Origin of the sequence: Pseudomonas sp. M1 (assembly GCF_022760135.1) — a bacterium.
Lineage (GTDB): Bacteria > Pseudomonadota > Gammaproteobacteria > Pseudomonadales > Pseudomonadaceae > Pseudomonas > Pseudomonas citronellolis.
On record NZ_CP094343.1, the window covers coordinates 962,653 to 1,017,286 of the forward strand.

The following is a 54,634-nucleotide window of genomic DNA, read 5'->3' on the forward strand; positions in this document are numbered from 1 at the left end:
GACAAGCTGGCCGCGATATATGAACAAGAGAACTTCCCCGGCGTCGCCGATCCGGAACAGCAGCTATATGACGGGTTTATCGGCGACCGTGACCGGCGGCTCTGCGAACAGGTACGCCAGGCGGACCCCGTGCGTCTGGGACGAGAACAATGGCCATTCGACGATCCGCGCCTGGTGGAACTTCTGTTCCGTTATCGCGCGCGGAATTTTCCGGAAACTTTGTCTACGGCCGAGCAGGAACAATGGCGGGAGTTCTGTCGTTGCCGGCTGATGCTCGACGAGTACGGCGCGCCCAATACCCTGGCGAACTTCGAAGTGGCTCTGGCCGAACAGCTCGAAAATACTGGGCTGCAGGGTAGGGCATTGCTGCAGGAGTGGCAGGCATATGCCGCGGCCTTGCGTCAGCGTTATTGCCTTTAGTGTTCCGCGAGTTCTTCGCGGGCAATAAAAAACGCCAGCCGAAGCTGGCGTTTTCGCAATGCGCGTGACGCGGCGGGGGGCTCAGCCCAGCAGGGTGGCCCAGCTCTCGACGGTGTCGGCGCCCCACTTGGCCTTCCATTCCTTGAGCGTCTTGTGGTTGCCGCCCTTGGTTTCGATGACTTCGCCGTTATGCGGGTTCTTGTATTGCTTGACCTTGCGCGCGCGCTTGCTGCCGGTGGCCTTGGCGGCACGCGGGGCCTTGCTCAGTTTGGCGTCCGGATCGAGCAGCGCGAGGATGTCGCGCAGGGACTTGCCATAGCTGCCCATGAGCGTGCGGAGTTTCTCTTCGAACTCCAGTTCCTTCTTCAGCTTGTCGTCCTTTTCCAGGGACTTGAGGCGCTCTTGAAGTTCCTTGATGGCTTCTTCGGTGGCGCGGTACTCATTGATCAGTGACATGTCGGCGTACCTTGTCTTGAGGTCAAGCGTTGCTGGAATATTAGTACTCCCAATAATAGTCAGCCGATTTGTTCGAGTAAACCATTGGATAAAGTTTTCTGGCTACTTAACGTAATATTTAAGTTGCTTCGATAGACGTATTGTCCGCGCACTTAAATCAGGACCTGTCCGAATGTCCCTTGGCGGCGGTCGCGGTTTTCCCGGGCAGCCGCTAGAATGGCGGCCTTCGCGAAGTATCTGGAGCCACACCCATGCGCACTTTCCGACTGGTGATCGCCTGTCCCGACGGGGTCGGCATCGTCGCCAAGGTGAGTAATTTCCTGGCCACTTACAACGGCTGGATCACCGAGGCCAGTCATCACTCCGACAACGACAACGGCTGGTTCTTCATGCGGCACGAGATTCGCGCCGACTCCCTGCCGTTCGACCTCGACGGGTTCCGCCAGGCCTTCGCCCCCATCGCCCGCGAGTTCAACATGGTTTGGCGCATCACCGACTCGGCGGTGAAGAAGCGCGTGGTGCTGATGGCCAGCCGCGAGTCGCACTGCCTGGCCGACCTGCTGCACCGCTGGCACAGCGGCGAGCTGGACTGCGAGATCCCCTGCGTGATCGCCAACCACGACGACCTGCGCAGCATGGTCGAATGGCACGGCATCCCGTACTTCCACGTGCCGGTGGATGCGAAGAACAAGCAGCCGGCCTTCGACGAGGTGTCGCGGCTGATCGACGAGCACCAGGCCGACAACGTGGTGCTGGCGCGCTACATGCAAATCCTGCCGCCGGACCTGTGCCAGAAGTACCGCCACCAGGTGATCAACATCCACCACAGCTTCCTGCCCTCGTTCATCGGCGCCAAGCCCTACCACCAGGCCTCGCTGCGCGGCGTGAAGCTGATCGGCGCGACCTGCCACTACGTCACCGAGGAACTGGACGCCGGTCCGATCATCGAGCAGGACGTGGTGCGCGTGAGCCACCGCGACAACGTCGAGGAGATGGTGCGCCTGGGCAAGGACGTGGAAAAGATGGTGCTGGCGCGCGGTTTGCGCTATCACCTGGAAGACCGTGTGCTGGTGCACGATAACAAGACAGTGGTGTTCGACTGAGGACCTGTCCACGATCTGCTGCGCGTCGGCATAACGGCGTTAAAAACAGGCGAGCGATGCTCATTTAGCGGACTAAACTGCGCTCTCTCGCCTGTTTCTGCCTTGTTCTGCTCTAGCTCGCGAGATCGTAAACAGGCCCTGAGCCGCGTCGGCCGGGCGAACCCGCATTGCAGGAGAGCCCGGCCATGTCCGACGAGAAAGCCCCCGGCACAGCCACCCCGCCGCCCACCCTGGGCGAGGGCTGTACCAGCCGCTACGACATCGATGCGCTGAGCGAGGAGGACGGCACCGAGTTCCCCGGCGCCGCCGAGCTCTGGCGCGAAGTGCAGGACGAAGGGGGGCGCCCCGAGGCGCCGCCGAAGAAACCCTAGCCGATTCGCCCGTGTGGAGGTGACCCATGCGCGCCATGCTGCTCGAACAGGTGGGCCAGCCGCTGCGACTGCGCGAGCTGCCCGTGCCGCAACCCGGCCCCGCTGAGCTGCGCGTGCGCGTGGCGGCCTGCGGGGTGTGCCGTACCGACCTGCACGTGGTCGACGGCGAGCTGCCGGCGGTGCCCCTGCCGGTGATCCCCGGGCACGAGATCGTCGGCTACGTCGATGCCCTGGGCGCGGGCGTCGAGGGTTTCGCCCTGGGCCAGCGGGTCGGCGTGCCCTGGCTGGGGCATACCTGCGGTCACTGTCCACCCTGTACCCGCGACCAGGAAAACCTCTGCGACGCGCCGCAGTTCACCGGCTACACCCGGCCGGGAGGCTATGCCGAGTACGTGGTGGCAGATGCGCGTTTTACCTTCGCCCTGGGCGAGGCGGGCGACGATGCCGAGCTGGCGCCGTTGCTCTGCGCCGGGCTGATCGGCTGGCGCTCGCTGGTCAAGGCCGGCGACGGCCGGCGCCTGGGCCTGTACGGCTTCGGCGCGGCGGCGCACATCGTGCTGCAGGTGGCGCGCTGGCAGGGGCGCGAGGTCTACGCCTTCAGCCGCCCCGGCGACCACGCCGCCGAGGCTTTCGCCCGCTCATTGGGCGCTGTCTGGGCCGCCCCATCCGACCAGGCGCCGCCACAGCCGCTGGACGCGGCGATCATCTACGCCCCGGCCGGCGAACTGGTGCCCGCCGCGTTGCGCGCCGTGCGCAAGGGCGGCCGGGTGGTCTGTGCCGGCATCCACATGAGCGACATCCCGAGCTTCCCCTACTCGATCCTGTGGGGCGAACGCGAGCTGGTCTCGGTGGCCAACCTGACCCGCCGCGACGGCCTGGAGTTCTTCCCCGTCGCCGCCCGAGCCGGGGTGCGCACCGAGGTGCAGCGCTACCCGCTGGAGCAGGCCAACCAGGCCCTGGACGATCTGCGCCACGGGCGTTTCCAGGGCGCGGCGGTGTTGGTGCCGTAAAGGGTGGGGGCCTGGTGTGGAGGCCGGGCCATCGCGGACGGAGTCCGCTCCTACGACCGTGCCTCCCTGGCGCTGTCTCGCGGTGGCGCTGATGGGTATCGCTTCGCTCAACACCATCCTACGAAAAGCCATGCTTGCTCATGCGCTAGGAGCGGACTCCGTCCGCGATAGCCGGAGGTTCCGGCGCGATTCGCGGATGAAATCCGCTACACCTCCCCATCCGCGCCATTCCCCTGTAGGAGCGCGTCCTGCGCGCGAAATCGCCGGCAGAGTCCGCTCCTACAGGTCAGGCACGGTAGTCCTCCCCCGTAGGAGCGGACCTTGTCCGCGATAGCCGGAGGTTCCGGCGCGATTCGCGGATGAGATCCGCTCCTGTACCTCCCCATCCGCGCCATTCCCCTGTAGGAGCGCGCCCTGCGCGCGAAATCGCCGGCAGGGCCGGCGCTAGGCGTCGCGGTTGCGCAGGCCGATCAGGCGGCGCAGCAGCGGGCGTCCGGCCATGATGGCGAACACCGGCGCGCCCGCCACCAGGTAGAAGTAGTAGGTCACCACCCGCCAGACCAGGATGGCCGCGGCCGCGGTCGGCTTGCCCACCAGCGGGCTGAGCATCGCCAGCGAGGTCAGCTCGGTGCCGCCGGCGCCGCCCGGCAGCAGGGTGGCCAGGCCGGCGGCCAGGGACAGCAGCTGGATCAGGAAGGTCCAGGCCCAATGCAGCTCCACGCCCATGGCCTGGAGGATCAGGTAGAGCACCGAGAAGCGCAGCAGCCAGTGGCTGCTGGTGAGCAGGAACACCAGCGCCAGGCGCCGGCGCGGCTGCTTGAGGCTGGTGGCGATACTGTCGCGGAAGTGCAGCAGCTTGCGCGCCCAGTGCAGGCGCCGCCGCGGCTTGACGCCCAGGCGCGCCATCAGACGGCCGTTGGCGCGGATCACCCGGCGCTGGAAGCGCGCCAGCAGCACCACGCCGAACAGGATGCCGCCCAGCAGCACGGCGCTGACCAGCAGCGAGGATTCCAGGTTCGGGCTCAGGCTGTGGGACAGCGTGTAGCACAGCACCACCAGCAGGGCGCTGAGGAAGAACAGCAGGTCGCTCAACTGGTCGACGGCGAAGATCGCGCTGCTCTGCGCCGGGCGCAGGCCGCGGCGGGCCAGCAGGGCCATCAGCGTCAGCGGCGCGCCGCTGCCGCCGGGGGTGGCGTAGAAGGCGAATTCCGAGGCCATGATGATGCCGATCGACTGCCGCTGGCTCAGCGGCCCGGCGCGGCCGGCCAGCAGCACGCGCAGCTTCTGGGCGTTGATCAGCCAGCACAGCAGGATCATGCCGAGCAACAGCAGCAGGTTGTCCAGCGGGAAGCTCGCCAGTTGCTCGAGCATCGGCCGGCCGCCCAGCACCAGCGGCACCAGCGAGGCGCCGAGCAGGGCGATCAGCAGCCACCAGGCGCGGCTCATGGCCGGGCCTCCGGGCTGGCGGGGCGCGCTCCGTTCGGGTCGGGGCGCAGGATGTTGCGGCAGACGAAAATGACATTTACCTCCGGGACTGTGTGCTTCCCTCTTCTGTGGACTACCGCTTCGGGCAGGCGTTCGCAGTCGCTGAGGGGAGTCTACGGCAGCCTCGGCAGTGGCGCCCCGGTCCTTTCGTCGGTCCGGGGCATCCGGGGCTCACGGGTGTTCGGTTTCCTTGGCGCCTTCCTCCAGCGCCTTGTTCTGCCAGCCTTCCTCGCCAGGCAGGATCAGGTTCAGGACGATGGCGACGATGGCGCACAGGGCGATGCCCTTCAGGCCGAAGTCGTCCGGGCCGGTGCCCGAGCCGATCAGCACGCCGCCGATGCCGAACACCAGGGTCACCGAGACGATGCACAGGTTGCGCGCCTGGGACAGGTCGACCTTGTGGCGGATCAGGGTGTTCATGCCCACCGAGGCGATGGTGCCGAACAGCAGGCAGAGGATGCCGCCCATCACCGGCACCGGGATGCTCTGCAGGATGGCGCCGAACTTGCCGACGAAGGCCAGGCCGATGGCGAACGCCGCCGCCCAGGTCATGATCTTCGGGTTGTAGTTCTTGGTCAGCATCACCGCACCGGTGACTTCGGCGTAGGTGGTGTTCGGCGGGCCGCCGAACAGGCCGGCGGCGGAGGTGGCGATGCCGTCGCCCAGCAGGGTGCGGTGCAGGCCCGGGGTCTTCAGGTAGTTCTTGCCGGTCACCCCGCCCACGGCGATCACCCCGCCGATGTGCTCGATGGCCGGGGCCAGGGCCACCGGGACGATGAACAGGATGGCCTGCCAGTTGAATTCCGGCGCGGTGAACTTCGGCAGCTCCAGCCAGGGCGCGGCGACGATCTTGGCCACGTCGACCACACCGAACATGAACGACAGCGCGTAGCCCACCAGCACGCCGCTGATGATCGGCACCAGGCGCAGCATGCCCTTGCCGAACACCGCGACTATCAGGGTGGTGACCAGCGCCGGCATGGAGATCAGCATGGCGGTGCGGTAGGGGATCAGCTCGGTGCCGTCGCCGGCCTTGCCCATGGCCATGTTGGCGGCGATGGGGGCCATGGCCAGGCCGATGGAGATGATCACCGGGCCGATCACCACCGGCGGCAGCAGGCGGTCGATGAAGCCGGTGCCCTTGATCTTCACCGCCAGGCCCAGGAAGGTGTAGACGAAGCCGGCGGCGACCACCCCGCCCATGGTCGCGGCCAGGCCGAACTGGCCCTTGGCGAGGATGATCGGGGTGATGAAGGCGAAGCTGGAGGCCAGGAACACCGGCACCTGGCGCCCTGTCACCAGCTGGAACATGAGGGTGCCGAAGCCGGCGGTGAACAGCGCCACGTTCGGGTCCAGGCCGGTGATCAGCGGCATCAGCACCAGGGCGCCGAAGGCGACGAAGAGCATCTGCGCGCCGGCGATGACCTGGCGCCACAGCGGGTCATGGAGTTCGTCGGCCATGGATCAGTTTTCCTTCTGCTTGGTGCCGAAGATCTTGTCGCCGGCATCGCCCAGGCCGGGGATGATGTAGCCGTTTTCGTTCAGCCCCTGGTCGATCGAGGCGGTATAGATGATGACGTCCGGGTGCGCCTCGGCCACCGCCTTGATGCCCTCGGGCGCGGCCACCAGCACCATGGCGCGGATTTCCCTGCAGCCGGCCTTCTTCAGCAGGTCGATGGTGGCGACCATGGAGCCGCCGGTGGCCAGCATCGGGTCGATGATCAGCGAGCGGCGCTCGGCGATGTCCGGCGCCAGCTTCTCCAGGTAGGTGTGCGCCTGCAGCGTCTCTTCGTTGCGCGCCACGCCCACGGCGCTGACCTTGGCCCCGGGGATCAGGCTGAGCACGCCGTCGAGCATGCCGATGCCGGCGCGCAGGATGGGCACCACGGTGATCTTCTTGCCGGCGATCTTCTCCACCTGCACCGAGCCGGCCCAGCCGGGGATCTCGTAGTTCTCCAGCGGCAGGTCGGCGGTCGCCTCGTAGGTCAGCAGGGCGCCCACTTCCTGGGCCAGCTCGCGGAAATTCTTGGTGCTGATATCGTGGCGGCGCATCAGTCCGATCTTGTGGCGGATCAGGGGATGGCGAATCTCGTGCACGGGCATGGACGGGGTCTCCGGGAGAGGGCTGGCAAAAAATTGCGGTAGCGTAAAGCATCTTAGGGGCAGTTGGCAGTCGGTGCGCGACAAATAGCCGCCGGCCGCCTACTGCCGGAACCCGCCTGGCCTGGCGCGGGATTGTCGGCGACTTTCGTCCGCCGGTACTTGCTCCAGGGCAGAGGGATGGGTACCTTTGCGCACTTTTTCCGGGAGAGCCCGCCAATGTCCGTCGATCTCGCGCACATCCGCCAAGTCATGGCCGAAGCCGATTGCCTGTACAACGACGCCGAAGTGGACGCCGCCATCGGCCGCGTCGCCCAGGCGATCAACGCGGACCTGGCCGAGCGCAACCCGGTGGTGTTCTGCGTGATGAACGGCGGGCTGATCTTCTCCGGCAAGCTGCTGCCGAAGCTGGACTTCCCCCTGGAGCTGTCCTACCTGCACGCCACCCGCTACCGTAACGAGACCACCGGCGGCGAGCTGTTCTGGAAGGCCAAGCCGGAAATCTCCTTCATCGACCGCGACGTGCTGATCGTCGACGACATTCTCGACGAAGGGCACACCCTCTCGGCGATCATCGACTTCTGCCGCCACGCCGGCGCCCGCGAAGTGCACACCGCGGTGCTGATCGACAAGGACCACGACCGCAAGGCGCGCCCGGACCTGAAGGCCAACTACGTCGGCCTGTCCTGCGTGGACCGCTACATCTTCGGCTACGGCATGGACTACAAGGGCTACTGGCGCAACGCCCCGGGCATCTTCGCCGTCAAGGGCCTCTGAGCCGTGGCCGGGCCGCGTTTCCTCGACCAGGCCCTGTTCGCCGGGCTGGCCGGGCAGGCGGCCGCCAACCCGCGCCGCCGCCAGCACCACAACCTGCACGCGATGGAAGAGCCCTGCCATCGCCTGCTCAATGCGCTGCAGCCGGACACCTACGTGCAGCCGCACTGCCACCGCAGCCCCGACAAGGCCGAGAGCATCATCGTGCTCAAGGGGCGCCTGGGCCTGCTGATCTTCTCCGAGGCCGGCGAACTGCTCGCCACCCGTGAGCTGTCGCCCGAAGGCGACTGCCCCGGCGTGGACCTGCCGCCGGGCACCTTCCACGCCCTGGTGGCGCTGGCGCCGGACAGCCTGATCTTCGAGTGCAAGGCCGGCCCCTACCAGGCCCTGGCCGACGACGAACGCGGCGCCTGGGCCCCGCGCGAGGGCGAGCCCGGAGCGGCTGAATACCTGGCCTGGATGCGGGCGCAGTTTCCCGCCTGAGTGCGAGGCTTTTCGCCGCAGGTGGTGTTCCCGCAGACCTCCTGGGGCGGCGGCAAGGCCAGCGGCATAGGGCGCGAGCTGGGGTCCTGGGGGCTGTCGGCGTTCGTCGGCATCAAGCACATCACCGCGCCGCGCTGACACATCGTAGGAAGCACGGTCTTGCAGGCTGCGCCGAGGTGCTCTTCGTAGGATGGGTTGAGCTTGCGATACCCATCGGGCCATGGTGATGGGTATCGCTTCGCTCAACACCATCCTACGGGGGTTCTGTGTTTGCCGGAGGGCATAGCAATGTAGGGCGCATAGCGCCTACGCCCGTCTTGCAGGTAGCGCCGAGCTCGCCTGCAACGAGCGGACTTTGTCCGCGATAGCCGGATTCCTGAGCGTGTATACAGGCTAGGGCAGGGACGCGGCGCAAAGGTCCTCCACCAGCGCCTGCAGGGCCTGGTTGCGGCCCGCATCGTCGCGCAGCAGCAGGCTGTGCTCGATGCCGTAGCCGAGCCGTTCGGCGAGCAGCGGGCGCAGGTCGAGCTCGGAAACGTTGTGCAGCAAGGGGCCTCTGCATCCGTCTGGCGGCATGTGAGCGAGCGAATGCATCGAATCTTATCGATGCGTGAAAGCCCCCGCCACGTACCTGTACGAGTGCCGCCGGGCCCGTGCTAGAGTGCCGGACGAGTTTTCCCGCGGGGTTCACGATGACGTTGCGCCACCTGTTCTGCCTTGCCTTCCTGGCCTTCTCCGGGCCGCTGTTCGCCGCCGCTGCGCCGGTGGCCCATGCCCAGTTCCTGCCGCCGGACGACAATAACCTGCGCGGCGAGGCGCCGGAGCAGCAGCAACTGCTGCAGGTCACCGAATACAGCGTGGTGCTGGGCAACCAGCGCCAGTCCAACCAGCAGCCGATCCCGATCACCACCCCGGCGCTGCTGCGCCTGAAGGGCAAGCCGCTGAACAAGGGCGGCGCCGTGACCCAGGTGCTGATCAGCTTCGACAGCGAGGGCAAGAGCCTGAAGAAGCCCAGCTACGACGCCGCCAGCCGCACCCTGAGCCTGTCCTACCCGGCAGCGTCCTATACCCAGTTGCTCGACCTGCTGCGCCATGGCCCGGTGTTCTGCCAGTTCCTCAGCTATCCCAACGGCCACGTCTGGGCCGACCTGCACAGCGGCGCCGTGCGCCTGCGTTGAGCCGGCGCCCGCCGCGGGGTTACACTGCCCGCCTTTGATGACGGCCGGGCCGTCGACTGGTGCCGTAGAGAGAAGCGAGCGATGCGTAAAGACAAGAAGCAGGTGATTGGCGAAGAGATCGGCGACGAGTCGATCAAGCTGTTCCTCGAGGTCGAACCGGCCGACGACACCCCGCCGTCGCTGCACAAGCTGATCAAGGCCTACCGCGGCCTGCGCATCGACGATTTCGAGCGCTTCGTGAAGTTCTTCGTCGAGGCCGGTTACGACCTCGGCGCGAAGAACGCCAAGGGCGAGGACTTCGTCGCGCTGATCCGCGACCAGCGCCAGGCCGAGCCCTACATCGAGGTGATCGAAGCTGCCCGCGGCTGATCGGCCCTGTCGTGAAGAAGCCCGCCGCGTGCGGGCTTTTTCGTGCCTGACGCTCGCCCCGTAGGATGGGTGGAGCGAAGCGATACCCATCGCCATGGCCGCATGGGTTTCGCAAGCTCAACCCATCCTACGAAGAGCGCATCGGCGCAGATCCCCCGCCCCCCGCCTAGACTTGCAGGTAGAACAACGACAAGGTGAGGACGCCGACATGCATGTACAGCCCTATCTGTTCTTCCACGGCCAGTGCGACGAAGCCATCGCCTTCTACCAGCAGGCCCTCGGCGCGCAGCTCAACGCGCTGATGCGCTACGAGGAGGCACCGGGGCCGCTGCAGGTGCCCGACGGTTGGTGCGAGAAGGTCATGCATGCCAGCCTGCAGATCGGCCAGACCGAGGTGCTGATGTCCGACGGCCGCGGCGAGCACGAGGCGCCGTTCAATGGCTTTTCGCTGCACCTGGCCCTGCACAGCGTGGCCGCCGCCGAGAAGGCCTTCGCCGCGCTGGCCGAGGAGGGGCAGGTGGACATGCCGCTGGAGAAGACCTTCTGGGCGCAGCGCTTCGGCATGCTCCACGACCGCTTCGGCGTCGGCTGGATGATCAGCGCTCGCTGAAACGAAGGCTGCACAAACGAAAAGGCCCGCCGGATGGCGGGCCTTTTGCGCTGGCGCTGGATCACTGATCCAGCTGCAGCTTCTGCCAGGTGTAGGCGTTGATCTCGCGGTAGGCCGAGGCATCGGTCTCCAGCTGCTTCTCGCGGGCCGGGAAGATTTCCTTGAGCTTGGCGCCCCAGGCTTCGGACTTGTACTGCTGCGGGAAGCAGCGCTCCAGCAGGCCGAGCATGATCGACACGGTGACCGACGCGCCCGGGGAGGCGCCCAGCAGGGCGGCGATGGTGCCGTCCTCCGAGGCCACAAGCTCGGTGCCGAACTGCAGGATGCCGCCTTTCTTGGCGTCCTTCTTGATGATCTGCACGCGCTGGCCGGCGGTTTCCAGGCGCCAGTCGGCCGGGTTGGCCAGCGGGTAGAACTTGCGCAGGCTTTCCAGGCGCTGGTCCATGGACTGCATGACTTCGCGCACCAGGTAGCGGGTCAGGTCCATGTTGTCGCGGGCGACCGCCAGCATCGGCATCAGGTTGCTGCCGCGCACCGACAGCGGCAGGTCGAGGAAGGAGCCGTGGCGCAGGAACTTGGTGGAGAAGCCGGCGTAGGGCCCGAACAGCAGGGACTTCCTGCCATCGACCACGCGGGTGTCCAGGTGCGGCACGGACATCGGCGGGGCGCCGACCTCGGCCTGGCTGTAGACCTTGGCCTGGTGCTGCTTGACCACCTCGGGGTTGTCGCAGCGCAGCCACTGGCCGCTCACCGGGAAGCCGCCGAAGCCCTTGCTTTCCGGGATGCCGGACATCTGCAGCAGCGGCAGCGCGCCGCCGCCGGCGCCGAGGAAGACGAACTTCGCGCGGATCTTGCGCGACTGGCCGTTCTGGGTGTTCTTGATGTCGACGATCCAGTCCTGGCCGTCGCGCTCAAGGCCCACGACCTTCTGGAAGTAGCTGACCTTCGCGCCGTCCTGCTTGCCCAGACGGGCCAGAAGCTGGTTGGTCAGGGCGCCGAAGTTGACGTCGGTGCCATGCTCGACGCGGGTGGCGGCGACCTGCTCGTCGGCCGGGCGGCCGGGGATGGTCAGCGGCGCCCACTGGCCCAGCTGCTCGCGGTCCTCGGTGTAGACCATGGACTCGAAGGCGTGGTGCTGGCTCAGCGTCTCGAAGCGCTTCTTCAGGAAGGGCACGTCCTTGCCACGGACGAAGCTCAGGTGCGGCACCGGGTTGATGAAGTTGCGCGGATTGCCGAAGCCCTCCTTGTCCACCAGGTGCGCCCAGAACTGCTTGGACACCTCGAACTGGGCGTTGATCTGCACCGCTTTCTTGATGTCGATGGAGCCATCGGCGGCCTGCGGCGTGTAGTTCAGCTCGCAGAGGCCGGCGTGGCCGGTGCCGGCGTTGTTCCAGGGGTTGGAGCTCTCGATGGCTCCGGACTCCTGCAGTTCGACGATCTCCAGGCGGGTGCCGGGTTCGACTTCCTTCAACAGGGTCGCCAGGGTTGCGCTCATGATGCCGGCGCCAACCAGCAGCACATCCAACGCTTCGTGTTCGTTCGCCATTCTCGCTCGCCACACTCTCGTGAAGTAGTGAAAAACCTTCAAATCACGCTCTTATGGAGACGTGAAGCTCAAAGGGGGTCGTCGCTGCGGGCGGGTCCGGACTCGGTACGGAGGGGACTCGCGGCAATCCTTGCCTGAAAGTGTCGTCGCAACGATCGGTACAAAGCGCGGGACCGGTGGCCACGGCGCAATTGGCGACTCTCTAGGAGGGTGTGACAGGCCGACGGGCGCAAGGCTGTCGTGCTGTGGGACCCGATCAGGAGGCGTCCTTATAATCGGGGCGCGATTATAACGACGAAAAGCAAAAAAAGCCCTCGTACTTAGACTTTTTTCCGAGTTCCAGTCACCGGATTTCCTATTTTTGCACCAATATGGTGCGACATGCCCTTGCGCATGTCGCCGCCAAGGAACCTGCAACAAAGTGCCAGCGTCCAAGCTGCAGAGCGCTATCAGGGCGCTCCGACGGCCGGTATACTGCCCGCCGTTCCGAGCCCAACCCATGGAGACACGAACATGTTGCAGCGCCTGTTGCTCAGTCTGATCGCCGCCGGCACCCTGGCCTTGTCCGGCTGTGCCCTCAGCCCGCAACAACTGAACCCGGACCCGGTATTCAAGGGCCAGCCGGTCGCCGTCGGCCAGGGCCAGCCGGTGGTGGTGAAGGTGGTCGACGGCCGCCAGAGCACCGAGCTAGGCACCCGTGGCGGCCTCTACTCGGAGACCAGCGCGGTCACCGTGCGCAGCCAGGACGTGATTCCCAAGCTGCAGGCGCAGACCGAGGCGGCGGTACGCCTGCTCGGCTTCACTCCCTCGCCGAACGCCTATAACGCCCCGACCCTGACCCTCACCCTGGCCGAGCTGAAGTACCAGTCGCCCAAGGACGGCATCTACGTCACCGAGGCCACCATAGGCGCGACCTTCCGCGTCGACGTGCAGGCCGGCGGGCGCCGCTACAACGGCCGCTACGGCTCCAGCCTGAACCAGCGCTTCGGCATGGCGCCGAACCAGCAGACCAACACCAAGCTGGTCAGCGACGTGCTCAGCGACGCCCTGGACCGCGTGTTCAAGGACCCGACCATCGGGCAGACGCTGAACCAGCGCTGATCATACTGGCGCGAATGAAAAAGCCCGGCGAGTACCGGGCTTTTTCGTTCATGGTCGCGGGAATTCAGGCGGCGGCCTGGCGGAACGGGTCGGTCTCGTAGGCCGGCTGGCGCTCGTCGGCTTCCGGCAGGTCCAGGTGTTCGTGGCCGCAGGCCTGGCAGTACACCAGCCAGTGGTCGTCCTGGACGTTGAAGGAGAGGTCGGTGACCACGGCTTCGATTTCATCCAGGTGTTCGATCAGGTAGGCGCTTTCGTGGGGTACGATTTCGAGCATGGCGAATCTCCTAGGCGGGATACCGGATGGCGAAAGGTGACTAGCCAGTCACGTGCCAGGTGTCGGAAAAGGCTTAGAACCCTTCTCGATAAGGCTGACGTTCGTCGTGAATAAGACGACCGAACTGGCTGTGCCTTCCTCCTGACAGATACAATCGGGCGTCTTTCTTTCAGTCCTGTGACGCACCCGCTGCGGTTCGTCGCTTCGTACAGAACTCGGCCTTGGCGCTTTCTGGCTTCCGGGCGTGCAGTCCTGAAGTGTGGAGGTCGTGATGTCGCTGCAGGCGCTCTGGAATCTGTTCCAGGCCCATCCCGCCCGGGTTCTCAACGACCTGGCATTGTTCTTCGCCCTGGCCGGCGCCTGGCTGCTGCTGGCCACCCGCCGGCGCGAGCGCCAGGCCCTGCAACGCCTGGTCGCCGGTGGCGAGGGCGTGGCCGCGCCGCTGGCCGAGGCCGAGCCTTCGACGGCCAGGATCAACCGCTTCTTCTACCTCTTCGGCTTCGCCTGCCTGGCCCTGGCCGTCGCGTTGAGCCAGTACAGCACGCACCTGCCGGGCTGAAAACGCACCGTCACGATGCAAAAGGGCGCCCATGGGCGCCCTTTTCGTTCATGCGGTGGCTCAGGCCTGCTTGAGCCGGTACTGGTTCAGCACCGGGTTGGCGTACTGCAGGACCAGGTAGGGGCGGTGCTCCGGCGGGCAGGCCTGCAGGCGCTGCTGCCACTGCTCGCGGGCCCGGCGCAGTTCCTCGGCGCCGAACAGGCTCTCGGCGCCGGGCACGGCCAGGGCCGGGTCGCGCAGCTCGGACATCTCGTAGGCCAGGTAGTGCACCGGGAACAGCCGGTAGTTGCCGAGGATCTGCCGGTCCAGGGCGGCGGCCAGCTGCTTGGCGTCGGCGTAGTCGCCGTCCATCTCGGCGCCAAAGTTGATCTGCACGCGGCCTTTGTAGCCGGTGATGCCCTGGGCGATGCTGGCGTCGTCCTCGCCCGGCGCCTTGCGGTACTCGCCGGTAGTGGCGCGGGTGTACAGCTCGCGGGCCTTGGCGGCGTCGCAGGGGTCGTACTCGTAGCTGATCGACACCGGGATCAGGTGCAGCTCGCGGATCACCTCGGCGAAGGGCTCGTCCTTGCGGCTCATGTGGAACATCTTGAGGATCGCCGAGTCGGTGCGGTCGTCACCGTCCTTGGCGCGGCCCTCGGCCTGGGCGATCCACACCGACTCGCCGTCGTGGCGGATCGAATGGTTGATGTAGGCCGAAAGGGTGGTGTAGGCCGCCAGCTTCTCGCGCCGGCCGCTGATCGAGCGGTGCACGATGAAGCTCTTGTTCAGGCGCATCAGGTCGCTGACGAAGGGCCGCTGCAGCAGGTTGTCGCCGATGGCGATGCGCGGCGTCGGCAGCTTGGCGTGGTAGATGGCGTAGTTGCAGAACGCCGGGTCCATCACGATGTCGCGGTGGTTGGCGATGAACAGGTAGGCGCGGCCGCTCTTGAGGTTGTCCAGCCCGGAGTAGGTGACGCCGTCGGTGGCGTGCTCGATGGTGCGGTCGACGTAGGGCTCGCACTTGTCCTGCAGTTCCACCACGCTGCGGATGCCGGTGACCTCGCGGGCCAGGCGGTGGGCGATCAGCGGGCGCAGCAGCCAGCCGAAGGGGCGCGACAGGCGCGGATAACGATAACGCGCCAGAATACCCAGGAAGGCGTCGTCGCTCAGCAGGCGCTGGAGAACGGCCGGGACTTCGGCGTCGTTGTACGGTCGGATGGCTTCGAACTCGCCCATCATGCTCTCTTGTTCATGGGTGTAACTGGCACGGCACGCGTCTGGCGCGGGCCTCTCCCCCGGAAAAACGGCCATGCCCGCGGGCCTGGCCGGATAAAAAGACCGCGGGAGTATAACGGAAGTCACAGGGGACCTTCAGATGCTCGAGACCCAGGCTTACCACTGCCCCTATTGCGGGGAAGCGGTCGAGGCCGTGCTAGACCTCTCCGGCGGCGACCAGAGCTACTATGAAGATTGTCCGGTGTGTTGCCGGCCCATCCTGTTCCAGCTGTACACCGACGGCGCCCAGTGGTCGCTGGAGGTTCACCGGGAGGACGACTGATGCAGCGAGTCTACGAACCGGCCGACCTGGCCGAGGCCGAGTTGCTGGCCGGCATGCTGGCCAGCGAGGGCATCGATTGCCACCTCGGCGGCCGCCACCTGCTCGGTGGCATCGGCGAGCTGCCGCTGCACGGGCTGCTGCACCTGTGGGTCGACGACGGGGCGGCGCAACAGGCGCGGGAGCTGATCCAGGCGTACAATGCCGCGCAGCCGATGCCCGGCCCGGCCGACGAGTTCGGCCCAGCCAGTGGCGTGCTGCTCTGTTGAGGCCGCGCTGGAGCGCCGATGACCGCCCGCTTTGCCCTGTTCCGCTGGACCCGCGAGCTCGCCGAGCTGCCGGGCTTTCCCAAGGACCACCCGCCGCACTGGAACCTTGCCCCCGGCGCGCAGCTGCTGATGCTGCGCGAGGAGGCCGGCGTGCGCCGCGCCGACCTGGCGCGCTGGGGCCTGACCCCGGCCTGGCTCACCGACCTGTCGCGCACCCCGGCCCACGCCCGCGCCGAGACGCTGCACGAGCAGCCGATGTTCCGCGAAGCCTTCGCCCGCCGCCGCTGCCTGGTGCCGGCCAACGGTTTCTACGAATGGCGCGGCGTGCGCAAGCGGCCCTACTGGGTGGCCGGCGCCAGTGGCCTGAGCTATTTCGCCGCAGTCTGGGAGGCCTACCCGGTGGACGGCCACACCTGGCTGAGCCTGGCCCTGGTGACCCAGGCGGCCGGACCGCTGCGCCGCCCGTTGCTGCTGGAGAGCGAGGAGGACAGGGCCCTCTGGCTGGGTAACGAGACGCCGCTGCCCAAGCTGCTGAGCCTGCTGGCGCGGCCGCAGGTGCGGCTGCGGGAGCAGGCGTTGGCGAGCATAGTCAACGATCCGGCTTGTGATGGGCCGGAGTGTTTGACGCCGGCTTGATGCGGGAGCGCTGAAGGGGCTTTCGTAGGAGCGAGCTTGCTCGCGAATGGCGCCTCCCGGTTGTCGATGTGCGACAGATTGGCTCCGCTCCCTCTCCCCAGCCCTCGGCTGCGCGCCCCGCCCTGAAGGGAGAGGGGGCTAGACCGTGCCGAGAACAGGCATGGTTTCAGCCGGAAACCACCGCGCTTGCCGGCTGACGCAGGAATACCCATGCACGCCGAACGGTCCCCTCTCCCTTCAGGGAGAGGGTTAGGGAGAGGGCGCTCTTCAGGGTAGGTACCCACGCAACCCCCCTTCGCGAGCAAGCTCGCTCCTACAAAAAACACCCTCCACCCTCCGCCTTATCATCCAGAGGCCCCCACTCGCATTCAGCAGCCTGATAGTGCGCGCCAGTTTCCCCTGCGCTTGCCTAAGCTGCACTCCACCCCTTCGCTCTGGCCGCGTTGGCGGCGAACAGGAGTTCGGCATGCACAATAACAACAACGGCTACCCCTCCAGTGCCGTGGCCTGGTCCACGGTGGCGATCCTCATGGTCGCCTACGTCCTGTCGTTCATCGACCGGCAGATCCTCAACCTGCTGGTCGGGCCGATCCGCCGCGACCTGGCCATCAGCGACACCCAGATGAGCCTGCTCATGGGGCTGTCCTTCGCGCTCTTCTACACCCTTTGCGGCATCCCCCTCGGGCGCATGGCCGACAGCCGCAGCCGGCGCGGGCTGATCACCGTCGGCGTGCTGATCTGGAGCGCCATGACCGCGGCCTGCGGCCTGGCCCGGCAGTACTGGCAGTTCCTGCTGTTCCGCGTCGGCGTCGGCGTGGGCGAGGCGGCGCTGTCGCCGGCGGCCTATTCGCTGATCGCCGACAGCTTCCCGGCGCAGCGCCGGGCCACCGCCATCAGCGTCTATTCCATGGGCATCTACCTGGGCTCCGGGCTGGCCTTCCTGCTCGGCGGGCTGGTGATCAAGTTCGCCTCGGCCCAGGGCGACGTGCACCTGCCGCTGCTCGGCGAAGTGCGCCCCTGGCAGCTGATCTTCCTCATTCTCGGCGCCGCCGGTGTGCTCTTCACCCTGCTGATGCTGGCGGTGAAGGAGCCGCAGCGTCACGGCGTGGGCGCCGGCGTCGAGGTGCCGATGCGCGAGGTCGGCGCCTACTTGCGGGCCAACCGCAGGACGGTGATCTGCCACAACTTCGGCTTCGCCTGCATCTCCTTCGCCAGCTACGGCAGCGGCGCCTGGGTGCCGACCTTCTTCGTCCGCACCTACGGCTGGGACGCCGGCCACGTCGGCGTGGTGTACGGCAGCATAGTGGCGGTGTTCGGCTGCCTGGGCATCGTCTTCGGCGGGCGCCTGGCCGACCGCTGGGCCAAGCGCGGCAGGACTGACGCCAACATGCGCGTGGGCCTGCTGGCGGCCTGCCTGGCGCTGCCGCTGTCGGTGACCTTCCCGCTGCTGGACGACGCCAACCTGGTGGCCCTGCTGATGGCGCCCACGGTGTTCTGCCTGAGCATGCCCTTCGGCGTGGCGCCGGCGGCGATCCAGGAGATCATGCCCAACTCCATGCGCGGCCAGGCCTCGGCCATCTACCTGTTCGTGGTCACCCTGTTCGGCCTGGGCGTGGGCCCCACCGCGGTGGCGCTGGTCACCGACTTCGTGTTCCACGACGACATGGCGCTGCGCTACTCGCTGCTGATCGTCACCAGCCTGGCGCTGCTGGGCGGCGTGCTGCTGCTGGGCATGGGCCTGAAGCCCTACCGCCAGAGCCGCGAGCACCTGCAGAACTGGAGCCTGCAGCGCGAACCCGGGCAGGACAAGGGCGGGATGCAGCGGCAGCCGGCGTAATCCACATCGCTTCCATGTAGGAGCAACTGTCTTGCAGGCTGCGCCGGGGGGCTCTTTGTAGGATTGAGGGGGACGCCTAGTCCTTGCTCGCGAATGAGCCCCCGCAGCGGAGTCTGTTCGCGAGCAAGCTCGCTCCTACGAGAAGCCGTGCCCTCCGGTATGGTAGGAGCGCGCCCTGCGCGCGATTCGCGGGCAGGGCCCGCTACAACGGTTATCCATGAGCGTTCAATGCGCCGGCGTCGGTTCGGCCACGGGCGTCAGGTTCTTCTTCGCCACCAGCGTGTACACGCACGGCAGCACGAACAGGGTGAAGAGCGTGCCCACGGTCATCCCGGTGGCGATCACCACGCCGATGTCGAAGCGGCTCACCGCGCCGGCGCCGGTGGCCAGCAGCAGCGGGATCACCCCCAGGACCATGGCCGCGGTGGTCATCAGCACCGGGCGCAGGCGGATGGCCGCGGCTTCTTCCACCGCCTCGCGCACGCCCAGGCCCCGTTCGTGGCGCAGCTGGTTGGCGAACTCGACAATGAGGATGCCGTGCTTGCTGATCAGCCCGATCAGCGTCACCAGGCCCACCTGGGTGTAGATGTTCAGGCTCGACAGGCCGAGGAACAGCGGCACTAGCGCGCCGCAGATCGACAGCGGCACCGTGACCATGATCACCAGCGGGTCGCGGAAGCTCTCGAACTGCGCGGCCAGCACCAGGAAGATCACCGCCAGGGCCAGGCCGAAGGTCAGCAGCAGGGCGTTGCCTTCCTGGACGAACTGCCGCGAGGCGCCGGCGTAGTCGAAGGCGAAGCCGCGCGGCGACTCCTGCTCGGCGATCTGCTTCACGGTGTCGATGGCGTCGCCCATGCTCACCAGCGGCACGCCGGAGACGATCGCCGAGTTCAACTGCTGGAACTGGTTGAGCTGGCGCGGCCGCGCGCGCTCGTGCAGGGTCACCACGGTGGACAGCGGCAGCAGCTCGCCGCGGCCGTTCTTCACGTAGTAGCTGCCCAGCCACTCGGGGTTCTCGCGGAAGTGCCGCTCGACCTGGGCGATCACCTTGTAGCTGCGCCCGTCGATGGTGAAGCGGTTGATCTCGCCCTCGCCCAGCAGGCTGGCCAGGGTGATGCCCAGGTCCTGCATGGACACGCCCATCTGCGCCGCCTTGGCGCGGTCGATGTCGACCACCAGCTCCGGCTTGTCGAAGGCCAGGTCGAGGTCGAGGAAGGCGAACTTGCCGGATTCCTCGGCGCGCTTCTTCACCCGCTCGGCCACCTGCAGCAGCGACTCGTAGTCGCTGGCGGTGTTGATCACGAACTGGAACGGCAGGCCCTCGCCGGTGCCCGGCAGCGACGGCAGGTTGAAGCCGAATATCTGCAGGCCGGGGATCTTGTCCAGCTCGGCCTGCACCGCGTGGAGCAGCTCCATCTGGCTGCGCTCGCGTTCGTCCCAGGGCTTGAGCAACATGCCGCCGATGCCGCTCTGCACACCGTTGTAGCCGTTGATCTGGAACGCCGAATAGTACTCGGGGAAGGTGCGGAAGATGCGCTCGAACTCGCCGGTGTACTTGTTCAGGTAGTCCAGGTTGGCGGTCTGCGGCGCGTTGGCCATGAGGAAGACGATGCCCTGGTCTTCCTCCGGCGCCAGTTCCTTGTGGGTGAACACCAGCAGCAGCGGGATGATCGCCAGCACCAGCGCGCCGAACACCAGCACCACCGGGCGGTTGTCCAGGGTGGCGTGGAGGCTGCGCTGGTAGCGTCGCTTCAGGCCTTCGAAGAGCAGATCCAGGCGGTGCGACAGGCCGCTGGGGTTCTCGTCGTGGCGCAGCAGGCGCGAGCACATCATCGGCGACAGCGTCAGCGCGACTACGCCGGAGATGATCACCGCGCCGGCCAGGGTGAAGGCGAACTCCTTGAACAGCGCGCCGGTCAGGCCGCTGAGGAAGCCGATGGGGGCGTACACCGCGGCCAGGGTGATGGTCATGGTGACCACCGGCACGGCGATTTCCCGGGCGCCTTCGATGGCGCCTTGGAAGGGCGACTTGCCGTCCTCGATGTGGCGGTGGATGTTCTCCACCACCACGATGGCGTCGTCCACCACCAGGCCGATGGCGAGCACCATGGCCAGCAGCGTCAGCAGGTTGATGGAGTAGCCCATCAGCTGCATGAAGAACAGCACGCCGATCATCGACAGCGGGATGGTCACCACCGGGATCAGCACCGAGCGGAAGGCGCCGAGGAACAGGAAGACCACCACGATGACGATGAGGATCGCCTCGCCGAGGGTCTTCACCACCTCGTCGATGGAGGCCTGGATGAAGCGCGTGGCGTCGTAGGCGATGGACACCTTCAGGTCCGGCGGCAGCTGTTCCTCCAGCTCGGGCATCTTGGCGCGGACTTCCTTGATCACGTCCAGCGGGTTGGAACTGGGCGTGCCCTTGATGCCGATGTACACCGAGGGGATGCCGTTGAACGAGCTGACCGAGTCGTAGCTGGCCGCGCCCAGTTCCACCCGCGCCACGTCGCTCATCAGCACGCGGCGATCGCCGAGGGTCTTCAGTGGGATGGCGGCGAAGGCCTGCGGCGATTTCAGGTCGGTGGCGGCGTTGACGCTGGTGACCACCAGCTCGCCCTTCACCTCGCCAGCGGCGGAGAGGAAGTTGTACTTGCGCACCGCGTCGTCGATGTCGCTGGCGGTGATGCCGTAGGCGGCCATCTTCACCGGGTCCAGCCACAGGCGCATGGCGAACACCTGGTTGCCGAGGATCTCGGCCTCGGCGATGCCCGGCAGGGTGGCGAGCTTGGGCTGGATCACCCGCGACAGGTAGTCGGTGATCTGCGGGTTGTCCATGTGCTCGCTGTAGAAGCTGATGTACATCAGCGCCGAGGCGTCGGCGGCTTCCTTGTCCAGCACCGGGTCCTCGGCGTCGGGCGGCAGCTGCGTCTTCACCTCGCCGATCTTCGACAGCAGCTCGGTCACCAGGCGGTCGGTGTTGGCGCCGATGTGCGCGTAGATGGAGATCACCGAGTAGTTCTGCCGGCTCACCGAGGTCATGTAGTCGATGCCCTCGGCGCTGGCCAGGCTCTGCTGCAGCGGCTGGGTGATGTAGCCCTGGATGGTCTCGGCGTTGGCCCCGGCGTAGAAGGTGGTGACGGTGATCAGCGCGTTCTCCATCTGCGGGTATTCGCGGATCACCAGGCGGCTGAAGGCCTGCATGCCGAGCAGGACGATCAGCAGGCTGACCACCGTCGCCAGCACCGGGCGGCGGATGAAGGGATCGGTAAAGGCCATGGTTCAGTCCTTTGTCGTTGCGCCCGCGCGGCCGTGGCCGGGCGGGGTTCGGCGGCCGCGCGGGCGGCCCTGGTGCTTGGGTTGCGGCTCAGCGCACGTCGTCGACGATGGCCACCGGGGTACCGCTGTCCAGCTTGAGCTGGCCGCTGGTCACCACCTGGTCGCCGACCTTCAGGCCGTCGAGGATCACCGCCTTGCCTTCGCGGCGCTCGCCGACCTTGACGAAGCGGCGCTCCACGGCCAGCAGCGGTTGGCCCTTGGCATCGTTCTGCGGCTTGCCGTCCTTGTCCTGCTTCGGCCCCACCACGTACACCGAGTTGCCGTACAGGGTGAAGGCGATGGCGGTCTCCGGCACCACCACGCGCTGCGCGGTTTCCGGCAGCTGCACCTCGAGGCTGGCGAACATCCCCGGCAGCAGCTTGCCGTCGGGGTTGGCCATGGCCGCGCGCACCTGCAGGTTGCGCGTCTCGTTGTCCACCCGCGGGTTCAGCGCCTGGATGCGCGCCTCGAACACCTGGCCCGGGTAGGCCGCGACCGTGACCAGCACGCGCTGGCCGACCTGCAGGCGGGGGAAGTCCTGTTCCGGCAGGAAGAAGTCCACCAGCAGGGTGGAAAGGTCCTGCAGGGTGGCGATGGGCGTGCCCGGCGAGACGTAGTCGCCGACGTCCACCTGGCGGATGCCGATGGTGCCGCCGAAGGGGGCGAGCACGCGCTTCTTCGCCAGCGCCGCCTTGAGCTGCGCGACCGTGGCGCTGGAGCGCTGCAGCTGCGCGGCCAGGCGGTCGAACTCGCTCTTGGAGATGGCCTGGCGGCCGACCAGGCTGCGGCCGCGCTCGAACTCCACCTGGGCCAGGTTGAGGTCGGCCTCGGCGGTGCGCAGGGTGGCGGCCTCGACGTCGTTCTCCAGCTGCACGATGGGCTGGTCGACGCGGACCTTCTCGCCGGAGGCGAACAGCACCTGGCGCACGGTGCCCGAGGCTTCGGCGGTGAGCACCACGCCCTGGTTGGCGCGCAGGGTGCCGATGGCCGGCAGGCGGCTCTGCCAGGTGAGTTCCTCGGCCTTGACCGCGGTGACGCTGACCGGCGGGCGCGGCGCGGTGAACTGGGCGATCTGCTTCTGGATGGAGAAGTACTTGGAGCCGGCGAGCACCGCGACTATGACGGCGACCGCGCCGAGCATGATCAGCATGCGGCGCAACATGTTCCTGTTCCTTGGTAAGTGCCTGGCGGCTCTGCGCTGCGAGGGGCCCGTTCCTGTATGACCGGCCCTGCCTTCGCGGGACTGCATCGGTTCCCGGAGCCTGGCGGGAATGCCCCGTTGCGGGGCAGAAGTGCGCACATTAGACGGAGTTCGCTGCCGCGTCAAAGTGCCTTGATTGCAGGACGTTTCCCCTCGCGGGGGATTTAGCGCGGCCCTGCGCGGTTCAGGACGCCAGGTGCAGGTGGTTGTCCCAGAACGCCGGCGGCAGTTGCAGCGCCTCGGCGGCGATCTTCTCGCCGCGGCAGTCGTAGAGGCGGCAGCGGCCCTGGCCGGAGGTGACCACGAAGCCGTCCTTCACCGCGCCGACGCCGGCGCAGTCGGGCAGCGGCGCGTCCAGGCGCAGGGCGCCGCTGTCCAGGTCCCAGATAAAGAAGCGGTTGCCGCGCGGCGCGGTCAGGGCCACCAGGCGCAGTTCGTCGTGCACCGCCACGCTGGCGGTGTACTGGACCATGGCCTGGCGCTGTTCCTCGCCCAGCGGGAAAGGCTGGAAGCTCTGGCCGGGGCGCTTGATGGCGAGCAGGTCGGCGGCCTCGTGGGCGTCACCCATGAACTGCTGGCAGGCGACGATGGTGCCGTCGGCGGCGATGGCCAGGTGGCGCACGCTGTTCATCTGCTGGGGCAGGGTTTCCTTGGAGATCAGCGAGCCGTCGCGGCGCATCAGCACCAGGCTCGGTTCCATGGCGTCGAGGTTCATCTCCACCCGGCTTTCGGCTTCGGTGCGGATGCCGCCGTTGGCCACCACCAGGGTCTCGCCGTCGGGCAGCCAGGCCACTTCGTGGGGGCCCAGGCCATGGGTCGGTACTTCACCGGCGTGCGCCAGCTTCTCGCCGTCGAAGCGGTAGATGCCGAGCAGGCCGCGGCCCGGGTCGGTGGTGTCGTTCTCGGTGGCGTAGAGCCACTCGCCCTCCTTGTGCCACACGCCGTGGCCGTAGAAGTGGCGGTCCGGCTGCGAGCCCAGGGTCTGCAGCAGGCGGCCGTCCTCCAGGCTCACCAGGTAGCTCTGGCGCCCCGGGCGGCGGGCCACGAACAGCGCCAGCGGCAGCGTCGGGTGCTGGACGATGGCGTGGCAACGCAGGCCCACCTCGGTGGCGAACGCGCAGCTGCCGTCCAGGCGGTAGCCCACCGCGTAGTGCTTGCCATCCGCGTCGTCGCGGGCGGACAGCAGCAGGGGCTCCTTGCCCTTGCGCGACAGCGTCCAGCCGCCGAAGGAGAGGGCGCCGAGCAGCAGGCTGCCCAGGCCGATCACGTGACGTCGCAGCATGGCGTTCACCTCTTTCACTTCATTCACCCCTGATCCGGCGAGCTAGAGCCAGGCTAGGCGGAGAGACACGGCGAATGCGGAGTTCGCATCTGCGAATTCGACGTGTCTGTCCAACGACGCATGGCCGACGCTCGACTGGTCAGTCGCCGTCGTTGGCGTTGAAGCCCAGCTGTACGTTCAGCGCCTTGGCCAGCTCGCCCTCGTGCAGGCGGTGGACCACGTTCAGGCTGTCGTACAGCTCGTTGAGCTGCTTGACGCCGGCATCGTCCTTGAGCAGTTCGCCCAGGGGCTGCTTGAGCGCGGCGAACTTGCCGTGGACGTCGGCGTAGGCGGCGTCGATCTTGCCGGCCAGGTCCTTCTGCTCGCTCGGCAGCAGGGCGCGCAGGCCCTTGCCGTCGGTGCCTTTCCACAGCGCCTCGGCGCCATTCAGGCTCGACTCCAGGCTGGCCAGGGAGATGTCGCTGCGCCAGTTCTCGGCCTGGAACGGCTGCGGGATGCCCTTGCTCTGGCGGCCCAGCGGGGTGCCGAGCTTCTTCTTCAGCATGTCCAGGGCGGTGACCTGCACGCGCATCATCTCGGCGATGGCCTCGTGGGCGTCGGCGTAGCGCTCGTTGGGGAACTTGCTCATCTGCGCGAGCATGCCGTTGTCGGCCTTCCAGCGCGTCAGGATGTCCTGGGCCAGGGCCTGCTGGTGCTCGCCGATGGCTTCCAGCAGCGGGCAGTAGCGCGCGCGGGTGGCGGCGTCGGCCAGGTCGATCCTGGCGTCGAAGAGGATGTATTCGTAGGCGGTCAGGCCCTGCACCACCACGCTGGACTTGGCCAGGGTGGCGGGGGTGATCTGCGCGTCGCCGTTGAGCAGTTGCTCGACCTGGCGCGCCACCAGGTTCTTCTTGTCCGGGTAGAACTGCACCTGCCAGGCGCGGTTGCCCTCGGCCAGCGGGCCGATCAGCAGCGGCTGCAATTCGGCCCAGGCCTTCTGCGCGGCGACGAAATCGGCGCGAGCCTTGGCCAGCTCTTCCTTGCCCTGGCAGAAGGCCAGGGCGCTGGCGGCCAGGGCGCGGTCGGCGTCGACCCAGCGGCTGTAGGCCGGCAGGATCACCTGCTGGGCCAGCGCGGCGCTGGTGGTCGCCTGCGGGTCCTGCGGCGAGCAGGCGCCCAGGGCGATGGCGAGGCTGGTGAGCAGTAGTCGGGGGCGGAACATGTTCGGCTCCTTAGAGTGAATTCAGGAAGTCCAGCAGGGCGCTGCGCTGCGCGGCGTCGAAGGCCAGTACCCGCTGCCTGGCCGCCTCGGCCTCGCCGCCGTGCCAGAGCACGGCTTCCAGCAGGTTGCGCGCGCGCCCGTCGTGGAGGAACTGGGTATGGCCGTTGACCACCTCGGTCAGGCCGATGCCCCATAGCGGCGGGGTGCGCCAGTCGCGTCCGCCGGCGAGAAATTCCGGGCGATTGTCCGCGAGTCCCTCGCCCATGTCATGTAGTAGAAGGTCGCTGTAGGGGCGGATCACCTGGTTGGCCAGCTCCGGCTCGGCGGCGTCGGGCCCGGTGGTGAACTTCGGGGTGTGGCAGCCGGCGCAGCCGGCCTGGTGGAACAGCGCCTTGCCGGCCAGCACCTGCGGGTCGTCGACCTTGCGCCGCGCCGGCACCGCGAGGTTGCGCGCGTAGAAGGCGACCTGGTCGAAGATGCGCTGGCTGACCTCGGGCTTGCCGCCGTCGACGGCCTGGCGGCAGTCGACCTGGGCCTCGGTGCAGTCGTCGCCGGGCAGCAGGGGGCTGGTCAGGCCCATGTCGCCGGAGAAGGCGTGGGCGTTCTGCTGCGCCACGTCGGGCTGCCCGGCCTTCCAGCCGAAGCGGCCGAGCACGGTCTGCTGGCGGGCGTCGTCCCAGACGCGGTTGGCGCGGCCGCGGATGCCGTCGCCGTTGCGGTCCTCGGCGTCGGCATTGGCCAGGATCGCCGCTTCGGGGATGGCCTCCAGCAGGCCCAGGCCGATCATCGGCGGGGCGACGCGGGCGGAGAACTGGGTGTCCGGGTGCATGGGGCCGTAGCCCAGGTCGGTGAGGCGCAGGATCGGCTTGCGCAGCTCGACCTCGGTGCCGTCCTTGAAGCTCACCTTCACCGGCTCGTAGTCCATGCGCACCCGCGCCTCGGGGGCCACGCCGGGAATCGCCGAGTCCTGCAACTGGCCGCCGTAGACCGGCTCGGGCACCACGCCCAGGCGCTTCAGGGTGCGTGCGTCCTCGGCGCCGGCGGGAATCGACAGGCGCACCAGCATGGACACCGCGTTGATGTCCCTGGGCCCCGGCGGATGGCCGCGGCCGTCCTTGATGTGGCAGTTCTGGCAGGCGTTGGTGTTGTACAGCGGCCCCAGGCCGTCGCGCGCGGTGGTGGTGGTGGGCGCGATCACCCAGGGGTTGCGGAAGAAGCTGTTGCCCACGCTGAAGTCCAGGCGGCGGCTGGGCGTGAGGTTGCCCGAGGGCATGGAGTAGGCGTTGCGGTCGGCCTGGTACACGGTGGCGCCGCCGCCGGACAGGGCCTCGCCCGGTTCGGCCACCGCCTTGGGCTCTTCGCGACCGCAGCCGGCAAGGGCCAGGGTAGCGAGCAGGGCGGCGAGGGCTGCGGTTGGACGGCGGTACATCGAGGCGATCCAGGCTGAAAAACGGGCGGGCCATCTTAGCAGTTGGGCAAATGCAAATATGAAAAATTTGTATTCGCTATTGCCGTGTGGCCCGGATGAAACGCCAAGGCCCCGGTTCGCGGGGCCTTGGCTTGGCCAGTGCGCTGCGGCCGGTTGCCGCAGCGCGGGCGTCGATCAGAACTGGTGATCGGCGTTGTCCGGCTTCAGGTCCTGGATGCCCAGGGCGGCGGCGGCTTTCTCGATGGCGCCGGTCTGCTTGACCAGGGAAGCGATGGCGTCGCTGATGATCTTGTGGTCGGCTTCGTCGGCCGGGGCGATCATCTGGTCGAAGTGCACGCCATCCTTCTCGGCGCGGTCGACGATGGCCTGCATCTTGGCCTGGGTAGCGTCGAGGTCGGCCTTCAGGTCGGTGTTGGCCTGGGCATCGGCCTTGGCCACCAGGTCGGCCACGCTCGGGCCCTTGACCAGGCTGCCGTCCACGCGCTTGTACTCGCCCAGGTAGATGTTGCGGATGCCTTCGGCGTTGAAGTACAGGGTGTGGTGGGTGTTGTCGCTGAAGCAGTCGTGCTCGTCTTCGGTGGAGTTGGCTTCCAGGGCCACCTTCATGCGCTCGCCGGCCAGCTCGCCCAGGGACAGGCTGCCCATGCCGAAGAAGATCTTGCGCAGGTTGGCGTCGGCGCCGTCGGCTTCCAGCTTGGCGCGGTAGTTGTCGGCGACGCCGGCCTTCCAGTTGCCGACCATTTCTTCCAGCTGGGTCACCAGCAGGTCGGTGACGGCCTTCAGGTAGGCCGCGCGGCGGTCGCAGTGACCGTTGCTGCAGTCCTTGCCCTGGACGTAGTCGGTATAGGGGCGGTTGCCGGCGCCGGGCTTGGTGCCGTTGAGGTCCTGGCCCCAGAGGAGGAACTCGATGGCGTGGTAGCCGGTGGCGACGTTGGCTTCGGAACCGGCCACTTCGTTCAGGCTGGCCAGCTTCTCGCCGGTGATTTCCTTGACGTCGATCTTGTCTTCGCCGACCTGGATCTCGGTGTTGGCGACGATGTTGGCGCTGGCGGCCGGGTTGCCCTCGGCGTGCTGGTAGTCCTTGGCGACGTAGTCGATCAGGCCTTCGTCCAGCGGCCAGGCGTTGACCGCGCCTTCCCAGTCGTCGACGACCTTGTTGCCGAAGCGGAAGGCTTCGCTCTGCGAGTAGGGCACGCGCGCGGCCAGCCAGGCCTCGCGGGCGGCCTTGAGGGTTTCTTCGCTGGGCTTGGCGAGGAAGGCGTCGACGGCCTTCTGCAGGGCCTGGGCGGTAGTCAGGGAGTCGCTGAAGACGGCCTCCGCCATGTCCGCGTAGTTCTTCACCACGGCCTTGACCGCGGCCTCGTCGACCTTGGCGGCGGCCGGGGCGGCGCTCTGGGTGCTGGCGGCCGGGGTGGCTGCCTGGCTGGCCGGGGCGGAAGCTTCTTTCTTGTCGTCGCCGCAGCCGGCGAGGGAGATGGCGATGGCCAGCAGGCTGGCGGTGGCCCAGGGCATACGAGTCATGGCGGGTTCCTTAGCATGAGGGTGGCGCAAAAAGGTGTGCGCAACGAAAGCGGCAACATAATGCGAAAGATTTGCATTTTTGAAAAGGCCGCGCTTGCGATTTGCCAGCAGCCTTCACAGCGGGGGGATCAGCGGCGTTCGATGCTGGAGCTGCCGGCGGCCTCGGCCAGGCGCCGCGCCTGCTTCAGATAGAGGGTCAGCTCGCGCGCCGGCAGCGGCTTGCTGTACAGGTAGCCCTGCCCCTCGTGACAGCCCTGGTCGATGATGTAGGCCTCCTGCTCGAGGGTCTCCACGCCCTCGGCGATGACCTGCATGCCCAGGCTCTTGCCCAACTGGATGATGGCCCGGACGATGGTGGCGTCGTCGTCGTCCTGCAGCAGGTCCTGGACGAAGCTCTTGTCGATCTTGATCTTGTCCAGCGGCAGGCTCTTCAGGTAACTGAGCGAGGAATAGCCGGTGCCGAAGTCGTCGATGGCGATCAGCGCGCCGGCGCGGCGCAGGCTGAGCAGGTGCTGGGCGGCGGTGGAGATGTCTTCCATCAGGCCGGTCTCGGTGACTTCCAGCTCCAGCGAGCGCGGCGGCAGGCGGTGGATCTGCAACAGGTTGCTGACCACCCTGGGCAGGGCGTTGTGGCGCAGCTGCACGGTGGACAGGTTGACCGCCAGGCGCAGGTCGTCGAAGCCCTGGTCGTGCCATTCGCGCAGTTGCTTGCAGGACTGGTCGAGCACCCATTCGCCGATGGCGAAGATGCTGCCGTTCTGCTCGGCCAGGGGGATGAACAGGTCCGGCGCGACCCAGCCCTGGGTCGGGTGCTGCCAGCGCAGCAGGGCCTCGACGCCGACCACGCGGTGGTCGCGGTAGTCCACCTGCGGCTGGTAGACGATGTGCAGCTCGTTGCGCGACAACGCCTCGCGCAGGTCCTTCTCCAGCTCGCGGCGGCGGCGCATCTCGCTGTCTACGCTGGCGATGTAGAACTGGTAGCGGTTGCGCGAGCGGGTCTTGGCCAGGGTCATGGTCTGCTCGGCCTTCTGCAGCAGCTTCTCGGTGCTCTCGCCGTCCTCGGGGTAGAGGGTGATGCCGATGGTGGCGCGCAGTTGCACCGGCTGCTCGTCGAGCTGGAAGGGCAGCTCCAGGTCGTCGAGGATCTGCTGGGCCAGCTCCGCCGCCTCGTAGGGCTGCTCGATGTCGGCCTGGACCAGGGCGAACTGGTCGCCGCCCAGGCGCGCCAGGGCGCCGAGCTGGGCGCTGTGGCCGCGCAGGCGGTCGGCCAGGGCGATCAGCAGCTGGTCGCCGAACTGGTAGCCGTGCTGTTCGTTGATGCCCTTGAAGTCGTCCAGGCCCAGGCACAGCACCGCCACGCGGCGTTCCTCGCGGCCGGCGTCGGCGAGTATCTGGTCCAGGCGCTGCTGCAGCAGCTTGCGGTTCGGCAGGCCGGTGAGGAAGTCGTACTGGGAGATGCGCAGCAGGCTGTTCTCCGCCTCGCGGCGCAGGTGGCCGTTGCGCTCGATGGATTCCAGCAACTGGTTGGCGGTGTTGATCCACAGCCCCAGTTCGTTGTGCTCGTGGCCGGCCAGCATCGGCAGCTTGTGCTCGCCGGGGCGGTCGGGGTTGATGCTGGTGAGGTGGTCGATGATGCGCCACAGCGGCTTGGTCAGCAGCCAGTGGTAGACCAGGAACAGCACCAGGCCCATGGCCAGGGCGCGGAGGATGCCGGAGAGGAAGATGATCACCGAGGTGACCACGAAGTCCTGGCCGTAGGGCGCGGTGTCCAGGGTGATCTTCAGGTCGCCGTAGTATTCGCCGGGCTCGCCGCGGCCGACCAGGCGGATGGAATAGTGCTGCTCGGGGCCGAGGATGGGGTCGGTGAGCCAGCGGGTGGGGGAGTCCAGCAGCGGGCGGGATTTCTCCGCCAGCATGGGTTCGTCGGGGTGGCCGATGGCGGCGTAGCGCACCGCTTCATGCTGGAACAGGCCTTCGAGCACCTGCATGGCCATGTCGCGGTCCAGGCTGTAGACCGCCTGGGTGGACGGGTCGCGGACCATGGCGAGGATCCGCTGGGCATCGTTGTGCACCGCCTGCCGCGCCTTGTGGGCGTCGAAGACGATCTGCGCGCAACTCAGGACGACACCCACCACCAGCGCCGCGAGCAATACGACGCGCAGCAGCTTGAGGGAGAGCCTGTGCCGGGGGTCCAGTTTCAAGGGTGCTTTCCTTGTTCATCGCCATCCGGCGAAAGACAGGTCTGAGTATTGGCAAACGGAGCTTTGACGTCAAAGGGCCATCACCCTTTTTCCGACCAAATCCGACTCTCAGGTTAGCCGAGCCTTGTCCTTCTGGCGCGCAGAAAGCAGAAACCCGGCTTCAGGCCGGGTTTCCGCGGAGCAACCGAGGGTATCAGGCAGCGAAGTTCTTCGCCACGTAGTCCCAGTTGACCAGGTTCCAGAAGGCTTCGACGTACTTCGGACGCAGGTTGCGGTAGTCGATGTAGTAGGCGTGTTCCCACACGTCGCAGGTCAGCAGCGGGGTGTCGCCGCTGGTCAGCGGGTTGCCGGCGCCGATGGTGCTGGCCAGGGCCAGGGAGCCGTCGGCCTTCTTCACCAGCCAGGCCCAGCCGGAGCCGAAGGTGCCGATGGCGGTCTTGGTGAACTCTTCCTTGAACTTGTCGAAGGAACCGAAGGCGGCGTTGATGGCATCGGCCAGGGCGCCGGTGGGCTGGCCACCGCCGTTGGGGGTCAGGCATTCCCAGTAGAAGGTGTGGTTCCACACCTGGGCGGCGTTGTTGAAGATGCCGCCCGAAGAGGTCTTGACGATGTCTTCCAGGCTCTTGCCTTCGAACTCGGTGCCCGGGATCAGGTTGTTCAGGTTCACGACGTAGGTGTTGTGGTGCTTGTCGTGGTGGTATTCGAGGGTTTCCGCGGAAATGTGCGGCTCAAGGGCGTTCTTGGCGTAAGGCAGCGGCGGCAATTCGAAAGCCATGGTGTTTCTCCTATTTCCTCAGGTCAGGGCTAGCGCGGCGAACGCGCGACCGGTACACGGGGCCGGTTCGTGATTGTCGCGGCATCCGTACGTAGCGCCCCTGCTCCGCAGAGCGAGGCGCGCGTCGGGTGCGTCCAGCAGGCCTGGCAGGCTGGCGCCGCGAACCTCGGATCATAGCACCCGCCCCCCGGCATATCCACGCAGCAACTGTAGGGGCAAAGCCGCGCGCCAGTGCCGATGCGGGGCGTTCCCGCGCACTGGGGTCGACTGCCGCGAGGCTTCGGGGTTCGATCTGTTTCGTCGTCGGGCTCAGGCGGCGAACACCAGTTGGCTGGCCATGCCGAGCATCATCACCGCCACCATCAGGTCGACCAGCCGCCAGGTGGCCGGGCGCGCCAGCCAGGGCGCGAGCCAGGCGGCGCCCAGGGCCAGGGTGAAGAACCACAGCAGCGAGGCGCTGGCCGCGCCCATGGCATAGGCGCCGGGCGCGGCCTGCTGGGCGCCGAGGGAGCCGATCAGCAGCACGGTGTCCAGGTACACGTGGGGGTTGAGCAGCGTCACCGCCAGCGCCGCCATCAGCACCGCGCGGCGCGAGCGCGGGCCGGTCTGCCCGGCGTCGGCCATGGCCTGCGGGGCGATGGCGCGGCGCAGCGCCTTGGCGCCGTACCAGGTCAGGAAGATCACCCCGCCCCAACGGGCCACGGCCAGCAGCGTGGGGTTCTCCGCCAGCACCTTGGCCAGGCCGAACACCCCGGCGCTGACCAGCACGGCGTCGCACAGCACGCAGAGCGCGGCCACCGACAGGTGATGCTCGCGGCGCAGGCTCTGGGCCAGGACGAAGGCGTTCTGCGCGCCGATGGCAATGATCAGGCCGGCGGCCACCAGCAGGCCGTTGAGGTAGCTCTGCCACATGTTCAGGCTCTCCCTTGGCAGTTGGAGCACTGGCGGGGCAGCGAGGAAACGGAGAGGGTCAGGCCAGGCATGGTCGGGCTCCGGTGGGCGGGTTCGAGGGGGAATGCCTGGCGAGTCTGGGGCTTGTGCCTGTATAAGGAAAACGAATCCTGTTGATGACTCATTAGGAAAACTGATGTTCGACTACAAATTGCTGGCCGCCCTGGCCGCGGTGGTGGAGCAGGGCGGTTTCGAACGCGGCGCCCAGGCCCTGGGCCTGTCGCAGTCGGCGATCTCGCAGCGCATCAAGCTGCTCGAAGCGCGCGTCGGCCAGCCGGTGCTGGTGCGCGCGGCGCGGCCGCAGCCCACTGAGCTGGGCCGCCGCCTGCTCAACCACGTGCAGCAGGTGCGCCTGCTGGAGGGCGACCTGCAGCAGTGGGTGCCGGCGCTGGATGAAGGCGGCTCGCCCGAGCGCCTGCGCCTGGCGCTCAACGCCGACAGCCTGGCGACCTGGTGGGCCGCCGCCATCGGTGATTTCTGCGCCGAGCGCCGGGTGCTGCTGGACCTGGTGGTGGAAGACCAGGAGGTGGGCCTCAAGCGCATGCGCGCCGGCGAGGTGGCTGGCTGCCTGTGCGCCAGCCCGCGGCCGGTGGCGGGCGCGCGCAGCGAGCCGCTGGGGGCGATGCGCTACCGCGGCCTGGCCAGCCCGGCGTTCGTCGCCCGGCATTTCCCCGAGGGCGTGCGCGTCGAGGCCCTGGCGCGGGCGCCGGCGATCGTCTACGGCCCGGATGACCAGTTGCAGCACCGCTACCTCGCCGACCTCGGCGTGGACGGCACCTTCATCTACCACCTGTGCCCCTCGTCCGAGGGCTTCGTGCGCATGACCTGCGGCGGCCTGGGCTGGGGCCTGGTGCCGGAGCAGCAGGTGCAGGGCGAGCTGGCCCGCGGCGAGCTGGTGGAACTGCTGCCGGGCCAGGTCATCGACGTGCCGCTGTACTGGCACCACTGGCGCAACGGCGGCGAACTGCTCGCCGCGCTGACCGCCCACCTGCTGCGCCGGGCCGCCGCCAGCCTGGTGCCGATCAGCCGCGGATGACGATGCGCCCGCTGCCCGGCAGGGCCTCCACGCAGCGCGGGCCGAACAGCTGCGAGGGCGTGAAGTAGCCGCCGGGGCCGTCGTGGCCGAGCAGGTGGCGCACGGCCAGGAGCACGCCGTGCACGGTGACGTCGTAGGCGTTGGCGGTCTCCAGGCGCGCCGTGCGCCGCTCGCCGCGGCCGTTGCGCACCTCGCCCCAGACCCAGGTGCGCAACCGGCTGCGGGCCTGCTCGTCGGGGCCCTTCACGCGCTGCTGCACCTGGCGCTTGAGCCAATGCTGGACGCCGTCGCGGCCGAGCAGCGGGCGTAGTGGGTCGATCAGGCGCATGCCCAGGGCCGCCAGCGGCGGCGCCGGCAGGTACACCTCGATGTTGGGGATGCCGGTGCTGTAGAAGGCGGTGGCGACGTCGCCCCAGGGAATGCTCACGGCATGCCTGAGGCCGCGGCCGAAGTCGATGTCGCGGCGCTTGTAGCCCAGCGGCACCTCCACCAGGCGGCCGTCGCGGCGCACCTTGCCGCCCAGCTTCAGGCCTTCCACCGTGGTCGCGGCGGTGCCCGGCGAGAGCCCGCTGCCGGTGTCGAAGCCCAGCGCCAGCTGGGTGGCGTCGGGCAAGGCCTCGGCCAGGCAGGCGGCGACGCAGTCGGTGGGGATGACGTCGAAGCCGACGCCGGGGCAGACCACGCAGCCGGCGGCGCGGGCGCGCTCGTCCAGGCCGTGGGCGTGTTCGAAGACGCCGATCTCGCCGGTGATGTCGACGTAGTGCGTGGCATTGGCCAGGCACGCCTCCAGCAACGGCGCGGCGGTGGCGGAGAAGGGGCCGGCGCAGTTGGCCAGCACGGCGACGTCGGTTAGGGCCGCGCCCGCGCCCTCGGCGCCGAATACCCGGCACTCCAGGCCCAGCACGCTGCCCAGCGCCTGCACGGCGGCGGGATCGCGCCCGCCCAGCAGCGGGCTCAGGCCCTGGCGTCGGGCCTCCTCGGCCACCAGGCGGCCGGTATAGCCGTTGGCGCCGTAGATCATCCAGTAGGGCTTGCTCATTCGGGGGCCTCGCACAGGGAACGGGGAAGGATCGCCGTGGTTCTAACCGGCCTCGACGCCGGCTGTCACCCGGCCGCGAGTCGGGCGGCTCGCAAGGACGCCGTTCTGGCGTGCGCGGCCAGCGTGGCCGGGCGGGTGGCCTGCTAGAGTCGGCAGACAACAACTATAGAGGTGCGTGCATGAAGATTCTGGTCACCGGCGCCAGCGGGTTCATCGGCGGGCGTTTCGCCCGCTTCGCCCTGGAACAGGGCCTGGCGGTGCGCGTCAACGGCCGTCGCGCCGAGGCCCTGGAGCCGCTGGTGCGGCGAGGCGCGGAGTTCATGCCGGGCGACCTGGCGGACGCGGCCCTGGTGCGGCGCCTGTGCGAGGGCGTCGATGCGGTGGTGCACTGCGCCGGCGCGGTGGGCGTGTGGGGGCCCTACGAACACTTCCACCAGGCCAACGTGGTGATGACCGAAAGCGTGGTCGAGGCCTGCCTGAAGCAGGGCGTGCGGCGCCTGGTGCATCTGTCCTCGCCGTCGATCTACTTCGACGGCCGCGCCCACGTCGGCCTGAACGAGGACCAGGTGCCGACGCGCTTCGCCAACCACTACGGCGCCACCAAGTACCAGTCGGAGAAGGTCGCCCTGGGCGCCGCCGAGTTCGGCCTGGAGGTGCTGGCGCTGCGCCCGCGCTTCGTCACCGGCGCCGGCGACACCAGCATCTTCCCGCGGATGATAGCGGCGCAGCGCAAGGGCAAGCTGAAGATCATCGGCAAGGGTCTGAACAAGGTCGACTTCACCAGCATCCAGAACCTCAACGACGCCCTTTTCAGCGCGCTGCTGGTCACCGGCACCGCGCTGGGCCAGGCCTACAACATCAGCAACGGCCAGCCGGTGCCGCTGTGGGACGTGGTCAACTATGTGATGCGCCGCCTCGACCTGCCGCCGGTGACCGAGCACATGCCCTATCCCCTGGCCTGGTCGGTGGCGGCGCTGAACGAAGGCCTCTGCTACCTGCGCCCGGGCCGCCCCGAGCCGGTGCTGACGCGCATGGGCATGGCGGTGCTGGCCAAGGACTTCAGTCTGGATATCGGCCGCGCCCGCCAGTTCCTCGGCTACGAGCCGCGCGCCAGCCTGTGGGACGCGGTGGACGAGTTCTGCGACTGGTGGAAGGCCAGCGGGCTCTGAAGAGCCCTTCGCGGCTTTCGTAGGATGGGTAGAGCGCAGCGAAACCCATCGCCCGGGCCCATGCTGCACCCGACCCCGCCGTCACCCGCGCAACGGCCCCGAGTAATGCCGCTGCCCGGACTCGCTGGGCAGGAAGCTCGGCTCCTGCACCACCCGCGGCAGGCGCACGCCGCTCAGCTCGCTGAGGCGCTGGCCCAGTTCGCGGGTGTCGTCCCGGCTGGAGCCCTCGCAGGCGCGCAGCATGAGTGCGATGGCGTCGGCTTGCTGGAACCGGATGTCCAGCGCCTGTTCTTCGCGCAGACGGCGGCGCAGTTCGCGCATGCAGTCCAGGATGGCCTTGTTGAATTCGATCACCCAACTCCCTCCCCCGCAGTGGGCGCCAGGGCGGCGCCGGTGCGGAGGCGGAGCAAGGCATATGCCATACTGTCGCCTTGCCACTATTTCCGCGGCCTGGCGGGAACCCCGGCCGCGCCGGCGTGGTCTCTGCCAGGGCCCGCACGCGCCGCCGCGGTGCGCCGCGCCCCCCGATGGCGCGCTGTCCAAGCCGCCGGCGCGAACGGATATACTGCGCCCTGCGCAGGCGCCATGCCGCTTTTCCCCCACAGGTTTCCTTCATGCGTAACGACAGTTTCGACGACTTCGACGATGTGCCCAGCCTGACCACCGACGCCGCCGACCGCGACGAGTTCGGCCACCATCCGCGCCGCGTCTACGAGCCCGGTGGCCAGCGCCTGGCGCCCCAGCCCAAGGGCGGCGCCAGCACCGGGCCGCTGTGGGCGCTGGTGGCGGCCATGGCCATCGCCCTCGGCGGCCTGGCCTGGTGGAGCCACCAGCAACTGGCGCTGATGGAGCACCAGTTGATCGCCACCCAGGAAAGCTTCGCCAAGATCAGCGAGGAAGCCGCCGGCCGCCTCGACGACATCCGCGGCAAGTTCGTCCAGAACGAGTCCTCGGTGACCAGCGAGCGCGAGCAGCTCAAGCTGCAGGTCAAGCAGCTGCAGGGCCGGCTCGCCGACCAGGCGCGCCAGCAGCAGGACTCGCTGTCGCAGATCGACGGCCAGCAGGCCAAGCGCCTCGACCAACTGAGCAACGAACTCAAGGCCCAGCAGGACAGCGCCGCGCAGCTGATCGCCCAGCTCGACGGCAAGATCAAGTCGCTGGCCGACGAACAGGCCAAGGTGAAGAGCCTGCAGGGCGACCTGGCCACCGCCAACGCGCAGATCCAGAACCTGAGCGCCGACATCGCGGCGCTGAAGAAGCGCGGCGACCAGAGCCAGTCGATCAAGGGCATCCAGGACGACCTGCTGATCCTGCGCAGCGAAGTCGAGGGCAAGCAGGGCCAGCAGGGCGGCAGCACCGCCGAGTTCGACGCCTTCCGCGCCCAGGTCACGCGCAACATCAACGCGCTGCAGGCGCAGGTGCAGAACCTCCAGCAGCAGCTGACCAACCGCTGAGCCCTGTGTAGAAGCGCGCCCTGCCCGCGATTCGCGCGCAGGGCGCGCTCCTACATGGGAATGTGCGGGGCGAATCTTATCCGCGATAAGCATCAGGCCTGCACTGGGGCTGGATCGCGGATAAATCCTATAGCGCCCATACGACCTGGAATGTCCAGGCTCTTGTATGCATGTCAGCACTTTCGTCTTTGTGCTCCGCGGGCTATGCCGGGCAAAGCGATTCCATTCTGCTAGGGCCTTTTATGGACAAAGGCTCGGTATATGGAGACGCAACAACGATCGATTTGCAGCAGCCGGGGCATCTGTTTTGCGCTGACCAGCATCCGTTTGCAGCTCCATGAACGCAATCGCCTGAGGTTGCTGCGCTATTCATCGACGTCGCTGCCGAATCAGGATGTCGCCGACTTCGTCATTGAAGTCTTCGACTATATGCAGGTCAAAGACAGGGAATGCAGTCTTGAAGTCGCCCTGTCCGAACCGCTGATTCGACAAGTGGCGGATGCTCTAAATACGCAGAATCTCCAGGTCGCGCTCACCCTGAGTGGCATTGCCGGGGGCCTGGTAGGCTTCGGCAACAAGTTTGCCGGTATTGCCGCAGGTGGGGCGGTAAGAAAGTACTCACTTTCTCGGCTGAGGAGTTTTCATGCCGGCGACAGGATATTGAGCGTGGCGGCCAGTGTCGGTGGCGGTATCGGTCCCCAGGCCACCTTGCAATCGACTCTGATTACCCGAGCCCACCCGACATGATGCTCAGCGAGTTGATCCATCTGTTCGTCGCCTTTGTCCTGATGCTGGTGCTGTTCCGTTGTGTGAGGAAAAGTTCCAGCAGGACTTGGCTGGCGGTGGCGCTGGTGTTGATAGGGGGTGTGTTGATGTATTGGCAGCCACCATTCCGGCTGTGGATGATTGACTTGCCGACAGTGGGATTGTTCGGTTTCATCATCGGCGTCTGCTTCTTTTACGAACGCAACAAGGCGGCAGACGAGTGAGGGACCTCGCTAAGATTTATTGTCTCAAGCGCGCCCTGCCCGCGATTCGCGCGCAGGGCGCGCTCCTGCATGGTTTGTAACGGTATTCATCGGTGGCTTTCGTGCTTTGGGTTGGCTCCGTTTTCTCTCCCGGAAGGGAGAGGGACCGTTCGGAGCGCTTGGATGGAGTCAGCCGGCTAGCCCAGAGACTGCCGGTTAAAGCCAGGCCCCCTCTCGGCACGGTCTAGCCCCCTCTCCCTTCAGGGAGAGGGCTGGGGAGAGGGGCTCTAGGCTCTTAACCCTCAACCGAAGCGATACCCCATCACCCACCACCGCATGGGTTTCGCAGGCTCAACCCATCCTACGAAAAGCGCGCCGGCGCAGTTGGCAACATATCCTCCGCAAACGAAAAGGGCGCCTCCAGGAGGCGCCCTTTTCTTCATGCCCTGTCCTTACAACCGCGGGTAATCCAGATACCCGACCGGCCCCTTGGCATAGAAGGTCTCCGGATGCGGCTCGTTCAGCGGCGCGTCCTTGGCCAGGCGCTCCACCAGGTCCGGGTTGGCGATGAAGGGGATGCCGAAGGCCACCGCGTCCGCCTTGCCGCTGGCCAGCCAGGCGTTGGCGCTGGCCTTGGTGAAGCGCTCGTTGGCAATGTACGGGCCGCCGAAGATTTCCTTCAGTTTCGGGCCGATGCTGTCGGGGCCTTCCTTCTCGCGGGTGCAGATGAAGGCGATGCCGCGCTTGCCCAGTTCGCGGGCCACGTAGCCGAAGGTCGCCAGCGGGTCGGCGTCGCCCATGTCGTGGGAGTCCATGCGCGGCGCCAGGTGCACGCCGACGCGGCCGGCGCCCCACACCTCGATGGCGGCGTCGGTGACTTCCAGCAGCAGGCGCGCGCGGTTCTCGATGGAGCCGCCGTACTGGTCGGTGCGCTGGTTTGTGCTGCTCTGCAGGAACTGGTCGAGCAGGTAGCCGTTGGCGCCGTGGATCTCCACGCCGTCGAAGCCGGCAGCCTTGGCGTTCTCGGCGCCCTGGCGGTAGGCCTCGACGATGTCGGCGATCTCTTCGGTCTCCAGCGCGCGCGGGGTGACGAACTCCTTGATCGGGCGCACCAGGCTGACGTGCCCGGCCGGCTTGATGGCGCTGGGCGCCACCGGCGTTTCGCCGTTCAGGTACAGCGGGTCGGAGATGCGGCCGACGTGCCACAGCTGCAGCATGATGCGCCCGCCGTTGGCGTGCACGGCCTTGGTCACGTTGCTCCAGCCGCGCACCTGGTCGTCGGACCAGATGCCGGGGGTGTCGGGGTAGCCGACGCCCATGGGCGTCACCGAGGTGGCTTCGCTGAGGATCAGGCCGGCGTCGGCGCGCTGGGTGTAGTACTCGGCCATCAGCGCGTTGGGCACGCGGCCCTCGTCGGCGCGGCAGCGGGTCAGCGGGGCCATGATGATGCGGTTCGGCAGTTGCAGGTCGCCGAGGGTGATCGGGTCGAAGAGCGTGGTCATTGCTGCGGTGCTCCGTTACGGGATGTTCGGTGGATGTTCGGTAGATGCACGGTGGGTTCAGTCCAGGACGGGTTGCGCCTGGGTGGGCTTGCCGCTGAAGGCGATCATCACCGCGATCAGCGCCAGTACTGCGAGCAGGGCGCCGGCCAGGGGCACGCGGGTCAGGCCCAGGCCGTGGTCGATGACGCTGCCGCCGACCCAGGCGCCGATGGCGTTGCCGACGTTGAAGGCGCCGATGTTCAGGGTGGCGACGAGGTTGGGCGCGGCCTGGCCGACGCGCACCACGTTGACCTGCAGGGCCGGCACGGCGGCGAAGGCGGCCGCGGCCCAGACGAACAGAGTGATCTCGGCCGGCAGCAGCGCGTGGCTGGTCCAGCTCAGCGCCGCGGAAACCACGGCCATGGTGGCGAACACCCCGGCCAGGGTGGTGCCCAGGCGCCAGTCGGCGAGGCGGCCGCCGAGGATGTTGCCGAAGGTCAGGCCCAGGCCGATCAGCACCAGGGTCCAGGTCACGCCGCGCGGCGACACCTGGGTGACTTCGCCGAGCAGCGGCGCGACGTAGGTGAACAGGGCGAACACCGCGGCGGAGAACAGCACGGTGGTGGCCAGCGCCAGCCACAGTTGGCCGCTGCGCAGGGCCGCGGCTTCCTGGCGCAGGTCCACGGCCTCTTCGTCGTGCCCGGCGGGCAGGATGCGCCACAGGCCGATGAGCGCGAACACGCCGATCACCGTCACCACCCAGAAGGTCGAGCGCCAGCCGGCGACCTGGCCCAGCGCGGTGCCCAGGGGCACGCCGAGCACGTTGGCGAGGGTCAGCCCGGTGAACATCAGCGCCACGGCGGAAGCCCGGCGGTTGGCCGGCACCAGGCCGGCGGCGACCACCGAACCGATGCCGAAGAAGGCGCCATGGCACAGCGCGGTGACGATCCGCGCCAGCATCAGCATGCCGTAGCTGGCGGCGACGGCGCAGAGGAAGTTGCCGAGGATGAAGATGCCCATGAGCATCAGCAGCGCGCGCTTGCGCGGCAGTTTCGCCGTGAGCAGCGCCATGATGGGCGCGCCGATGGCCACGCCGAAGGCATAGCCGCTGACCAGCCAGCCGGCGCTGGGGATGGACACCGCGAGGTCGCCGGCCACGTCCGGCAGCAGCCCCATGATGACGAATTCCGTGGTGCCGATGGCGAACGCGGACAAAGCGAGGACGAGAAGCGGAAGGGGCATGCGCCTGCTCCTGAAAAAAGTGGGACGTTCTAGGCAGTTCGCTGCGACTACAGCGCTTCGCTCAAGTGGCGAACAAAGGCCGCGATGGTTTCTTCATTGCGTTTGAAGAAGTGCCACTGGCCGATTTTCCGACTGGTCACCAATCCGGCGCGCTGGAGGGTGGCCAGATGCGCCGACACGGTGGATTGCGACAACCCGGTGCGCTGGTCGAACTTCCCGGCGCAGACGCCGATGGCGAAAGGCTGGTGCTCCTGCTCGTCGAAATAGCGCTCCGGCTCCTTCAGCCAGCGCAGCATGTCGCGCCGCACCGGGTGGGCCAGGGCCTTGAAGATCTCGTCGAGGTTCAGTGCTTCGCTCATCGCTGCCTTTGTGTGTATCGCTTGGGAACGAACTATATATCGGTGAAAAGCGATATGAATTCGTTTGAGCTGATGATGATGATCGATGGGGTTGATAGTAGGCGAGCGGAGGGCGGTCCGGCTTTAGATCCTGTCTCCTGCAGAACCCGGAGCGGTGGCTGGGGTATCCCGATTGCCAGTAACAGGCAACTGGTGCGAAGAGAGGCAGAGGACTCCAGTGGGCTGCCGTACCTGGAGTACGCCGCGTTGGACGAGTTTCTCGAGCGCTTCGCCCCCTCTCTGGGCCTGGCGCCTCTTTAGGACGCCAGGTTCACAGGAAACAAGCGCCTTGGGAGCATCGACGCCTCGAGGTCTCATATCGATCCCTACGCACGTTCGATGGTGACTTGTGTTGCCCTGGCAGCGGTCGAGACGAAGTGTCTCCCGGGCGGATGGGGGATTCCCGCGGGCATTAAAAAAGCCGGCTTGTGGGCGGCATTTTTATTGATCATCTTATTGATTTTTAAGGTATTTATGTATGAAGCATGCCTTTAACCCACACCTTTACCCATGCTTTGAAGCTCGCTGGAATTTGATACATTTCTTGTATGGCTCAAGGTGCTGGTGCACGTGTCGGCGGTATGTGCCGAACTGCTCGGTCCCTCTTCACCTTGCATCCCGCATTTCCGACCTGTTTGATGGGCACCCTTTTCTAGGGCCTCGCTTGCTTGGTGACTGCCCAGATTGCCATTTTTGGTCGCAGCGGCGGAAACATGTTAGCAATCTATCAGGAAGTGGCCTTTGAGCCTGTAGGGGCTCGTTCATGCAGCAGCGTTTCTACAGACGCTTTGCAGAGTACGCATGCTCAAAGGGCTTCAACGTGCTGACCCTGGACTAACGAGGGTTGGGAGATTCAAAGCCGCCCTCGCTTAAGGGTTTCGAGATGTCCTATCTCAATTGGGGCATGCATGACTTGACCGAGGCGGTGGAGTACCTGGATGACGGCTCTACACCGATCTTCTGGGTGGGGCACTCCTTCGGTGGCTAGGCGCTGGGGATGATCCCTAATCATCACAAGGTCACTGCGGCCTACAACTTCGGAATTGGCGCCGGCTGGGCTGGTTGGATGCCCTGGAGAGAGGCGCTGAAGGTTCGCCTGATGTGGGCCTTCTTGTGGCCTCTGTAGTCACCAATGACATTGCTTACGCAACTAACAGACCGAGTTGCAGTACAAGAAGCCATTTACGAGTTCGTAGCCTTGGGCAGGACGGTCTCCCCACTCGTTATGGATTCGATAAGTCACGTGACTACCGGGGGCGGGATCCTCGGACGGGTGTGGGCTGCGACTTCAAGGCGATTGCCGGCGTAGCGTCCGGCAAGCAGTACCCAGACCTCAGAGCGGTTCTCAGGTGACGAAGCAACGGTAGTACCTGCCCTCACTGCGCTTGGCTGCAGCATCATCATCATCCGCATAGGTGAAAACGAAGTGATCGCGATGGTTGTGAACTACTTCGAGGTGCTCCACGCACAGTCTCAGGGGGGCTTACAACACGCACACATGGCGGGCTTGCGCAAGCAGGAGTCAGTTTGGCTCTGACGATACCTGATTCCTTTCTTTCAGCTTGCCGTAGTACAGGGAATGATGACATCAGATCCGCATGGAGCAATCGTATCGGTCTGATGGTCATGTCACTGATGGCGCGTACCGCCTGATCGATGATCGGTCGCGTTCAAAGCGTAGGAGGCCACGATAGGCGCTCCGGTTGTTCAAGCTATTTACCTCGTTCCCCTGTGCTTCGGTGCATGAGGATGTAGAACATCCCGCAAGCGGTGGACTATCTCAGTTGCCAGCTCTGTGTCTCAATTTTATAGCGCCCGACCAAAGCTTTCGAAGGTTCAGTCGCTGTGCAGACCCTGTAATCTGTAATCGCTCTATCTTCAAGACAAACATGTGAAACTGTGCCAGAGCTGTGAAAGAATATTTCCAATGGCGGCAGATGGTCGCGAGAAAAAGAGCAAAGGGCTACTAAGAAAAGATCTCGGTCTTACCATCAGGCGAATGGTGCGCGTACTAGGTGTTGTATAGTTGGCTGGTCTTTAAGTTGGTTGTAGATTGCTCGTTCATGATGGTTTTTCCTGAGGTCTGTCGATCTGCTGACTTGAATTTGAGGCTGGAGATTGTTTGATTTTTAAATTGTGTTTATGTGCGTGATGTATGATTTTCTCGGCTGTTTTTAATTTGTTTCTGTTTGATTTTATTCTGCGATTTGTTTGTTTATTTTGCTTATTAGTTCAAGAACTGTTGTTGGGGTGCTTTTGGGGTTTTTATTTTTAGTTTCTGGGGTTTCTGGGGTTTCTGGGGTTTCTGGGGTTTTGGCTGTTGGCCATTTTTTATATCTGTTAGTATCTGATTCTCTTATGGTGCGCTTTTGAGGGGGGAGTGGGTCTAGAATGTTTAATGTGTCTATAAGTAGTTCTTTGATCTCTTCATTGTCCTGTATGATTTTTTCTATTTCTGAGTTTTTTAGGGGGCTTTCCCGAAAGTTATTCAGTGTTTTTGCTGCTTTTTTTGATTTATTGAGGGCTTTTTGTGTGATTTTTTTAGATTTAGATATCCTCTCTTTTAATTCTTTTATCTGGTTCTCTGAGTGTTTTAGTTTTGCTTTAAACGCTTCTTCGTATTTTAATACTTCGTCGGCTAAGTTTATTAGAGCCTTATAGTTTCTGTTTTGAGAGGAGAGGCCCCGCTCTGCGGGGCTGATGTCTCCTGTACTTGATCTTTCCTCCGCACTCCTGCTTTTTCTTGTCCTATAGGCAGCCTTTAACTGTCTAAGGGAATTTCTTCCTGAGTCGCTTTTCTCGAGTTGTACTCCCGCTCTAATAAGTCGATCTAAATCTACAGGCCCATGGAGAGATATTTCCCCTTTTTCATGCAGGTAGTTTTGTACCCAGGCGATATCGGATTCCGCATGAAGATTTTTTGGTGCCCATACTGAGAATGATTCTATTTCTCTAGCCATGCCGTCTATCCATTTTGTTGCGTTACGGTAACGTTACGCTATGGATTTTTGAGGTTCAAGTGCGGTATAGGGGGTAAAATCTAAAAAAAGGGGGGTATTGCATGGGCGAGAGGCTGCTGACTGCGCCGATAGCTGGCGTTGGGGCTGAGGCGAAGTATTTTCTCATCGCGTTCATCTGTCGCTTAGCCGATACAGAGGGAATGGATATGTCCGTGAAAGCGTTGGCTCGGTCCTTGGCGGTGACCCCTGGGGCGGCATCCAGGGCCCGCAAAGCGTTGATTGAACACCAATGCCTTGAATGCCACAAGGCTCCTACTGGAGGGAGGCCCACTCTCGGGCTGAAGGTGGGCCGGGGGCTGGCCAGCAAACTTGGTGACCTCAGCACTTCGGCATCCCATCATGGGCCCGTTCTGCGCCACCTTTTCAGCGGTGCGATCTATCGTGACTATGAGGCCAACCGGACGCCGATATCATCGAATGAGCTTCTGAGACCGCAACTCCGCCTATTGCTCGCAACGCTATTCGCTCATGCCAACGAACTGGGACTGGTAGATAACCTCGGGCTCGCTCAACTCCGACAGTTATTGGGGGAGGGCGAGGAGAAGGTCGACAGGTGGCTGAAGGAACTCCTACAGCTTGGCTTCATTCGCCGAAAGATAGCGGGGCTCTCGGACTCGCTCTATGCCGATACGAAAGTGACCAGCAGCTATATCCTGAACCTGAACCATCCAGGGCTTGCTTCGGCGGGCTGCAGCAGCCCAGTTGTAGCTTTTTATGGTGAGGCAATGCGCTCTGAGGAGAGCCGCCATGGTTTTGCGGAGCGATTTGCGCGGGTGCAAGGGGCGTTTCAGGGCCTAGGCCGCACTTATGAAATGCTTGTCTGGAAGATCTATCAAGGTGTAAGCCTGCTTCTTTCGAATCACTGGAGCGTCTTGGGTGAGTCCGTCCGTCTCCCCCAAATTGATGGTCTAGAGAAAATAATGAATGAAAGCCTCCACGCGTCGGGTAAAGATGATTCCTCGCTTGAGGTCATGGTTGCTGACATGTGCTGGTGGGCTTTCCATTTGGCTTCGCGCGTTAAGAATCGAATAGCGGGGGATAGCGCTTTTGCGAGCTTGGTAGGGCGGAGGGTGCTTGCGTTCCCTGCCAAAAATAGAGGAACGGATGATTCGATGACCTTGATTTTTGCTCAAGAGCCCAAGGGAGAAGGTCCTGAATGTGTAATTTCTTTAAGCGGCACCAAGGGGCACATCGAGCTCTGGATGAAAGAGTCTGAGATTTCTCGAGAGCAGCTTTCCAAGCATGGCTTGGTCTCTTTTGAAATGGAGAGTTCTACCGGTTAAATTTTATGAACGTTGCCCATCCTCTGGACCAATACAGGAGCAACATCCATGTCCATGAGGATCATCAGTTTGAAAGAGGTCATGGACCTCACCAGTCTTGCTCGCTCGACTATCTATAAGTACATCGCTCTCGGCACGTTCCCGCTTCCGTTATCTGTGGGGGAGCGTTGCGTTCGCTGGCTGGAGAGCGAAGTGCACGAGTGGATCCTTGAGCGGATCGCTGAGCGTGATGAGAAACTCCAGGCTGTAGGTAAGCATTAATGGCGATAGAGCTACCCGATGGCCAGGGATTTCCTGGCCATCGGGTAGCTCTGCCGTCTGCTTAGGCTAATGCTATTTCTCAGATAACTCCCAGTTACCTGCTCTGTGAATTATCCCGGTTACGCCTGGAGTTCTTCGTCTGGATGCTCGATGGCGCTTGTTGTTTGGCGAGCAGGGCAGTGTGGTTTATTGATATAGCTACTAACTATCTCTAATCACCTACCTTTCTCTCATTACACCCACTCACCTGTAGCCACAGATGGATAGCTATAGCCAGGTGACTAGCTACCCATCTCTCCAGTTTAAAAATACCCACTCCGTACTTGGTATGTCTTCCAACAACCAGGTACACACCATGACCAGTCAAACAGCCAAACACCTCTCCCAATCCGACATCGCTATCCAGATCGAACGACTCGTCAGCGCAGTGATCCGTCACGACTGTCCTGCATTCAGGATCAGCTACGACGCACAGGGGGATGAAGTCATCGAGAGGACTAGGCTCTCTCGGTACTGCGATCACATTCGGCAGATGTATCACCTGGTGCATGACGAGACGTATGCCCTGAGTGAGCACCTGCTGGCATTCAAGGAGGCGTGCTACGACATCGGCATCGAGTTCGGGATGTTCGGGATGACGTGCATGGACGAGAGCGAGGGAGGGCTCCTGTCAGAGGCCCAGACCTACAACTGGCTCGTGGAGAGGATCCGGGAGCACGTACAGACCAAGTGGTTCAAGCGTGGGAAGCATGACCGTGTTTGCCGGGAGAAGCGTAATCGGCAAGCCGTCACCGAGTACGTAGAGCGGGTGATGGATAGCCGCTCTCGTACCGTAGTGGTGAGGGTGAATCTGTACTACCGGGAAGCAGCACGTAGTCGCCTGAAGGTAGAGGAGGTATTCGAGGACCTGGACAGGCTGATCCGAGCAAGGGAATACGATCCGGTTTTCCAACACGAGACGGGCTACATCTGCGCTGTGGAGCAAGGCGAGGACATGGGCTACCACATCCATGCAGCGTTCTTTTTCGATGGCAGGAAGGTGCTCATGGACATCTCCAAGGCTAAAGCTATTGGCAAACTGTGGGAGAGGATCACGGATGGCTGGGGGTACTTCCACAGCTGCAACCATGAGAAGGCGCGCTACGAGGAGCGGTGCGGGGTAGGGATGTTCAAGCATCGCGACGGTACAGGTAAGCAGAACGTCATCAACGCCTGCCACTACCTGATCGAGGATGGTCAGTCGTTGCGAGTGAAGCCTGCAGGCGCTAGGGGGCTCCGCTTGGGGAGTTCGCGCCGGTTGATAGCGTGAAAGAAGCAAGGTCGGATCAGCTTGTACTGATTGTGTCAGTTTGACATTGTCGGGCTGACATCATTGCGGCTGACCAGTCTGAACCCCATCTCCTGCTGAGCATCCACAATGATGGATTTTCCCTTTAAGGACCCGGCTTCGGCCGGGTTTCTTTTTTACATGGGTCTGTTTGCAGTTGATGATCAACCAAGCTCTGGCGTCGTGTCCCTGACCACCGTCCACGCATGAGTGTGCTGAAATCTTTACTTCTGGCAGTTGCTGGTGTCCTTGGCCGCCGCATGGGCGGTGACCTGGCGTGGCGGGTTGTCAAACAACTGCCTGGTCATCCGGAGGGCCAGTTCATCGCTGACACCCTTGTGGGCTACCAGGGTGCTGAAGATGGTGCGGGCGTTCAGCTTAGTGCTGGTCTTGGGCTCGCCGATGGAGGTGCGCTTTGCCTTTGAGGTCGGCCAAGGACCTCATCCCCGACTCCTGCTCGCGACGATCTGGATGTAGTTGGAGCCGGTGCCAGCGATGGCAGGTAGCTTCTTCAGCGGTGTCTTGACGCCGGCATCGGCCTTGCCCTTCCAGGCATCGGCCACCGAATCGCCAAGGGCAAGGGCCAGTTCGCTGTGGCGGGCTTGCAGCAGGTTGGGGTTTTCCACCAAGGCTTTGGTGGCCTGCACTGAGGTCTGGCTGCCTTCGATACCGTGGCTGGATATCTGCGACAGGCCAACACGGGGTGTACCCCGCTGGCACCACCGGTGAAGATGTTGATGACGGTGGGGGCAGTCTGGGCTGTGGCACAGACGGCGAGGAAGGTGTGCCGGCCAGCGCCAGGCGGGGGGCGTCGGATTCTAGGCTCTTGTTCTTTGCCTGAATGTTTAACCCTTGAACGCTTGGCCGTGGCTTGCTCGGTTTTTCGGCCGAAAGTCTAAGAGCGCTTGACTGCGCTGAGATCAGGTCTGTTCGGTGCGATCTTGTCCAGTACCTGCCGGGCCAGGGCGTGGTACAGCGAGACCGGGGCGATCCAGCCGGAAATGCTGGCGGCCATGACCGTGGCGGCCAGCATGGGGATGACCAGGTCGGGGCTGTGGGAGAGTTCCAGGACGATCACCGAGGCGGTCAGCGGCGAGCGGGTCACGCCGGCGAGGTAGGCGCCCATGCCCAGCAGCGCGCAGGTCTGCGGGTTGACGTCGGGCAACTGCGACAGCAGCGGGGCGAAGGCCGCGCCTATGCTCAGCGAGGGCGAGAACAGGCCGCCGGGGATGCCGGAGAGGTAGGACACCACGTTGGCCAGGAACTTCCACAGCACGAAGCCCTGGTCGGTCGTCGGGTGGCCTTCGAGCAGGGCGCGGGTTTCCTCGTAGCCGGTGCCGAACACGTGGTTGCCCGAGGCCAGCCCCAGCAGCGCCAGCAGCAGGCCGCAGGCGGCGGCGAAGCGTACCGGCCAGCGCTCGCGCAGGCGGCACATGCGGCCCAGCCAGCCGGCCTGGGTGGGCAGCACCAGCTTGACGTAGAGCCCGCCCAGCAGGCCGCCGAGCAGGGCGCAGGCCGGCACCTCGCTCCAGCCCCAGCCGGCCGGCAGGCTGCCGCCGATCTCGCCGAAATAGGAGTAGTGGCCCATCAGGCCTAGGGTGACGGCGCCGCCGATCAGCACCGCGGTCAGCACCAGGCCGCTGAAGCGCTGCTCGAAGGTGCGGCTGAGTTCCTCGATGGCGAACACGATGCCCGCCAGCGGGGTGTTGAAGGCCGCGGCGATGCCGGCCGCGCCGCCGGCGAGGATCAGCCCGGCGATGGTGCGCCGGCCATGCAGCCCCAGGCGCCGGCCGAAGGCGTAGATGACCGCGGCGCCGACGTGCACCGTGGGCCCTTCGCGGCCCACCGAGCCGCCCACCAGCAGCGCGCCCAGGGTGAAGAGCATGCGCACGGCGGCCACCGGCAGCGCCAGCACCCGGGCGCGAAAGCGCCGCGAGGGCGATTCCAGCGCGGCGATCACCTGGGGAATGCCACTGCCCTTGGCCTCGCCGAACCAGCGCTGGGTGATCCAGGCCAAAAGGGCGAAGCCCGCCGGGGTGATCAGCAACGGTAGCCAGGGGGCGATGCCAAGCATGCGCTTGAACAGGGCGAAGGACTGGTCCGCCAGCCAGGCGAAGGCCAGCGCCACCAGGCCCACCAGCAGCGCGCCGACCCAGAACGCCAGGCGCTGTCGCCATTCCAGCCAGCGGGGCCGTCGGAAGCGCCGGGGGTGGCCAGGGGAGGCTTGTTCTGTGTTGGCAGGGCTGGGCTGTTCGGGCATCAACGAAACCTAGATCGCGGAATAGGGGCTGATTATCGCCATCTTGGGTTAATTCGCCTATGTTTCATCGGAGGGGAAAAGAGGTGATCTGCGCTTGGCTCGCTAGTGTTGCGTAGAAGCTGTTATGTTCAGCCGTCTGCCAGCGTGCTGTGGATCGCTTGTAACGCTAGGAGATGCTCATGGCTGAAAGAAGCAGTAATTTTTGATCATTCTTTAAGTCGGATATGCTCTGTAGGTCATTCACTTAGGTTGAGGGATTATTTTGATGTCAAAGCTTGCTGAGTTCCGTGCCGCAGAAAAGGCCCTTGCTGACCAACTGGCTCATCTTGAGTTCCTTAAGAACGATACAGCCCTCAAGAAGGAAATTGAGTTTGAGGAAAAGCTGAAGGCGCTGATGGGTGAGTACGGCAAGTCCCTTCGTGACATCGTGGCAATCCTTGATCCATCAGTAACTGCTGCAGCGGGCATCCGCGGTGGTCGCGCGTCGCAATTCAAGCGCCGTGAGCGTGTGGTGAAGGTCTACAAGAATCCGCACACCGGCGAAGTGGTAGAAACCAAGGGTGGAAACCACAAGGTGCTGAAGGCCTGGAAAGCTGAATATGGTGGTGATGTGGTTGAGTCTTGGTTGCAGGTCTGATTGACTTGGGCGATATCCGCCGCGTTGGCCGCCGTCTCTGGCACGTTGTGTGCCAGACCAGACTCGTTCTTCACGCCGATATGCATCTTCGCCCCGAAGGAATATTGATTTCCCTTCTTCGTCTGGTGCATTTGCGGATCGCGCTTGCCTTCCCGGCTCTTGGTCGAGTTTGGTGAATGGATGATGACGGCATCCACGATAGTGCCCTGGCGCAACTATAGGCCCCTTTTCGTAGGAAAGCGTTGATGCTTTCCGGAATGCTCGCCGCGAGCTGACGCTTTCCAGTAGATGGCGGAAATTCATGATCGTAGTGTCTTCTGGATTCGGTGCGCTGAGTCTCCGACGAGCAAATTGGCGCATCGAGGCAATCTCATACAGCGTTTCCTTCATAGCCGAGTCGCTCAACGAAAACCAGTTCTGCAGCAAATGGATGAGCAGCATGATTTCAAATCGGTAGGGCTTACGATCGCCACCCGCCTTTGGATAGTGCGGTTGAGTCAACGCTACCGATCCGTTCTATGGCACCACCTGCCCCATCTCGGCTGGGAAACGCTCGCGACGGACTTAATTGCGCCTTCCGGCATATCTGATATCGGAATAGTTCATCTGGTTCACGGGGTGGAGGATTTTCTGAGGGTGGTTGAACGAAGGGCTATTTAGGTACAGGTCATACGGCTTGTGCTGGCTTGAACGGGCCATCCCAGGATGGAGGGCTCCTCGCGCTGCGTTTTTGCTGTATGCAGAGATTTTTATTAGTTTAATTTAATACCTCGAATAATTGGTGGTTATATAACTTTAGGTGGTGGTTGTTGAATAAAACGGTATTTCTCAAGGTGAGTTTCGAAAGTTAGTTTCCCTTCACCCGAATTGCTTGAAGAGAACGACATGCCTTTAGATATACGGGGGCGGCTGCCCTCGGGCCCCGTGCCTTCTGCGGCCAGCAGCAGCCTGCAGCATTACTTGGAGTTCTACCTGGGCGGTGCCCGCCCGTTCAGCGCCGAAGTGCTGGTGCAGGCCGCGCGTGACCAGGAAGCCCTGGGCTTCGACAGCAGCCTGTTTCCCCAGCGGGCCACCGGGCCCGCGGTGTGGCCGGTGGTGGGCTGGGCCCTGGCCGCGACCCGCCGCCTGCGGGTGGTCGCCGCGCACCGCGTGGCCCTGGAACGGCCGACCGTGGCCGCGCGCACCCTGGCCACGCTGGATCGCCTGTCCGACGGTCGGGTCAACGTGCATTTCCTCCAGGGCCGCGACGAGACCGACCTGCAGCGCGACGGCGTGTTCCTCGACAAGGCGCAGCGCTATGCCAGCTCTGCCGAGTACCTGGAAGTGTTCCTCTCCGAGCTCAGCCGCCAGGAGCCCTTCGACTACGCGGGCGACTACTACCGCGTGGAGGGCGCGCGATCCGACGTGTTGCCGGTGCAGCGGCCCTGGCCGCCGCTGTCGATTCCCGGCACCTCGGACGCCGGCATCGAGCTGGCGGCGCGCTTCGCCGACATCTACAGCGTGCCCATCGCCACGCCGGAAACCGCGCGCCGCGCCATCGAGCGCATCGAGCCGCTGGCGCGCGCCCGTGGCCGCCAGCTGGGCTACTGGGGCGACGCCAACATCATCCTCGGGCGCACCGACGACGAGGCCTGGGCCATCGCCCATCAGCTGGCCGACGCGATCGCCGAGCGCCAGGCGCAGGCGTCATTGCAGGAGCCATCGCAAGATCATGGCAACGCCCGCGCCGCGCTCCAGGGCCTGGGCGAGGCGGCGCTGCACAGCGGTGTCTGGTACCCACGGCTGAACGCCCTGACCGGGCACGGCTACACCCTGGTCGGCTCGCCGCAGACCCTCGCCGAGCACCTGCTGGGCTTCTACCGGCTGGGGGTGGGCATCCTCACCCTGGGCGGCATCGGCAACCGCTACGACGCCCAGGGGCGCAGCCAGGACCTGGCCGAAGACCTGGCGCTGCTGCGCGAGCTGATCGAGCGCCTGCGCGCCGGCGCCGCGCGCATCGACGCCGAGGCCGGCGCCATCGCCAACGGCACCCACTGACCGCCACCCTGACCGGGCGAATGCGCGCATTCGCCAAGGAGACCCCATGCCTATCGAAATCCGCGGGCGGATTCCCTTCAACGGCAAGCAGCCGCTCAGCGACACCCCCGCCGGGCGCTACGCCGCCTTCTTCGTCCAGCACAAGCCGCGCGCCGGCGCCGACGCCTCGGTGATCATCCGCGCCGCGCGCGAACAGGAGGCGCTGGGCTACGACAGCAGCCTGATCCCGCAGAACAGCCTGCGCGCCGACGTCTGGGCCTGCTGCGGCTGGGCGCTGGCCGCGACCCGGCGGCTGAACCTGGTGGCGGCGCACCGCATCGGCTGGCAGCAGCCGACCCTGGCGGCGCGCACCCTGGCCACCCTCGACCGGTTGTCCGGCGGCCGCCAGCAGCTGCACGTGCTGCAAGGGCGCACCGACGAGGACATGCGCCGCGATGGCGACTTCCTCGACAAGGCCGAGCGCTATGCGCGTTCGGAGGAATACCTGCAGGTGTTCAAGCGCACCCTGAGCGAGGAACAACCCTTCGACTTCGACGGCCGCTACTACCAGGTGCGCGGCGCCTACTCGGCGGTGCGCCCGGAGCGCCTGCCGACCCTGCATTTTCCCGGCGCCTCCGACGCCGGCATGGACCTGGCGGCGCGCCACGCCGACGCCTGGGCCGTGGCCGGGCACACCCCGGAACAGGCCGGCGCCGGCATCGAGCGCATCCGCCGGCTGGCCCGCGAGCGCCATGGCCGCGAGCTGCAGCGCTTCTGGGTCGGGGCCTTCAACCTGATCCTGGGGCGCAGCGACGCGCTGGCCTGGGCCAAGGCCGAGGCCATCACCGCTGAAGTGGAGGCGTTCATCGCCGCCGGCCACGCGCCGCAACCGCTGTTCGTCGCCGACGGCACGACGCCGGCCGACAGTGGCGTGCTCTACAGCCGCCTGGGCCGCCTCAGCGGCCATGGCCCCTCGCTGGTGGGAAGCCCGGCCAGCGTGGCCGCGCAGGTGCTGGCCTTCTACCGCGCCGGGGTGACCTGTTTCACCCTGGGCGGCCTCTGCGAATACCACAGCTACGACGGCAGCGACCTGATCGAGGCCGAGGACCGCGAGTTGCTGGCCGAAGTCATTGCCCTGATCCGCCGGGGCGTCGCCGAAGAGGACCGTCGCCGGGCCTCGGTCGAACCACAACGGGAGCGCGTATGAGCCAGTCCGCCGATCAACTGTATTTCTCCATCTGCCCGGTGTTCGTCGTCTCGCACGTCTCGCACCGGCTGGGCCTGCTGGAGCAGGAACTGGCCGCCGTGGGTGAGAGCGCGCTCGGCCTGGAGCAGCATCCCAGCGGCCAGGGCGCGCTGATCCACTCGCGGCACAGCGACCGCTACCAGGTGCGCGACGGCGGCAACGTGCCGGCCATCTCGGCCCGCGCCGACCATAGCGACACGGTGCTGCTGGGCTCCACGGACATCAACCAGGGCGGCCAGATCGTGGTGCGCGCCGAGGCGCCGCTGTGGCGCCTGGAAGACCTGCGCGGCCGGCGCATCGGCGTCTCCCACAGCCTCGACGCGCAGCGCGTGGACTGGTGGCGCGCCAACTCCCTGCGCAGCATCCACATCGCCCTGCGCCACAGCGGCCTGGAAGCCGCCGAGGTGCAGCTGGTGGATGTGCCCCACGCCCCGGGGAACGGTCCCTGGCGCGGCGCCGACGGCGCGTTGAACAAGGAGCAGCGCACCCTGCGCCTGCCGTTCACGCCGGAGCTCGCGGCCCTGGAGGAGGGCCGGGTGGACGCCATCTACACCACCCAGGGGCGCGCGGAAATCTACGAGCGCACCGGGCGCTTCAAGGTGCTGGCCGACCTCTCGCGGCTGCCCGACTGGGTGGCGCGCATCGCCACCACGCCCTACACCCTGGTGGCGTCCCGGGCGCTGGTCGAGGAGCGCCCGCAGGTGGCGGTGGCCTGGCTGCGCGCCAACATCCGCGCCGCCCAGTGGGTGCGCGAGCAGCCGCGGCAGGCGGCGGAAATCTTTCACAAGGCGACCTACGACGCCACGGTGGAGGATGTGCTGCGGGTCATCGAGGGCGTCGACTTCACCCCGTCGCTGGCGCCGCGCAACCTGGCCGGGCTGACCATCGGCAAGAACTGGCTGCGCGACAACGGCTTCATCCGCAACGATTTCGCCATCGAAGACTGGGCCCGCCCGGAATTCCTCGCCCAGGCCTGGGACAGCCTGCAGGCCACGGCACAACAGGGGGTCGCATGAGCCTCGAACTGCGCGGGCGGCTCGGCATGGGCCGCACCCCGAGCGCGGCACGCAAGCCCCTGGCGGTGTTCGCCCGGCAGGCCGTGCCGCAGCCCTACCAGCTGGACCCGGCCGGCCTTGCCGAGCTGGCCGGGCGCCACGAGGCCGACGGCCTGGACGCCATGCTGATCGCCCAGAACGGCTCCAGTGCCGATGTCTGGAGCCTCGCCGCCTGGAGCCTGGCGGCGACCCGGCGGATCACCGCGGTGCTGTCCCATCGCCCCGGCCTACAGGCGCCGACCCTGGCCGCGCGAGCCTTCGCTTCGCTGGACCAGCTGTCCGGCGGGCGCGTGTCGCTGCATGTCATCCAGGGCTCGCAGGACGCCGAACAGCGCCGCGACGGCGACCTGTTGCCCAAGCCCGAGCGCTACCGGCGCAGCGCCGAGTACCTGGAGATATTCAAGCACAGCCTGACCTCCGGCGAGCCCTTCGACTACGACGGCGAGTTCTACCAGGTGCGCCAGGCGTTCTCGCAGATCAAACCCGTGCAGCAGCCGCTGCCGTTCATTTCCGCGGCCGGCGCCTCGGAGGAGGGCATCGCCTTCGCCGCCCGTCACGTCGACGGCTACGCGCTCTTCCCCGAGCCGCTGGCGGCGACCGCGCAACTGCTCCAGCGGGTGCGCGAGGCGGCCGCCGGGCACGGCCGGCAACTGCGCTTCTGGCGCGACGCCAACTTCGTCCTCGCCGAGACCGACGACCTGGCGCGCGGCAAGGTCGAGGCCCTGGCCCGTGACCTGGCCGCCCAGGG

Annotated in this window: 53 protein-coding genes and 3 pseudogenes (2 of these 56 running past the window's edge); 30 read left to right on the forward strand and 26 right to left on the reverse strand. The window is 65.8% G+C overall.

Features of this window, described 5'->3' with window-relative positions:
- Positions 1-420, forward strand: partial view of an exodeoxyribonuclease I gene (gene sbcB / locus PM1_RS04270; RefSeq protein WP_009615826.1) — the final stretch only. 1,014 nt of this gene lie to the left of the window's left edge; only the last 420 of its 1,434 coding nucleotides appear in the window; the start codon falls outside the window, past its left edge; it ends in the stop codon at positions 418-420.
- Positions 421-501: 81 nt separating this feature from the next.
- Here sbcB and mvaT read toward each other — a convergent pair whose 3' ends face one another.
- Positions 502-876 carry a histone-like nucleoid-structuring protein MvaT gene (gene mvaT / locus PM1_RS04275; protein WP_009615827.1) on the reverse strand — a complete coding sequence of 125 codons (375 nt, stop codon included), beginning with the start codon at positions 874-876 and terminating at the stop codon, positions 502-504.
- Between the two features lie 251 nt (positions 877-1,127).
- Between mvaT and purU the strand changes: the two genes are divergently transcribed.
- From purU to PM1_RS04290, 3 genes are all read left to right on the forward strand, one after another.
- Entirely contained in the window at positions 1,128-1,979 is an 852-nt protein-coding gene (gene purU / locus PM1_RS04280; RefSeq protein ID WP_009615828.1) for a formyltetrahydrofolate deformylase, read from the forward strand.
- A gap of 185 nt (positions 1,980-2,164) precedes the next feature.
- Entirely contained in the window at positions 2,165-2,350 is a 186-nt protein-coding gene (locus PM1_RS04285; protein ID WP_009615829.1) for a hypothetical protein, read from the forward strand.
- Between the two features lie 26 nt (positions 2,351-2,376).
- Entirely contained in the window at positions 2,377-3,360 is a 984-nt protein-coding gene (locus PM1_RS04290; RefSeq protein ID WP_009615830.1) for a zinc-dependent alcohol dehydrogenase family protein, read from the forward strand.
- 444 nt (positions 3,361-3,804) lie between these two features.
- On the opposite strand, the gene PM1_RS04295 is transcribed toward PM1_RS04290, so the two are convergent.
- From PM1_RS04295 to upp, 3 genes are all read right to left on the reverse strand, one after another.
- Positions 3,805-4,806, reverse strand: a complete 1,002-nt coding sequence (locus PM1_RS04295; protein ID WP_009615831.1) for a lysylphosphatidylglycerol synthase transmembrane domain-containing protein — start codon at positions 4,804-4,806, stop codon at positions 3,805-3,807.
- 210 nt (positions 4,807-5,016) lie between these two features.
- Positions 5,017-6,306, reverse strand: a complete 1,290-nt coding sequence (locus PM1_RS04300; protein WP_009615832.1) for a uracil-xanthine permease family protein — start codon at positions 6,304-6,306, stop codon at positions 5,017-5,019.
- A gap of 3 nt (positions 6,307-6,309) precedes the next feature.
- Positions 6,310-6,948, reverse strand: coding sequence for a uracil phosphoribosyltransferase (upp, locus tag PM1_RS04305; RefSeq protein WP_009615833.1), 639 nt, complete (start codon positions 6,946-6,948; stop codon positions 6,310-6,312).
- Between the two features lie 216 nt (positions 6,949-7,164).
- Here upp and PM1_RS04310 point away from each other — a divergent pair, with 216 nt between their 5' ends.
- The 3 genes from PM1_RS04310 to PM1_RS04320 are packed head-to-tail and all read left to right on the forward strand — an operon-like array spanning position 7,165 to position 8,340.
- Positions 7,165-7,722, forward strand: coding sequence for a hypoxanthine-guanine phosphoribosyltransferase (locus PM1_RS04310; RefSeq protein ID WP_009615834.1), 558 nt, complete (start codon positions 7,165-7,167; stop codon positions 7,720-7,722).
- Between the two features lie 3 nt (positions 7,723-7,725).
- On the forward strand, positions 7,726-8,202 hold the full coding sequence (locus tag PM1_RS04315; protein ID WP_009615835.1) for a WbuC family cupin fold metalloprotein: 477 nt from the start codon (positions 7,726-7,728) through the stop codon (positions 8,200-8,202).
- On the forward strand, positions 8,203-8,340 hold the full coding sequence (locus PM1_RS04320) for a hypothetical protein (protein WP_024128436.1): 138 nt from the start codon (positions 8,203-8,205) through the stop codon (positions 8,338-8,340). It begins immediately after the preceding gene.
- Positions 8,341-8,595: 255 nt separating this feature from the next.
- Here PM1_RS04320 and PM1_RS04325 read toward each other — a convergent pair whose 3' ends face one another.
- Positions 8,596-8,751, reverse strand: coding sequence for a hypothetical protein (locus PM1_RS04325; RefSeq protein WP_009615836.1), 156 nt, complete (start codon positions 8,749-8,751; stop codon positions 8,596-8,598).
- Positions 8,752-8,894: 143 nt separating this feature from the next.
- Between PM1_RS04325 and PM1_RS04330 the strand changes: the two genes are divergently transcribed.
- The 3 genes from PM1_RS04330 to PM1_RS04340 all read left to right on the forward strand — a co-directional run bounded on the left by PM1_RS04330 (position 8,895) and on the right by PM1_RS04340 (position 10,359).
- On the forward strand, positions 8,895-9,380 hold the full coding sequence (locus tag PM1_RS04330; RefSeq protein ID WP_009615837.1) for a hypothetical protein: 486 nt from the start codon (positions 8,895-8,897) through the stop codon (positions 9,378-9,380).
- 81 nt (positions 9,381-9,461) lie between these two features.
- On the forward strand, positions 9,462-9,749 hold the full coding sequence (locus PM1_RS04335) for a PA4642 family protein (protein WP_009615841.1): 288 nt from the start codon (positions 9,462-9,464) through the stop codon (positions 9,747-9,749).
- A gap of 208 nt (positions 9,750-9,957) precedes the next feature.
- Positions 9,958-10,359, forward strand: a complete 402-nt coding sequence (locus tag PM1_RS04340; protein ID WP_009615843.1) for a VOC family protein — start codon at positions 9,958-9,960, stop codon at positions 10,357-10,359.
- A 61-nt stretch (positions 10,360-10,420) separates the two neighbouring features.
- Here the strand turns inward: PM1_RS04340 and mqo are convergent, their stop codons facing one another.
- Complete coding sequence (gene mqo / locus PM1_RS04345) at positions 10,421-11,905, reverse strand: malate dehydrogenase (quinone) (RefSeq protein ID WP_009615846.1); 1,485 nt, start codon at positions 11,903-11,905, stop codon at positions 10,421-10,423.
- 513 nt (positions 11,906-12,418) lie between these two features.
- On the opposite strand from mqo, the gene PM1_RS04350 reads away from it, so the two are divergent.
- Entirely contained in the window at positions 12,419-13,006 is a 588-nt protein-coding gene (locus tag PM1_RS04350; RefSeq protein ID WP_009615848.1) for a YajG family lipoprotein, read from the forward strand.
- 64 nt (positions 13,007-13,070) lie between these two features.
- Here PM1_RS04350 and PM1_RS04355 read toward each other — a convergent pair whose 3' ends face one another.
- Complete coding sequence (locus PM1_RS04355; RefSeq protein ID WP_009615850.1) at positions 13,071-13,280, reverse strand: hypothetical protein; 210 nt, start codon at positions 13,278-13,280, stop codon at positions 13,071-13,073.
- 271 nt (positions 13,281-13,551) lie between these two features.
- Between PM1_RS04355 and PM1_RS04360 the strand changes: the two genes are divergently transcribed.
- A complete protein-coding gene (locus tag PM1_RS04360; RefSeq protein WP_009615852.1) occupies positions 13,552-13,839 on the forward strand; it encodes a hypothetical protein in 288 nt (95 codons plus the stop codon).
- Positions 13,840-13,899: 60 nt separating this feature from the next.
- On the opposite strand, the gene PM1_RS04365 is transcribed toward PM1_RS04360, so the two are convergent.
- Positions 13,900-15,057 (reverse strand): 1-acyl-sn-glycerol-3-phosphate acyltransferase, encoded by a 1,158-nt coding sequence (locus PM1_RS04365; protein WP_024128437.1) that lies wholly within the window; start codon positions 15,055-15,057, stop codon positions 13,900-13,902.
- A 136-nt stretch (positions 15,058-15,193) separates the two neighbouring features.
- Here PM1_RS04365 and PM1_RS04370 point away from each other — a divergent pair, with 136 nt between their 5' ends.
- The 4 genes from PM1_RS04370 (at position 15,194) to PM1_RS04385 (ending at position 18,115) form a co-directional block, all read left to right on the forward strand.
- Positions 15,194-15,376: a CPXCG motif-containing cysteine-rich protein gene (locus tag PM1_RS04370; RefSeq protein WP_009615856.1), complete on the forward strand. Its 183-nt coding sequence runs from the start codon at positions 15,194-15,196 to the stop codon at positions 15,374-15,376.
- Positions 15,376-15,642, forward strand: a complete 267-nt coding sequence (locus tag PM1_RS04375; protein ID WP_009615858.1) for a putative signal transducing protein — start codon at positions 15,376-15,378, stop codon at positions 15,640-15,642. The genes PM1_RS04370 and PM1_RS04375 overlap by 1 nt, the downstream gene beginning before the upstream one ends.
- Positions 15,643-15,660: 18 nt before the next feature.
- Positions 15,661-16,278 carry an SOS response-associated peptidase gene (locus PM1_RS04380; protein ID WP_009615860.1) on the forward strand — a complete coding sequence of 206 codons (618 nt, stop codon included), beginning with the start codon at positions 15,661-15,663 and terminating at the stop codon, positions 16,276-16,278.
- 466 nt (positions 16,279-16,744) lie between these two features.
- The gene (locus tag PM1_RS04385) at positions 16,745-18,115 is read left to right on the forward strand and encodes a spinster family MFS transporter (protein ID WP_009615863.1); all 1,371 of its coding nucleotides are present in this window, start codon (positions 16,745-16,747) and stop codon (positions 18,113-18,115) included.
- Between the two features lie 225 nt (positions 18,116-18,340).
- Here PM1_RS04385 and PM1_RS04390 read toward each other — a convergent pair whose 3' ends face one another.
- From PM1_RS04390 to PM1_RS04430, 9 genes are all read right to left on the reverse strand, one after another.
- Complete coding sequence (locus tag PM1_RS04390) at positions 18,341-21,394, reverse strand: multidrug efflux RND transporter permease subunit (protein WP_009615865.1); 3,054 nt, start codon at positions 21,392-21,394, stop codon at positions 18,341-18,343.
- 88 nt (positions 21,395-21,482) lie between these two features.
- Positions 21,483-22,595 carry an efflux RND transporter periplasmic adaptor subunit gene (locus tag PM1_RS04395; RefSeq protein ID WP_009615867.1) on the reverse strand — a complete coding sequence of 371 codons (1,113 nt, stop codon included), beginning with the start codon at positions 22,593-22,595 and terminating at the stop codon, positions 21,483-21,485.
- A 223-nt stretch (positions 22,596-22,818) separates the two neighbouring features.
- Complete coding sequence (locus PM1_RS04400; protein ID WP_009615869.1) at positions 22,819-23,916, reverse strand: DUF1513 domain-containing protein; 1,098 nt, start codon at positions 23,914-23,916, stop codon at positions 22,819-22,821.
- A gap of 139 nt (positions 23,917-24,055) precedes the next feature.
- Complete coding sequence (locus PM1_RS04405) at positions 24,056-25,117, reverse strand: imelysin family protein (protein ID WP_009615871.1); 1,062 nt, start codon at positions 25,115-25,117, stop codon at positions 24,056-24,058.
- 10 nt (positions 25,118-25,127) lie between these two features.
- On the reverse strand, positions 25,128-26,546 hold the full coding sequence (locus tag PM1_RS04410) for a di-heme oxidoreductase family protein (protein ID WP_009615873.1): 1,419 nt from the start codon (positions 26,544-26,546) through the stop codon (positions 25,128-25,130).
- Between the two features lie 174 nt (positions 26,547-26,720).
- Positions 26,721-28,067 carry an imelysin family protein gene (locus PM1_RS04415; RefSeq protein WP_009615875.1) on the reverse strand — a complete coding sequence of 449 codons (1,347 nt, stop codon included), beginning with the start codon at positions 28,065-28,067 and terminating at the stop codon, positions 26,721-26,723.
- Between the two features lie 128 nt (positions 28,068-28,195).
- Positions 28,196-30,268 (reverse strand): putative bifunctional diguanylate cyclase/phosphodiesterase, encoded by a 2,073-nt coding sequence (locus tag PM1_RS04420; RefSeq protein WP_009615877.1) that lies wholly within the window; start codon positions 30,266-30,268, stop codon positions 28,196-28,198.
- Positions 30,269-30,461: 193 nt separating this feature from the next.
- Entirely contained in the window at positions 30,462-31,043 is a 582-nt protein-coding gene (sodB, locus tag PM1_RS04425) for a superoxide dismutase [Fe] (RefSeq protein ID WP_009615879.1), read from the reverse strand.
- A 309-nt stretch (positions 31,044-31,352) separates the two neighbouring features.
- Complete coding sequence (locus PM1_RS04430) at positions 31,353-31,955, reverse strand: LysE/ArgO family amino acid transporter (protein ID WP_009615881.1); 603 nt, start codon at positions 31,953-31,955, stop codon at positions 31,353-31,355.
- A 175-nt stretch (positions 31,956-32,130) separates the two neighbouring features.
- On the opposite strand from PM1_RS04430, the gene PM1_RS04435 reads away from it, so the two are divergent.
- Positions 32,131-33,030, forward strand: a complete 900-nt coding sequence (locus PM1_RS04435; protein ID WP_009615882.1) for a LysR family transcriptional regulator ArgP — start codon at positions 32,131-32,133, stop codon at positions 33,028-33,030.
- On the opposite strand, the gene PM1_RS04440 is transcribed toward PM1_RS04435, so the two are convergent.
- Positions 33,017-34,069 carry a saccharopine dehydrogenase family protein gene (locus tag PM1_RS04440; protein ID WP_009615883.1) on the reverse strand — a complete coding sequence of 351 codons (1,053 nt, stop codon included), beginning with the start codon at positions 34,067-34,069 and terminating at the stop codon, positions 33,017-33,019. The genes PM1_RS04435 and PM1_RS04440 overlap by 14 nt on opposite strands.
- A gap of 179 nt (positions 34,070-34,248) precedes the next feature.
- On the opposite strand from PM1_RS04440, the gene PM1_RS04445 reads away from it, so the two are divergent.
- Entirely contained in the window at positions 34,249-35,238 is a 990-nt protein-coding gene (locus PM1_RS04445; protein ID WP_009615884.1) for an NAD-dependent epimerase/dehydratase family protein, read from the forward strand.
- 81 nt (positions 35,239-35,319) lie between these two features.
- On the opposite strand, the gene PM1_RS04450 is transcribed toward PM1_RS04445, so the two are convergent.
- Positions 35,320-35,589 (reverse strand): hypothetical protein, encoded by a 270-nt coding sequence (locus PM1_RS04450; RefSeq protein WP_024128440.1) that lies wholly within the window; start codon positions 35,587-35,589, stop codon positions 35,320-35,322.
- Positions 35,590-35,852: 263 nt separating this feature from the next.
- Here PM1_RS04450 and PM1_RS04455 point away from each other — a divergent pair, with 263 nt between their 5' ends.
- The 3 genes from PM1_RS04455 (at position 35,853) to PM1_RS04465 (ending at position 37,681) form a co-directional block, all read left to right on the forward strand.
- Positions 35,853-36,692: a chromosome segregation ATPase gene (locus PM1_RS04455; protein ID WP_009615886.1), complete on the forward strand. Its 840-nt coding sequence runs from the start codon at positions 35,853-35,855 to the stop codon at positions 36,690-36,692.
- Positions 36,693-36,953: 261 nt separating this feature from the next.
- Positions 36,954-37,439, forward strand: coding sequence for a hypothetical protein (locus tag PM1_RS04460; protein ID WP_024128441.1), 486 nt, complete (start codon positions 36,954-36,956; stop codon positions 37,437-37,439).
- Positions 37,436-37,681, forward strand: a complete 246-nt coding sequence (locus PM1_RS04465) for a hypothetical protein (RefSeq protein ID WP_009615887.1) — start codon at positions 37,436-37,438, stop codon at positions 37,679-37,681. The genes PM1_RS04460 and PM1_RS04465 overlap by 4 nt, the downstream gene beginning before the upstream one ends.
- A 431-nt stretch (positions 37,682-38,112) precedes the next feature.
- Here the strand turns inward: PM1_RS04465 and PM1_RS04470 are convergent, their stop codons facing one another.
- Genes PM1_RS04470 through PM1_RS04480 form a run of 3 tightly spaced genes read right to left on the reverse strand, consistent with a single transcriptional unit; the run spans position 38,113 to position 40,742 of the window.
- Positions 38,113-39,162: an alkene reductase gene (locus tag PM1_RS04470; RefSeq protein ID WP_009615888.1), complete on the reverse strand. Its 1,050-nt coding sequence runs from the start codon at positions 39,160-39,162 to the stop codon at positions 38,113-38,115.
- Between the two features lie 57 nt (positions 39,163-39,219).
- Positions 39,220-40,383 (reverse strand): MFS transporter, encoded by a 1,164-nt coding sequence (locus PM1_RS04475; RefSeq protein ID WP_009615889.1) that lies wholly within the window; start codon positions 40,381-40,383, stop codon positions 39,220-39,222.
- Between the two features lie 47 nt (positions 40,384-40,430).
- Positions 40,431-40,742 (reverse strand): ArsR/SmtB family transcription factor, encoded by a 312-nt coding sequence (locus tag PM1_RS04480; protein WP_009615895.1) that lies wholly within the window; start codon positions 40,740-40,742, stop codon positions 40,431-40,433.
- An 808-nt stretch (positions 40,743-41,550) separates the two neighbouring features.
- Here PM1_RS04480 and PM1_RS04485 point away from each other — a divergent pair.
- Positions 41,551-41,901, forward strand: a pseudogene (locus tag PM1_RS04485) (alpha/beta fold hydrolase); the annotation flags it as partial.
- Positions 41,902-42,976: 1,075 nt separating this feature from the next.
- Here PM1_RS04485 and PM1_RS04490 read toward each other — a convergent pair.
- Positions 42,977-43,741, reverse strand: a complete 765-nt coding sequence (locus PM1_RS04490) for a hypothetical protein (protein WP_009615897.1) — start codon at positions 43,739-43,741, stop codon at positions 42,977-42,979.
- 101 nt (positions 43,742-43,842) lie between these two features.
- Here PM1_RS04490 and PM1_RS04495 point away from each other — a divergent pair, with 101 nt between their 5' ends.
- The 3 genes from PM1_RS04495 (at position 43,843) to PM1_RS04505 (ending at position 46,654) form a co-directional block, all read left to right on the forward strand.
- Positions 43,843-45,084: a hypothetical protein gene (locus PM1_RS04495; protein WP_024128444.1), complete on the forward strand. Its 1,242-nt coding sequence runs from the start codon at positions 43,843-43,845 to the stop codon at positions 45,082-45,084.
- 54 nt (positions 45,085-45,138) lie between these two features.
- Positions 45,139-45,345: a helix-turn-helix transcriptional regulator gene (locus PM1_RS04500; RefSeq protein WP_024128445.1), complete on the forward strand. Its 207-nt coding sequence runs from the start codon at positions 45,139-45,141 to the stop codon at positions 45,343-45,345.
- Positions 45,346-45,700: 355 nt separating this feature from the next.
- Positions 45,701-46,654 (forward strand): YagK/YfjJ domain-containing protein, encoded by a 954-nt coding sequence (locus PM1_RS04505; RefSeq protein ID WP_009615900.1) that lies wholly within the window; start codon positions 45,701-45,703, stop codon positions 46,652-46,654.
- A gap of 263 nt (positions 46,655-46,917) precedes the next feature.
- Here the strand turns inward: PM1_RS04505 and PM1_RS04510 are convergent.
- A pseudogene (locus PM1_RS04510) lies at positions 46,918-47,411 on the reverse strand (TAXI family TRAP transporter solute-binding subunit); the annotation flags it as partial.
- A 156-nt stretch (positions 47,412-47,567) separates the two neighbouring features.
- Entirely contained in the window at positions 47,568-48,932 is a 1,365-nt protein-coding gene (locus PM1_RS04515; protein ID WP_024128447.1) for a chloride channel protein, read from the reverse strand.
- Between the two features lie 265 nt (positions 48,933-49,197).
- On the opposite strand from PM1_RS04515, the gene PM1_RS04520 reads away from it, so the two are divergent.
- The gene (locus PM1_RS04520) at positions 49,198-49,569 is read left to right on the forward strand and encodes a histone-like nucleoid-structuring protein, MvaT/MvaU family (RefSeq protein ID WP_009615902.1); all 372 of its coding nucleotides are present in this window, start codon (positions 49,198-49,200) and stop codon (positions 49,567-49,569) included.
- Between the two features lie 2 nt (positions 49,570-49,571).
- Here PM1_RS04520 and PM1_RS04525 read toward each other — a convergent pair.
- Positions 49,572-50,184, reverse strand: a pseudogene (locus tag PM1_RS04525) (IS5 family transposase); the annotation flags it as partial.
- A gap of 270 nt (positions 50,185-50,454) precedes the next feature.
- Between PM1_RS04525 and PM1_RS04530 the strand changes: the two are divergent.
- The 4 genes in view from PM1_RS04530 to PM1_RS04545 are tightly spaced (at most 46 nt apart) and all read left to right on the forward strand, a layout consistent with a single transcriptional unit that may run on beyond the window.
- Complete coding sequence (locus PM1_RS04530) at positions 50,455-51,606, forward strand: LLM class flavin-dependent oxidoreductase (RefSeq protein ID WP_009615903.1); 1,152 nt, start codon at positions 50,455-50,457, stop codon at positions 51,604-51,606.
- Between the two features lie 46 nt (positions 51,607-51,652).
- Entirely contained in the window at positions 51,653-52,792 is a 1,140-nt protein-coding gene (locus PM1_RS04535) for an LLM class flavin-dependent oxidoreductase (RefSeq protein ID WP_009615904.1), read from the forward strand.
- A complete protein-coding gene (locus PM1_RS04540; protein ID WP_009615905.1) occupies positions 52,789-53,847 on the forward strand; it encodes an ABC transporter substrate-binding protein in 1,059 nt (352 codons plus the stop codon). The genes PM1_RS04535 and PM1_RS04540 overlap by 4 nt, the downstream gene beginning before the upstream one ends.
- Positions 53,844-54,634, forward strand: partial view of an LLM class flavin-dependent oxidoreductase gene (locus PM1_RS04545; RefSeq protein ID WP_009615907.1) — the 5' portion only. Its footprint extends 328 nt past the window's final position; the window shows 791 of its 1,119 coding nt (coding positions 1-791); it begins with the start codon at positions 53,844-53,846; its stop codon lies beyond the right edge, outside the window. Before PM1_RS04540 ends, PM1_RS04545 begins: the two co-directional genes overlap by 4 nt.

What these genes read in the sequence shown, in the direction of transcription:
- mvaT (WP_009615827.1), bottom strand. Translation starts at nt 876, where the DNA reads ATGTCACTGATCAATGAGTACCGCGCCACCGAAGAAGCCATCAAGGAA.
- purU (WP_009615828.1), top strand. Translation starts at nt 1,128, where the DNA reads ATGCGCACTTTCCGACTGGTGATCGCCTGTCCCGACGGGGTCGGCATC.
- PM1_RS04285 (WP_009615829.1), top strand. Translation starts at nt 2,165, where the DNA reads ATGTCCGACGAGAAAGCCCCCGGCACAGCCACCCCGCCGCCCACCCTG.
- PM1_RS04290 (WP_009615830.1), top strand. Translation starts at nt 2,377, where the DNA reads ATGCGCGCCATGCTGCTCGAACAGGTGGGCCAGCCGCTGCGACTGCGC.
- PM1_RS04295 (WP_009615831.1), bottom strand. Translation starts at nt 4,806, where the DNA reads ATGAGCCGCGCCTGGTGGCTGCTGATCGCCCTGCTCGGCGCCTCGCTG.
- PM1_RS04300 (WP_009615832.1), bottom strand. Translation starts at nt 6,306, where the DNA reads ATGGCCGACGAACTCCATGACCCGCTGTGGCGCCAGGTCATCGCCGGC.
- upp (WP_009615833.1), bottom strand. Translation starts at nt 6,948, where the DNA reads ATGCCCGTGCACGAGATTCGCCATCCCCTGATCCGCCACAAGATCGGA.
- PM1_RS04310 (WP_009615834.1), top strand. Translation starts at nt 7,165, where the DNA reads ATGTCCGTCGATCTCGCGCACATCCGCCAAGTCATGGCCGAAGCCGAT.
- PM1_RS04330 (WP_009615837.1), top strand. Translation starts at nt 8,895, where the DNA reads ATGACGTTGCGCCACCTGTTCTGCCTTGCCTTCCTGGCCTTCTCCGGG.
- PM1_RS04335 (WP_009615841.1), top strand. Translation starts at nt 9,462, where the DNA reads ATGCGTAAAGACAAGAAGCAGGTGATTGGCGAAGAGATCGGCGACGAG.
- PM1_RS04340 (WP_009615843.1), top strand. Translation starts at nt 9,958, where the DNA reads ATGCATGTACAGCCCTATCTGTTCTTCCACGGCCAGTGCGACGAAGCC.
- mqo (WP_009615846.1), bottom strand. Translation starts at nt 11,905, where the DNA reads ATGGCGAACGAACACGAAGCGTTGGATGTGCTGCTGGTTGGCGCCGGC.
- PM1_RS04350 (WP_009615848.1), top strand. Translation starts at nt 12,419, where the DNA reads ATGTTGCAGCGCCTGTTGCTCAGTCTGATCGCCGCCGGCACCCTGGCC.
- PM1_RS04355 (WP_009615850.1), bottom strand. Translation starts at nt 13,280, where the DNA reads ATGCTCGAAATCGTACCCCACGAAAGCGCCTACCTGATCGAACACCTG.
- PM1_RS04360 (WP_009615852.1), top strand. Translation starts at nt 13,552, where the DNA reads ATGTCGCTGCAGGCGCTCTGGAATCTGTTCCAGGCCCATCCCGCCCGG.
- PM1_RS04365 (WP_024128437.1), bottom strand. Translation starts at nt 15,057, where the DNA reads ATGATGGGCGAGTTCGAAGCCATCCGACCGTACAACGACGCCGAAGTC.
- PM1_RS04370 (WP_009615856.1), top strand. Translation starts at nt 15,194, where the DNA reads ATGCTCGAGACCCAGGCTTACCACTGCCCCTATTGCGGGGAAGCGGTC.
- PM1_RS04375 (WP_009615858.1), top strand. Translation starts at nt 15,376, where the DNA reads ATGCAGCGAGTCTACGAACCGGCCGACCTGGCCGAGGCCGAGTTGCTG.
- PM1_RS04380 (WP_009615860.1), top strand. Translation starts at nt 15,661, where the DNA reads ATGACCGCCCGCTTTGCCCTGTTCCGCTGGACCCGCGAGCTCGCCGAG.
- PM1_RS04385 (WP_009615863.1), top strand. Translation starts at nt 16,745, where the DNA reads ATGCACAATAACAACAACGGCTACCCCTCCAGTGCCGTGGCCTGGTCC.
- PM1_RS04390 (WP_009615865.1), bottom strand. Translation starts at nt 21,394, where the DNA reads ATGGCCTTTACCGATCCCTTCATCCGCCGCCCGGTGCTGGCGACGGTG.
- PM1_RS04395 (WP_009615867.1), bottom strand. Translation starts at nt 22,595, where the DNA reads ATGTTGCGCCGCATGCTGATCATGCTCGGCGCGGTCGCCGTCATAGTC.
- PM1_RS04400 (WP_009615869.1), bottom strand. Translation starts at nt 23,916, where the DNA reads ATGCTGCGACGTCACGTGATCGGCCTGGGCAGCCTGCTGCTCGGCGCC.
- PM1_RS04405 (WP_009615871.1), bottom strand. Translation starts at nt 25,117, where the DNA reads ATGTTCCGCCCCCGACTACTGCTCACCAGCCTCGCCATCGCCCTGGGC.
- PM1_RS04410 (WP_009615873.1), bottom strand. Translation starts at nt 26,546, where the DNA reads ATGTACCGCCGTCCAACCGCAGCCCTCGCCGCCCTGCTCGCTACCCTG.
- PM1_RS04415 (WP_009615875.1), bottom strand. Translation starts at nt 28,067, where the DNA reads ATGACTCGTATGCCCTGGGCCACCGCCAGCCTGCTGGCCATCGCCATC.
- sodB (WP_009615879.1), bottom strand. Translation starts at nt 31,043, where the DNA reads ATGGCTTTCGAATTGCCGCCGCTGCCTTACGCCAAGAACGCCCTTGAG.
- PM1_RS04430 (WP_009615881.1), bottom strand. Translation starts at nt 31,955, where the DNA reads ATGTGGCAGAGCTACCTCAACGGCCTGCTGGTGGCCGCCGGCCTGATC.
- PM1_RS04435 (WP_009615882.1), top strand. Translation starts at nt 32,131, where the DNA reads ATGTTCGACTACAAATTGCTGGCCGCCCTGGCCGCGGTGGTGGAGCAG.
- PM1_RS04440 (WP_009615883.1), bottom strand. Translation starts at nt 34,069, where the DNA reads ATGAGCAAGCCCTACTGGATGATCTACGGCGCCAACGGCTATACCGGC.
- PM1_RS04445 (WP_009615884.1), top strand. Translation starts at nt 34,249, where the DNA reads ATGAAGATTCTGGTCACCGGCGCCAGCGGGTTCATCGGCGGGCGTTTC.
- PM1_RS04455 (WP_009615886.1), top strand. Translation starts at nt 35,853, where the DNA reads ATGCGTAACGACAGTTTCGACGACTTCGACGATGTGCCCAGCCTGACC.
- PM1_RS04460 (WP_024128441.1), top strand. Translation starts at nt 36,954, where the DNA reads ATGGAGACGCAACAACGATCGATTTGCAGCAGCCGGGGCATCTGTTTT.
- PM1_RS04465 (WP_009615887.1), top strand. Translation starts at nt 37,436, where the DNA reads ATGATGCTCAGCGAGTTGATCCATCTGTTCGTCGCCTTTGTCCTGATG.
- PM1_RS04470 (WP_009615888.1), bottom strand. Translation starts at nt 39,162, where the DNA reads ATGACCACGCTCTTCGACCCGATCACCCTCGGCGACCTGCAACTGCCG.
- PM1_RS04475 (WP_009615889.1), bottom strand. Translation starts at nt 40,383, where the DNA reads ATGCCCCTTCCGCTTCTCGTCCTCGCTTTGTCCGCGTTCGCCATCGGC.
- PM1_RS04480 (WP_009615895.1), bottom strand. Translation starts at nt 40,742, where the DNA reads ATGAGCGAAGCACTGAACCTCGACGAGATCTTCAAGGCCCTGGCCCAC.
- PM1_RS04490 (WP_009615897.1), bottom strand. Translation starts at nt 43,741, where the DNA reads ATGGCTAGAGAAATAGAATCATTCTCAGTATGGGCACCAAAAAATCTT.
- PM1_RS04495 (WP_024128444.1), top strand. Translation starts at nt 43,843, where the DNA reads ATGGGCGAGAGGCTGCTGACTGCGCCGATAGCTGGCGTTGGGGCTGAG.
- PM1_RS04500 (WP_024128445.1), top strand. Translation starts at nt 45,139, where the DNA reads ATGAGGATCATCAGTTTGAAAGAGGTCATGGACCTCACCAGTCTTGCT.
- PM1_RS04505 (WP_009615900.1), top strand. Translation starts at nt 45,701, where the DNA reads ATGACCAGTCAAACAGCCAAACACCTCTCCCAATCCGACATCGCTATC.
- PM1_RS04515 (WP_024128447.1), bottom strand. Translation starts at nt 48,932, where the DNA reads ATGCCCGAACAGCCCAGCCCTGCCAACACAGAACAAGCCTCCCCTGGC.
- PM1_RS04520 (WP_009615902.1), top strand. Translation starts at nt 49,198, where the DNA reads ATGTCAAAGCTTGCTGAGTTCCGTGCCGCAGAAAAGGCCCTTGCTGAC.
- PM1_RS04530 (WP_009615903.1), top strand. Translation starts at nt 50,455, where the DNA reads ATGCCTTTAGATATACGGGGGCGGCTGCCCTCGGGCCCCGTGCCTTCT.
- PM1_RS04535 (WP_009615904.1), top strand. Translation starts at nt 51,653, where the DNA reads ATGCCTATCGAAATCCGCGGGCGGATTCCCTTCAACGGCAAGCAGCCG.
- PM1_RS04540 (WP_009615905.1), top strand. Translation starts at nt 52,789, where the DNA reads ATGAGCCAGTCCGCCGATCAACTGTATTTCTCCATCTGCCCGGTGTTC.